Raw genomic sequence first — 55,662 nt, 5'->3', positions numbered from 1 at the left:
GCCGACGGCGGCGGCCATGGCGACCCAGGAACGGATCTCCTGCCCGCCGTTGCCGGCCTCCGCCTCGACCCGGTCGTTGTCGTACCCGACGATCTCGTCGATCCGGCCGGTGGCCAGCAGGTCGAGGAAACGGCGGTCGAAGTCGGGATTGATGTCGGCCTCGGCGGCCCGGATGATCTGGCGGCGGCGTACCTCGTACTCGGTCCACGAGGTACGCCCGTTGAGCCACGCCTCGACCAGGAAGCGGTCGTCGTCGGAGAACGTCTCGAACCACTTCGGCCACGGCAGCCGGTGCGAGAGGCCGCCCGAGGCGATCACCACGACCCGCTTGTCCCGGCCGTCGGCGGCGACGGCCCGGCCGATCTGCTCGCCCAGCCGGTGGCAGCGACGCAGGGTCGGCAGCGGCGGGGCGAACATGTTCAGCACGACCGGCACGATCGGCACGTCCAGCCCGGGCACCAGGTACTGCAGGCTGTGCGTGATGCCGTGGTCGACCTGGAGGCGCAGCGAGAACGCGGCGTCGAACTCGTTGTCCAGCAGCGAGTCGACGAGGTGCCGGGCGAGGTCGGTGTCGACCGGCAGCGGGCCGCCGGGCGTACCGGACTCCCCCGCGCCGACACACTCCGCGACGCCGACGGTGACCGCGGGCATCAGGTCGAGGAAGAAGCCGCGGAAGTGGTTGGAGCCGATCACCACCACGGCGTCCGGCCGGGCGTCGGCGACCAGCGCCGCCGCCTCGGCCAGACCGTCGCGGAACCCGATCGCCGCCGGCTGGTCGGCGACCTCGTCCCAGTTGGTGTTCATCAGCGTGCTGTGCGAGGCACCGACGCCGAGGACGACCTGGCTCACCTGATCCGCCGCTGGTCCCGGACCACCGTGCCGGTGGTGTGCAGGAGCAGCCGGGCCAGGACCCGCCGGACCTGCGGCAGGCTGGCGACGGCCACGACGGCCGCGGTCACGACCACGGGGGTACGCGCCTTCATGCTTCCTCCTTCGAGGGGCGACGCAGACGGGTCTGCACGACGGGCTTGGCCCGCTCGACCATGCGTCGCCAGGTGGTGATCGAGACGTCCGGACGGTAGAGCCGTTCCGGCGGCGCGTCGGTGACGTCGACCATCCAGGCGTCCTGCCCGGTGAACTGACCGTGGAAGAGCCACCGGATCGCGGCCAGATACTTGACCTTGAAGGCGGCGGCGGTCAGTCCCCGCTCGAAGCGCGCCATGATCTGTACGTACCGGACGTGGTCCTCGTCCACCGGCACGTACCACTCGTAGTGGATGAACTGCGGGTACGCGACCCGCAGCAGACCGGGCAGCCGAATCGAGACGAAGCCCGGGATGTTGAGCGAGTCGATGACCGGGTTGACCCGGGTGCCCTTGCCCGGCCGGTCCGGCAGCGGCATGCGCTTCCACCACCGCTTGTTGGTCCACACGCCCAGTCCCGGATACTCCGCCTCCCAGTGCAGTTCCTCCTGCACCCGGACGAGCCAGGGTCCCTCCTGCTGGATGCGGGTCTTGTTCCAGGCCGGCATCACCTTGAACAGCCGCCACAGGGCGGTGTTGTGCAGATACTTGGCATGGCCCTCGTCGAAGCCGTTCTCCGCGGCGAAACGCCAGTTGCCGTTGCGGATGTCGCTGCGCCCGCCCATCACGAAGTCGTTGTCGAGCAGCTCGTCGGGGATGTCCCGCTCGACCGGCGGCACCGGACCGGCTCCGACGTAGATCCAGACCAGGCCGAGCCGCTGCGCCACCGGGTAGGTACGCACCTTGAGCTTGCCGCAGATCGGCGAGTCCGGCCCGTCGGTCAGCACCGCGCAGAGGTTGCCGGTCTTCAGCTCGAACGTCCAACCGTGGTACGGGCAGCTCACCGTGTCGGGAAACTGGCGGCGGCCGAGCGACAGCGGTACGCCACGGTGTGGGCAACGGTCGTGCAGGGCGTAGATCTCGTCGCCCTCGCGTACCACCGCGATGTCCTCGCCGAGCAGCCGGACATTCTGCGGCTTGCGCCCGAACTGCTCCGCCCAGCCCACCGGGTACCAGTAGTTCCGCAGGCCCAGCGCGGCGCTGTCGTAGACCGGCCAGGCCGACCAGTCCTGTCCCTCCAGCACCGGCGCCGGCCCCTCGGGCGTGTCGTTCTGCCACACCGGCGGCTTCCCCGCCTCGCGCTCGATGGTCATTTGTTCGGAACCTCCGGGTGGGTCGTATCGAGGTGTGCGCCCAACCACCGCGCGGCCGCGTCCACGACCTCGTCGAAGTGGTGGCCGCGGTAGATGTCGTGGTGGGTCGCGTCCGGCAGGGTGAGCAGTTCCTTGGGCTCCCGCGCCGCGGCGTACAGCGCCCCGGCGTGCTCCCTGGGTACGAGCGTGTCCTGACCGGCCGCGATGATCATGAGATGGGAGACCCGGTCGGCGTGCCGGATCGGCGCGTACTCGATGATCGCGCCGGCGGTCTCCAGCGGCAGCCGGTATTCGGAACGGCTCGGGAAGTCGCGCTTGAGCCACTCGTTCCACTCCACCGACTCCGGGTCGCGGATCAGGATCCGGTCCGGGTCGACCTCGGCCGAGCGTCCCTCGACCACCGCCCGCACCCGGTCGCGGGCGAGCTCGTCGAGCAGCTCGCACCACTCCCAGTACCGGCGCATGGAACGCATCCACTCGGCGCCGTCGGCGAAGGGAACGCAGGAGACGGTCGCCCGCACGAGCGGTTCGGCCGCCGCGGCGCAGATCGCGTGCGCGCCGCCGAAGCTGATGCCGTACAGCCCGAGCCGGTTCGGGTCGACTCCGTCGCATGTGGAGAGATAGACGATCGCGCTGCGGATGTCCGCCACCTGCTCGTGCGGGAGCATCCGCCAGCGCTCCCCCTCGCTCTCACCGAAGCCCCGGTGGTCGAAGGTGAGCACCCCGATGCCCCGGTCGCAGAGCGCCCGGGCGATGTCGGCCGCCACGTACTCCCGGGTCGCGCCGAAGCCGTGGCAGAAGACGACCGCCGGTACGCCGGCCTCGGGGCGCTGCTCGGGCAGGAAGAGCGAGCCAGTAAGGCGCAGCCGGTCGGCGTGGAAGTGGACGGTCCTCATCGGATCGCCGCCAACCGCCGCAGTACGTCCTCGAGCTGCACGACATCGGCGTACTTGGCGTCCATCTCGTAGAGGCTCACCGCAGCGGAGAGCCGCGAACGGTCGAACACCGCCTGCTCGACCACGAACGGCCGGAAGCCGTGCGAGAAGGCGTCCACCACCGAGGCGCGTACGCACCCGGACGTCGTGGTGCCGGCGACGATCAGGTCGTCCACGCCCAGCGTGTGCAGATAGGTCGCCACCGGGGTGTTGAAGAACGCGCTCGCCCGGGGCTTGGCGACGACGAGTTCGCCCTCCCAGGGCGCCGACTCGGGCACGAAGTCGACAGCGCCGGGGCGACCGTTGACGAACTCGCCGACCAGCTCGTTCTTGACCGTCGGCCCGAGGAGCAGGGCCGCCGGGCCGGCCGGTCGCAGGTGCACGATCGGCACCCCGGCGGTCCGGGCGGCGTGCAGCAGCGCGGCGATCGCCGGCAACGCCTCTTGCGCGGCCGGCCCGCAGGCGGTCGGCCACTCCTCGATCGCGTCGGCCAGGTCGAGGCCGGGCGAGCCGACGAAGGACCGGACCACGTCGATCACGACGACCGCAGGGCGCTCTCCGGGCTCCTGCCGGTGGGCGAAGGAGGCGTACGCGACGCCGGCCTCGCCGGCGAACGGCTCGTGCCACCAGCGGGTCATCCGACACCTCCCAGTTCCGAACGCTCCCGGGTGCAGGCGTCCACCGCCGCCGCGACAAGCAGACGGGTCAGCCGGAGCATGTTGGGCAGCGACACCGAGTTCATCCCCATCGGGAAGTCGACCTCCGAGCCGTCGGTGCTGTGCAGCCGGGGCATCCCGATCCGCGCGGTCGGGATCCCCCGGTTGCGCAGGATGTTGCCGTCGGTGGCACCGCTCGTCGTGCGGGCGGCCTCGTCCAGTACGTGCGGCTGGCCGGTGACCCGCTCCCACGCCCGTACGCAGGAACGGACGATCCAGGTGTCCGGATCGGTGTGGCTGCCGGGGATGGCGAGCACCATCTCCCAGGAGGCGGACACGTCACCGAGCCGGTCCAGGGCGGCCCGCATGCCCTCGGCGAACTGCCGGGCCGCGTCCGCCGGGGTGGTGCGCGGGCTGGTCCGCAGGTCCACTGTGAACTCGCAGACCGCCGGGCTGAACGCGGCGGTGCGCTCCCAGCCACCGCGGATCGACCCGACGTGCCCCTGCGGTGCGACGAGTCCGCCGGTGTTCCGCGCGGTGTACTCGGGGAACCAGGGCTCCAGCTCGCCGATCAGCCGGGCCGCGTCGACGACCGCGTTGCGGTACGGCAGGCGCTGCCGGCTGCCGACATAGTTGTAGGTGCCGGAGACCCGGACGGTGAACCAGCAGAGTCCGACCTCTTCGTGCGCGACCGCCCAGCCGGGCTTGGCGAGAATCGCGTGGTCGGCCCAGATCCCCTGTTCGAGCAGGAACGAGCAGCCGTTGCCCTGGCCGGTGTTGGCCCGGGTCGCGCCCGGCCGGCGGTTGGTGGGCATCCCGCCGGCGCCCAGCCCGACCAGCAGCGACCCGCGCAGCGGCAGCCCGGCCGCCGCCACCGCCGAGGCGGCCTCGACGACGCAGGCGGCGTGCCCCTTCGGATTGCTGGCGCCGAGCCCGATCACCCGATCGCCGTCGAGCACGCCCTCCGGGTGCATGTCCGGGCGCAGGGCGTCGCCGACGTACGGCACGTCCTCCTGCTCGGTGCCGACCGAGAGGGTGTCGATGGGGGCGTACAGCAGCAGGTCCGCCCCGGTGCCGTCGCCGCGCAGCCGGCCGACCGCGTTGCCCTGCCGCTCGTCGATCTCCTGGTACGTCGCCTCCAGTCCGACCGACGCCAGGTGCCCGGTCAGCAACCGGGCGAGGGCCGCCTCGTCCCCGGTCGGGCTCGGGGTCGAGACCATCCGCAGCGTCAGGTCACGAAGCCGGTCCGCGTCTATCGCGGCCCAGGCCCGCTCGACCAGGTCGGTCGTCATCGGCCCCTCCTTTCCCCGTCCGTCGCCACCGTTGCGGTCACAGGCTGCGCGACCGCGCACCCCGCTGACCAGCGCGCTATTCCGGTCAGTGGATGTGCGGCCGGTTGGCCGGCGCCGGGAGCGAACTAGGCTGGCAGCAGCAGGGCAGGAAAAAGCAGGGCAGAAGACACTGAAGTGCACCAGACCGCCGTAAACCGACAATGACGATGACAGGGACCGAAGGCTGATGATCGCGCCGATGTTCTCCCCGAACTACGCCCGCACCCGCGCCGGCCTGATACACCACGTGGAGATGGGCACCGGCGAGCCGCTCGTCCTGCTGCACCAGACGCCGAGCTCGTGGGACGAGTTCCGTGCCCTGATGCCCCTGCTCGCCCAGCAGCGCCGGGTGATCGCCCCGGACATCATCGGCTTCGGCGCCTCCGAGTCGATCACCGACCACTCCATCGAGCGGTACGCCGACGCGGTGCTCGCGCTCCTCGACGAGCTGGAACTGGACCGCGCCGACCTGCTCGGCCACCAGCTCGGCGGCATCGTGGCGGTGGAGATGTCACACCAGCAGCCGGAACGGGCGCGCTCGCTCATCCTCTCCGGCACCCCGTACGTCGACGAGGAGTTCCGGCGCAACCGGCCGCAGATGCACCCGCTCAGCCTGGTCGAACTCCAGGACGACGGCCGGCACCTGATGGAGCTGTGGGTACGCCGCAGCGGCTTCTACCCACCGGCCCGGCCCGACCTGCTCGACCGGTACGTCCGCGACGTGCTGCTGCTGGAGGACCAGGCGGAGGAGGGCCACCGGGCGATCAGCGCCTACCAGATGGAGGGGCGTACCAGCTACCAGGGACCGGTGCTCTGCATCGGCGCATCCGCCGACCCGATCACCTTCCACCAGGTGTCCCGGCTGGTGGAGCGGCTCCCCCAGGCTCGCCTGGAGATCATCCAGGGCGGCATGGTTCCGTTGATGGAGCAGCTGCCCGAGGAGGTCGCCGCGCTGGTCACCAAGTTCCTCGACGAGTTCGACGAGACGGCTGCGACATGACCGCAGCGAGGGACGTCGACAAACTCGACCCACGGTCGGTTGCCGGCAAGATCGAGATCATCCTGGACGCGTTCACCATGGACGACGTCGACATCTCCCTGGCCGAGCTGGTCCGACGCACCGGCCTGCCCCGCACGACTGTGCACCGGATCTGCCAGGTCTCCACCATGTGGGGCGTACTGGAGCGTTCCGGCGCCGACTACCGGCTCGGGCTGCGCCTGTTCGAGCTGGGCCAGCGGGTACCCCGGCAGCGGATCCTGCGGGACGCGGCCCGGCCGTACATGCAGGAGCTGCTCTACCGCACCCGTTCGGTGGTACACCTCGCCATCGTCGACGGCCTCGACGCGCTTGTCATCGAGCGGCTGTCGCCGTACCGGCAGCCGACCCGGCACACCCAGATCGCCGGCCGGATGCCGATGCACTGCACCGCCGTGGGCAAGGTGCTGCTCGCGTACTCACATCCGAGCCTGCTCACCGAGACGCTCCGGGCCGGGCTCCCCCGCCGTACGCCGCGCACGATCACCTCGGCGCTGCACCTGAGCCAGGCGCTGGACCGGGTCCGGGAGACCGGTACGGCCACCGAGGTCGAGGAGATGCACGTCGGCTACTTCGCGGTCGGGGCACCCGTGCTCAACTCGGAGAAGGGTGCCATCGCCGCCGTCTCGGTGACCTCGGCTATGCACGCCAACACCGTGGAGCAGCTCGCCGACCTGGTGAAGGAAGCCACCGCCGGCATCGGCGCCACACTCCGCGCCGCCTACGGCTGAGCCTGTACGGGTCCGCCGGGCCTGCGCTCACGTCGATGACATTCGCGGACCAAGCCGCCTCGTCTACATGCATGCTCATGTTGTCCGACAGCCCCCACGCGCGGGCGTGCTCCGGCACACCTACCCGGCCGACCGTGACGGTGCCACCGCTTTGGGTCGTAGCCCGGCGCGTATGCCGGGTTCGGTGAGCCGGCGGTAGAGCTGGTCCATCTCCCTCGGTGAGAGGGGTACTTCCTCCTCGAGCCACCAGCGAGCGCCCAGCCCGATCAGCGTGCTGGTGGCGAACTCCACTACGGCCTCCAGGGGCACCTGCGTCTCGCCCTGCGGGCAGCGGGTACGTAGGTGGCTGCGCAGCAGCTCCGCGAGCAGCCGGTGCAGGTAGCGGATGAAGGTCTCCGCGCCGCGTCGGCCGGCCATCGCCCGCCATATCTCACGGGACGCGTGGAAGTGCTCGAACACCTTGAGGGTTGGCGAGCGGCCGGGGGCTTGCGCCGCCGGGTCGAACGCCGCGCGCAGTTCGTCCAGCCCGTGGAAGAGCAGGTCCTCCTTGTCCCGGAAGTGCGCGTAGAAGGTCGATCGGCCGACGTCGGCGCGGTCGATGATGTCTTGGACGGTGACCCGCTCATACCCCTTTTCGCGGATGGCCGCCAGCAGCGCGCTGCGAAGCAGTTCCTTGCTGCGCCTGACCCGTCTGTCGACCTTCTGGGCTTCCACTTCGCTCCCTTCTGCCGGACGGTTTCGCGTGTCTGTCCGGTACCGCACACATAGCGCCGTCTGGTTGTTGCCGCCACAGCCGCGTTGCAGCAATCTAGCACGGAGTGGTCGGTAACAGCCGCTCTGTTCTGTAACGAACAGGCTGTTCGACAAGCCCATGAGGAGACAGACGATGGCAGTTCTCAGACTGGACCGCTTCACTACGGACCCGGCCACGGCCGACGAGATGATCACTCGGCGCAACGCCCTCGTCGTCGCGGTCAGGAATGCAACGCCCGGACTCCTCCAGGCCCGGCTGACCCGGGTCGACGACGAAACCTGGATCGACATGTGGTGCTGGGACACACGTGCCCACGCGCAGGCCGCGGTGGCACTCGCACACGCCGGGCAGCTACCCGAGGCCGGCACCGCGTTCGCGCTCACCACCGACCACACCACCGAGTTCACCGACGTCGTCGACGAACGCTAGCCGGTCACATGAACTCCTCCGCATTCAGAACCAGGGACCTGACCATCACGCTGGTTGCCGTGCAATGGGTGGTCACGTTCGCCCACCACCTCTACGGCGGACTCAGGTTTGACAGTCCCGGCCGCACCATCATGGCCTTTGTCTTCGCCGTCATCCTCGGCGCCACCCTGTGGCTTCACCGCCTCGGCGCGACGAGGAGGTGGGCGCAGCGGGCATGTCACACCCTCGTCATCGTCTTCTGGGTGGTACTGCTCGGGCTGTACGAGGGCGGCTACAACCACACCCTGTACCTGTTCCTGCGCCAAGTCGACCCGGCACGGGCTCAATCCTGGTACCCCGCCGGCAGCGACGCCGTCATCTCCAACGACGTCTTCTTCCAGGGCACCGGGGTCCTGACGCTGGTAGCCGGCGCCGCCGTGGCGATCGCGCTGGTGACCGCCAGACGTCGGCGGGCCGGCACGGAGAGGGTCAGCCGATGAGGGTCCTCGTACTCGGCGGCTACGGAGCGACCGGGTCCCGGATCGTCGCCCTGCTCAGGGCCGCGGGCGATGTCACCTTCACCGCCGGCCGCGACGCCGCCCGCGCCGACCGGGTACTCGACCTGCGCCACCTCAACGCCACCGCCGTCGGCGCAGCAGTGTCCGATATAGACGTCGTCATCAACTCCAGCGGCGTGGAAGACCCGGCCGTGGCCAGGGAGTTCCTCGAACACCGGGTCGGTTTCGTCGACATCACCGCCACCACCGGGTACGTCGCCGCTCTGGAACGTCTCCACCCCAGGGCGCCGTTGATACTCAGCGTCGGGTTGGCACCAGGGCTGACAAACCTCCTCGCGGCCGCCGTCCACCGGGACGTGCCCGGGCCGGTCGACGTGGCGCTTGTGCTCGGCACGGGCGAGGAGTACGGCTCCGCCTCGGTCGGCTGGTCGGCCGGCCTCCTCGGAACACACTTCACCGACCCGGCCACCACCGCCACCGTCCTCAACTACACCCGGCCCCAACGGTTCCGTCTACCAGGACTGGGAAACCGGCCGCTGCTCCGCGTCGACTTCTCCGACCAGCACACCCTGACCCGGGACCTGGCCACACCGGTACGCACATACTTCGGCCTCACATCCCGCATCGCCACCGCCACCCTCGGCGTGATGACCCGAATCCCCGGCAGCGCAACACTCGCACGACACCTGCACCTCCCCGGCAACGACCGCTGGCTCGCCCTGGCCCGCGGCGCCGACGGAACGATCCGCTGGGCCACCGGACGCCCGCAGGCTCACGCCACCGCCGCGATCGCGGTGCTCGCCGCACGCATCGCACCGCGGGTGGAGCCCGGCATACACCATCTCCATCAGGTCGCCACGCTCGACGACATACCCACCGACCCGGCACTCAGCATCCATGAGATTGTCCCGCACCGGGTTTGATGGAGACATTGATGTTCCCCGGGTTTCACGGAGTCGACGACGTGCCGGGTCCGGCCCGGGGCAGGGACCTCAGGGTTCCGCACCCCCGGCACACCGTCGCCGGGTCGCGCAACGGCGAGGTCAAGGATCCCAGCACGGTCTAGCTGCGGGGGTACGAGGACGTGGCCCGCGGCGATGTGGAGCAGATCGCCGCCGGCAACGCGCGGTGGAATCCGGAGACCCAGCCGTACGAGGTCAACGGCCGGTCGTACGGGGTCGAGTCGAACGGAACGGTCTTCCCCGACTCCGGTGACGGTGTGGTAAAGCTGGACCGTAACGAGTACGCGGCACTCAAGGAGATCACCAGGGTCGGTGGCGATCCGACACAGTCGCCACAGCTGCAGAACAATCCCCGCTTCCTGAACAACCGGAGGCGGTCGCGAAGGCGAAGGAAATCTACGACGGGACGTCCGAGCCGTGACGTACTACCTCTTGATCTTCGGTGAACTGCACCGGGGCCGGCTCGTCTCGGCGTTGGCGACGCTGTTCGCGCTCCCGGTCGACCAGGTCGACGTCGGCGATTCCGACGACACCGACCGCAACTGGTCGGCGCAGGTGATCTGCACCGTCGTGCCGGTCACCGGCCAGCTGCACTGGCAGTTGGAGATTTGTCCCGCCCAGACGATCGTCCCGCAGCCGCCCGAGTCGGTCGTCGCGGTGGTGCTGGCACAGCGGCTCGGGACGGTGGTGGTCTATCCGGGGCAGGAGCCACTACCGAGCGCGTACTGGCTGGTGGCCCCGGACGGCCGCCCCACCCGGGCGCGGATCGTCGACGACGGTGGGGCGGAGGAGCCGGTCTACCGGATCCAGGCGGTCGAGCATCCGGTGGCGGTGTTCCCGGACCTGCCGGTGGCCGCGCTGCCGGAGGTGATCCGCGAACACCGCATGCCCACCCCGGTCACCGACCGACTGCGTGCGGAGCTGAAGCCGTGGTCGGACTCGGACGTCCCGGCGGTGTCGCAGGCGGTGTGGCGTGCCTGCACCTGGCTCGGCACCTGGGAGGGCATGGCGGCCCGGATGGCCGCCGGGTGGCCGCCGGGTGGCCGCCGGACGGCTGGTATCCGGCGGCGTACTACCGGGAGGACCTGGAACTCCGCGACGAACTCGCGCAGCTCGGCCAGACGTTGCCGGAGCAGGCCCGTACGCCGTTCGCGATCGCCCTCGGCCAGGTCGACCAGCAGTTCGTCGCGCGCACCGAGGACGACGAGGGATACGCACTGGCGGTGGAGTTGGGGCCGGCGCACAACGTGCCGACCCTCCCCGACCGCTGGTGGTGGCAGCGGATCTCCCAACCGCTGCCATGGCGGGACCAGCCGGCCCGACCGGGAGGCTGAGCCTCAGGCCGGACTGTGGGATAGGGATGGCGTAAGCCCGCGCGCCCAAGTCGCCTCGAAGAGACGTCGGTTGGTCACCGCCTCCGGGCTGCCGCCGATCCGCCTGTTGAGTCGGCCCGGGGCGCGGTGCCGGTGTTACCACCGGTCCGTTTCCCGGAGCCGCTCGCCGAACCCGCCGTGCCGATCCGCCCGGACCATTCTCTACCAGGTGAAGGCGTCCAGTTTGCTAAAAGTTTACTGAGAGGACGTCTGATTCACATACTTTGCGTGTTATGACGGTTTAGTCGTCTCGCCAGGTTGCCCCGGGGTTCGCCTTTGAGGCCGGCTCACCCCGCGTCGGGCAGCCTGGAGTCACACGGCCGCGCCCGCCAGCGATACCAGGAGCGGACCGCCAGTCGCCCCGGTACGGCAATCCTTCCCTTCGGTAACGAGCCACTCGCCAGGGGCGAGCCCGTAGGGTCGGTCGCGTGGCCGAGACTCAGACCGAACCCGACCTCTCCTACATCGCCAGCGTGACGCGGGTCCGCGCGGCGGCCGGCGTGATCCTCCGTGATCAGTCCGGCCGGGTGTTGGTGGTCCACCCGACCTACAAGGACGTGTGGGAGGTTCCCGGCGGAATGGTGGAACCGGACGAGTCCCCGGCGGATGCTTGTGCGCGCGAGATCCAGGAGGAACTGGGTGTTCCAGTGACCACGGGAGCGCTGCTGTGCGTCGACTGGGTGCCGGCGAGCCCGCCGTGGGACGGCGGCCTCATGTTCGTGTTCGACGGCGGCATGCTGACAGCGGACCAGATCGCGACGATACGACTGTGCCCGGACGAGCTCGACCGGTTCGAGTTCGTCGAGCCGGAGCGCCTGGGCGAAGTGTTGATCCCTCGGTTGGCTCGGCGAGTTGCTGCGGCGGTCGCCGCGATCGGGCGTGGCGGCGTCTACCTCGAGGATGGGGTCGCAACCTCAAGCAGGTAGTCGGCCGGGGAGAGCCGCGGACGCGGTGCGCGTGGCAGGTCGGGCGTGGTGCAGTTACCGGTGGCCGCGGAGTTGAGGACGGCCTCGGCGGCGGCGATGGTCGCGGCGGCCTGCCACAGGGTCACGATCGGTGCTTCTCGGCCGAGGACGGCGTCGCGGAAGGCTTCGTGCTCGCTGAGCAGGGGTTCGCGTTTCGGGATCGCGAATCGGGTGATGGCTCCTTCGGTGACGCCTCGGAACAGTTCGGCGGCGGCCCACTCGGTGGGCGTGGAGCCGTTGGCGTAGAAGGTGAGATCGCCGTGGACGGTGTCGGCGGCAAGGCAGCCGTGAGCGCCGGTGACGATGGTGATGCGCTCTTTGAGCGGGGATAGCCAGTTGACGACGTGGTTGGTGAGGGTGCCGTCGGTGAGTTCGCCGAGGATGACCACGAGGTCTTCGGCGATCCGGCCGCTGCGGGCCATGGTTCGGGCTGCGACCGAGACCAGCGGCATGTCGGTGACCCAGGTGGTCATGTCCAGGTCGTGGGTGGCGAGGTCGAGCACGACGCCAACATCGCGAACCCGTGGCGGGTAGGGCCCTTGGCGTCGGGTGGCGATCTGGTAGAGGTCACCGAGAGCCCCGTCGGCGAGTCGCACCCGCATGGCTTCCAGTGCGGGGTTGTACCGCTCGGTGTGGCCTACGGCCCCGATCAGTCCGGCGGTGTCGAACGCTTGGGCGAGGGCCCGTGCGGTAGTCAGGTCCGGGGCGAGGGGTTTCTCGATCAGCGCCGGTACGCCCGCCTCGGCGAGTCGGTGGCCGATGGCCGCGTGATGGGCGGTGGGTACGGCGACGACGCAGTAGTCGAGTCGATGCGTGAGCAGTTGCTCCAGCGTGGCGGTGAGGGCGACGCCCCGGGTGGCCTGATATTGGTCTCCGTCAGGGTCAGTGGCGACGACGAGCTGGACGCCGGGGAGCTGGCTGAGGACGCGGGCGTGGTGGCGGCCCATCATGCCCAGGCCGACCAGTCCAGCACGCAATGGCGCGCTCATCGGTTCACCGCCGTCACGATTCGGGTCAGGTCGGACTGTGGGAGTTGCGGATGGACGGGCAGCGAGAGCATTTCAGCGGCAGCCTGTTCCGTATGCGGGAGGTCGGCGGGTTGGTCGTAGGCGAAGCTGCGATGCAGGGGCGTTGGATAGTGGATTCCGGTCTCGATCCGGGCGTCGGCGAGCCGTTGCCGTACGGCGTCCCGGTCGGGATGGCGAATAACGTACTGGTGGTAGACGTGGACGGCGCCCGACAGGACCGGCGGGGTGACAACACCGTGAAGCTGCTCGGTGAGTACGGCGGCGTGCGCTTGCCTTCGGGCAGTCCACGACGCCAGCGACCGGAGTTGAACGCGACCGACTGCGGCGGAGACGTCGGTCATCCGAGCGTTGAAGCCGATCAGCTCGTACTCGTAGCGGGCCGGCATGCCCTGATTGCGCAAGTGTCGTAGTCGTCTGGCCACCTGCTCGTCGGCCGTGACCACCATGCCGCCTTCGATGGCGTGCATGTTCTTTGTGGGATAGAAGCTGAAGGCTGCGGCGTGACCGAACGCGCCGGTCGGGGTGCCGTCCAGTGCGGCGCCGACGGCCTGGGCGGCGTCTTCGATGACCGCGAGGCCGTGGCGGGCGGCGAGGGCGGTCAGGCGCTCCATCGCGGCTGGGTGGCCGAACAGGTGGACAGGGACGATGGCAGCGGTGCTGGACGTGATGGCGGCGGCGGTCGCCTCGGGGTCGAGGGTGAAGGTCTCCGGATCGATGTCGGCGAAGACCGGTGTAGCGCCAGCGTGGGCAACGGCGTGGGCGGTGGCGCCGAAGGTGAACGACGGCAAGATCACCTGGTCTCCTGGTCCGATACCGCAGGCGCGTAGCGCAAGGTGCAGAGCGGCGGTGCCTGAGCTGACTGCCACACAGCGCCGACCGGCGACGAGGTCTGCGAACTCGGCTTCGAACGCGGCAACCTCATTGCCCTGAACGAGTTTTCGGCTACGCAGAACGCGGACGGCTGCGTCGACCTCGGCGTCACCGACGTGCGGGTGGGCGAGTGTGATCGGACGCGTCATGGTCACCTCCTCGGTTGTGGCCAGCGGCTCAGCATCGAGCCGAGCCGCGAGAGGCTGGTCGTCAGATCTCATCGCGGATGATGTCAGCGCCGACGGCGGTGAGACGGCTGGCCAGGTCGGCGTGACCCCGGTCGATCATGGCGCCGTTGCCGATGATCGTTTCGCCATCGGCAACAAGTCCGGCCAGGACGAGCCCGATGCCGGTCCGCAGGTCCTGGGCGATGACCTCGGCGCCGCGTAGCGGCCTGCCTCCATGGACGACGGCCTTCTCGCCGTCGACGGTGAGATCCGCGCCGAGCTTGGTCAGCTCACCAGCGAGGGCGTAGCGGGCGTCGTGGATGCGTTCACGGAAGTAGCTCGTTCCGGGTGCTTGGGTGGCGAGGGCCATCAGCGGGGGCTGCAGGTCGGTGGCGAACCCGGGGTGGGTGTCGGTGATGACGTTGATCGGATGCAGTTGACCGGGTCTGGCGACGTTGGTGACCGCCCCGGTGGCATCGAGTTCGACGCCCATCTGATGGAGCTTGTGTGCGGCGACTCCGAAGTGATCCAGCACAGTGCCACCGACGAGGTTGACGGCGCCGCCGGTTATGGCCGCCGCGATGGCCAGCACGCCGGCATCCATGCGGTCGGGCATGATCGTGTACTCGACCGCGTTCAGCTCGTCTACTCCGGTGACGACGATGCGGCCGGTTCCCGCGCCGCTGATCTGGGCGCCCATGGCCATGAGCATCGCGACTACGTCGAGGACCTCGGGCTCCAGCGCGGCGTTCTCGATGATCGTCCGGCCCGGCGTGAGGGCCGCGGCCATGATGAGGTTCTCGGTGCCGGTGTGCGACGGCGTGTCGAGGTAAAGATCGGCGCCGCGCAGGTTGCCGGCCTTGATGCTGATCGTGGTGCCCTGTTCCTCGATATGCGCGCCGAGGCGGGCCAGCCCCCGGTAGTGGAAGTCGAGCCCCCGGGTGCCGAGGGCGCAGCCGCCGGCACCCTCGAAGATGACCTCGCCGCAGCGGTGCAGCACCGATGCGAGGAACAACACGCTGCCTCGGAACAGGCGGGTGAGATCGGCTGGCAGCCGTGAGTTGGTGATCGCGGTGGCGTCGATGACGAGCAGCCGGTCGGCCGGGTGGTACTCGACGTGAGCGCCGAGGAGTCGGGCGAGGTCGACGGCACGCTGGACGTCGGTGATCGCGGGGACGTTGCGCAGCACCGTTTGACCGCCTCGGGCGAGCAACGCGGCACCGATCATGGGTAGGGCCGCGTTCTTGGCGCCTTGGACGACGGCGGTGCCGTTGAGCGGCCCGGCAGGGCGAACACGATAGCGAACTTCGCTCATCTGACGTTCCCTTCAGCAGAGGTTGATGTGGTTGAGCAAGCGCGGGCGGGGTAGTCGCCAGTGGTGCACGGCGGTCACGTGGCGAGGGACAGGCCGTTCGGCCCTCGGCGGTAGAACCGTCCGCAGGTGGGACAGGTGAGGTTGTCGTCGAGGCGGTGGCCGCACCTGCAGGCCCAGCCGAGTTGCCGGGCTGGGTTGCCCATGACGAGGCCGTGGTCCGGCACGTCGTGCCCCACGACGGTGCCGACGCCGACCATGACGTACTGGCCGATGGTGACGCCCGGGGCGATGACCGCGTTGGCGCCGACGGTGGCGCCGTAGCGGATCGTCACCGGTTCTCGCCGCCAGTCGTTGCGACCTTTCAGGTGACCGGCGGGGTTGATGGCTCGGGGTGCCGGGTCCTCCAGCAGGTAGACGCCAGGGGCGAGCATCACGCCGTCCTCCAGGATCGCCCCGAACACTCCGCACCCATCCTGGATCTTGACCCGGTTGCCGATGACCGCTGCCGAGGCGACGTGAACGCCCTTGCCGAGTACGCAGTCCTCGCCGATCCGGACGTCCGCGTCGACCTGGACGTGGTGCCAGATCCTGCTTCGCGCGCCGACGTGAGCTGCGTCAGCGACCTCAGCCGACTCGGCGATGAAGGGCGCATCCGACGTGCGCCCGGCTGTCGGTGTTGGCGTCTTGGTCATGCCGAACGCTCCGCGGGGCTCAGCAGCCGCTCCAGGTCGTCCAGGGTCCGGACGCTGATCAGCTCGTCGTCGGATAATGGGCGACCGGTTCGTTCCTCCAGCAGCACCGCGAGCGTGAGCCGGCCGAGCGAGTCCAGACCGAGATCGGACAGCCGCGTGGAGGCGACGATGGCGTCGGCGGTCCGGCCGCTGATCTCGGCGAGGATCTGCCGAGCCACGGTCTGCTGGCCCAGAGCGTGCGTGCTCATCGGATCCGCCCGGCGGCGTCGAGCAGCAGCGGCAGGCATTCGGCCATCGGCGCACGTTGCCAGAGCCGACGGACGGCGACCGCCCTGGCTGAGGTGCCGGCGGCGATGTCGTGCAACGCCGCCTCGATGAATCGCTCCAGCATCTCGTGGGTTCCCGGCGGGAGGCTGCCGCCCGGTTGGCACAGCATGTCCACCAGGCCGCGGGTCGCGCCGCCGATGAGGTTGTCGAGTGCCGGTAGGTGCATCTCTCGCCGGGGGCTGTAGGGATGAGTGGCGGTCGAGGTGGGAGCGGTGATCCCGTCGGCGACGATGCCGGCGGCGTGCGGGGCCAGCAGCACCCCGCACCGGTAGGTGCCGGTCGCGAGGTGGACCATCGGGTGGCCGGTGCGGCCGAACAGTGGCAGGTGATCGAGGGTGACCGGTCGGTGCCCGACCCGGACCTCGATCAACCCGGCATCGCGCAGGTGAGTGTTGAGCTCGGCGCTCGCGTCGTGGATCAGGGTGGCGATCTCATCCAGCGAGGCGGGTTGGCCGTAGTCGGGTTCGGTGGAGAGCCGATTCGTCGCACCCAGGTAGATGGTGCCGTCGCCGCGCGGGACCATGTGGCTGCCACAGGCGAAGCCCCGGTTCGGGGTTCGCACGGCAGCTGGCAGCGAGAACGGGACGCGGCCAAGCAGCGACACGCCTCGCCCGGACCGCAGCGGAGGAGCGTCGACCTGCTCGGCAAGCGCAGGGGCGAGCAGACCGGTCGTCCCGGCCCCGGCAGCGAGGACGAGATGAGCGGCCAGGACAGTGCTGCCGTCAGCCCCGGCGACGACCAGATGCTCGCCGTGCTCGTTGACAGTGGTGACGGTGGTGTTGAGCCACCGGCAGCGGGGATTGGCCTTCAGCACCGTGGCCAGCGCCTCGACCAGGAGCGCTGGGTCTACGCTCGCCTCGTCCGGCAGCCATAGTGCTTCGTGTGCTCGCACCTGCGGTGCCAGCCCCGGAACGGCGGTCGGCGACGCGAACTCGGCGCGGCACCCGCGCTCCTCGGCGGCCTTCGCGATGGCCCGGAGGTTCGCGGCGTCATCTGGCCCGTAGCCGTTGCTGATCACCCACACGCCCGGGACAAGCCGTACCGCCTGCTTGCTGGCCGTACCGACGCGGTCCAGCCAGGCCTCGTATCCCGCTCGGGCGGCCAACCGTTCGCCGACTTCGACGCTGACCCGCTCGGGATCGTGGCTTGCCTCGACCTCGCTCAAGACGGTGAGCATCGCGCCGGCGGCCCGGGACGCCTGCCCTGCGTGGTCGCCGGTCCGAGGTCCGACCACGGTGACGTCCAGGTCCCGGCTGAGCAACTCGAACGCGGTGGCGAGCCCGAGCAGGCCGGAGCCGGCCACCGCGACGTCTGTCACGAACTGGTTCATGTCACTCACCTGATCCGTCCAGGGGATCGATGCGGGTGGCGGCGAGGGTGTGCACCTCGAACCGGAGACCACGAAACGCTGCCCGTTCGGCCGCCCGGAGTGGGTACAGCCGCGACAGCAGCACGTCGCGGTGCGTCGCGTAGCGACGCAAGGGGATGTCCAGCTCGCAGACCTGTACAGTGCGGCACTCGTATCCGTTGCGCCGCAGCGTCTGACGGGTGCGGGGGATGTCGGTCAGGGACGAATGCGTCAGCAGCAGCGTCCCGCCCGGGGCAAGCAGCTCGTCGAGGCGGGCAAGCAGAACGTCGTACAACGCCCGTCCGTCGCTTCCGCCGACCAGGGCCGTCTCGATGCCGTCGTCAGCGGCGTAGACGGGATCGTGCGGGAAGTGCGGCGGGTTGCAGACCACCAGGTCCCACGGTTCGGCGACTGCCAAGTTGGCGAGATCCCCGACGATCGTGGTCACCTGGTCCGGCTGGATGCCGTTGCGGGCCGCGTTGTCGCGGGTCACGTCCGCGCACGCCGGGTTGACGTCCAGCGCGGTCATATGTGCCGCGCCCGCCAAGGCCAGCGCCACCGTGTACAGGCCGGAACCGCACCCGATGTCCAACGCGCGGGCGCCCGCCACGGGCAGGTCAGGGTCGGCGTTCAGCGCACTCAGCAGCGTGAGCCCCACGTCGGTCGGAAAGAGGACCGGCCCGTCGTCCGGCGTCTCGATCTGGGCCCGCCGGCCTCGCACCTCGACCTCGGCCGAGAGCATGCCGCCGCGGGCCGGCGCATCCTGGCACAGCATGTTCGCCGCGCCTGCCGGGATTCTCAATCGGCGCGTCTGCGGCGGTCCATTGATGACGTCGATGCTGGTCATGAAGGTTCCTCCTCATCGGGAGAAGTCCTGGTGGCGACCCGGTAAGAGCGGATGTGCCGGGCGGGCCAGCCGAGGAATCGGTCGAAGACACCGGCGATGCCGCCGGTGTCGCTGGGATGGAGCTGGTGCAGATCGTCGATCGCGTCATGCAGGCAGCCGGCCAGGTAGAGAAACAGGCTCAGCGGGCTGTTCTTGTACTCCGCCAGAAGGCCCAGCTTCGCCGCGCCGCATGGCCACGGTTGGCCGCATCGCCGGCACAGCCACAGCGGACGTAACGGCAGATGTTCCTGCCCGGACGGCGCCGCGCGATCCGTTCGGATGCGCCGCTGATCCCGGTCGCCGGTCATCGCCGACCACCGTCCCGGACCTGCCGCTCGAACAGCTGACGCCAGGCATGCGTCAGCAGTGGCGGATCGGCCGGCCGCGTGATCGTCCGCTGCCCTGAACCCTCCGCGACCAGTTTCTGCCGCCAGGACAGGTCAGCCTTTGCAAAACGCGAGACGTAAATCGTCATGCCGGCCTCCCCCAGCAGCAGCCAGATGAGCGGTGGGCTCGCCGAAACAAGGACGAGCCCACCGCCGCACCCCGGCGGCTGGGAGCAGACCGCCGGTCACCCGCCCGCGCAGCCCCGATGGCGGTACGCAGGTGGGGAAGACGCCGAGACGGAAGGGTCCGGGGCGGTCCGACTCGGCCGCCCACGCCGCGCTCCGGTGCGTCGGTCATCGCCCCCTCCATCCACAGCTCCTGGTCAGAAACCCCCGACACCAACATCGACACATGCAGGTGATCTGAGGTGAACTGAACGTAGGGGCGGCCTGGGCAAGGAACCGGGAAAATCCGTACCGGGTCCGGCGGTCATCGAAGGGCAAGGTGGACGGTGTGCGAGGAATGACGGACGACATGACGATCGGCCAGCGCGTTGCCTTCTACCGGCGCCGGCGCGGACTCTCCCAAGAGGTGCTGGCCGGTCTGGTCGGAAAGACACAGGAATGGCTGCGCAAGGTCGAGACGAACCGAGCCGACCTGGACCGCCTCTCGGTCATCCGCGCGATCGCCAAAGCCCTCGACGTGTCCCTCGGGGACCTGATCGGCGCACCGAGCCTGTTCGAGTGGTCCGACGACTCAGGTCGCGAAACCATCCCCGCATTGCGCGCCGCGCTCCACGACTACCGGCATCTCGCGCCCACCCTGGCCAGTCCGGCCACCGTCGAGGCCCCCGCCCTGCGTGAGATCGAGAACGACGTCGCCGAGATCTGGACCGCCTACCAGCACTCGCGGTACGGCACCCTCGCCCGCCGGCTCCCCTACCTCATCCATGACTGCCTCACCGCCACCGAGGCGTACGACGGCGGCGATGGCGAGCGCGCACACGCGATGACCGCCTACGCACACCAGCTCGCCGCGCTCTTCCTCACCAAGCTCGGCGAAGGCGATCTCGCCTGGACCGCAGCCAGCCGAGGACTGACCGCCGCCAACGCCAGCCAGGACCACGTCGTCATCGGCTCACTCAGCCGTTCCGCCGCGCACTCCCTGGTCTCGATCGGCGAATTCGCGCAGGCCCGTGGCCTCGCCGCCACCGCGGCGCAGTTCCTCGAACCACGGCTGACCAGGCCCACCCCGCAGCTCCTGTCGGTCTACGGCAGCCTGCACCTGGTCTGCGCGCTCGCCGCTGCTCGGGACGACGACCGCGCATCCGCGGGCACTCACATTGCCGAAGCCGACGCCGCAGCCACCCGGCTCGGTGCCGACGGCAATCACGTGTGGACCGCATTCGGGCCCACCAACGTGTCGATCCACAAGACAACCGTGGCGATGGAACTTGGCGACGTGCAACGCGCCATCGCCATCGGCGCGCCCCTCGATACCGGTTCGATGCCCATCGAGCGGCAGGTCCGCCACGCCATCGAGACCGCGCGAGCGCTGGCCCGCTGGAACCGCATCGACGACGCCCTCGGCGCACTCTTGGAAGCCGAGGTGATCGGCCCGGACCAGGTGCGCTACCACCGGCTCTCCCGCGACCTCGTCCGGGACATCCTCACCCGGCCCCGACCGCCCCGACTCGCCGTGGAACTCAGCGAACGGATGGGCGTCCGGTCGGGAGGACCTCGCTGGTAGCCGTGGTCAGATCAGTCGGCTCGTGTAGCCGGCCGCCACCAGCCGCTCGAAGGCAGCCCGTACCTCGTCCGGCATTTCCTGCGGGAGCGCGAAACCGCGCTCGGCATACACCTCGATCCGCTGCGTGTCCCCGACCAGCATGTCCACCACGCGCCGTGGGTCACCGATGCTGCGCACGTAGTCGTCCAGCTCCAAGGGGTTCGACGCGCACACCACGTCGACCTCCGGCCACATCAGCTTGCAGGTCGCGTACGCCCGGCGCTGCTGGTATGGCCGCGACATGATCAGCACCGACCGGACCGTGATCTGCAACTCGGCGAGGAGGGCACGCGAGAACTCCAGGTTCTCGGCGGTGTTCGTCGCCCGTGGCTCCACGAGAATCGACTCCGCCGGCACGCCCTGCTCGACCGCGTACTCGCGGTAGTGCACCGCCTCGCCGCGCGGGAACCGTTCCACCGTCGTCGGCGCGTTCGCGCCGGTGAACACGATCCACGGGAACAGGCCTTCGTGGAACAGCCGTGTCGCGATCACCGCGACCCCGAGGTCATGGCTGCCCAGCCCGATTCCCACGTCACACGGGCGCAACTCGTGGTGCATGTCGTGGTAGCGCCACAGCGTCTCCACGTCTGCCCGAATCTCGCCGGGGATCGACTCCGCCGGCGCTGCCGTATGCCGGTGCATCAACGCCTACCAGGCAGGACCGTCACCGGGTCCCCTCGTCGGACCTTCCGAGGGCCGCCAGGCCCGCCCTCGCCACCTCCAGCGGAACGACCGCGGCTACCGGCTCGTCCCGCTCGCTCAGGTAGACGACTTGGCCCTCCCGCACACTCCGCAGCAGTTCCGGCAGCACCGCCGACACCGCGAGGTCGTCAGGGGTGGCATAGGTCCGGTCCGCGCTCGGTTCCCTCATGCCGTCAGCGTAGGGGCAACCAGGCAGTAGGACGAAGCCGACTCCACGCGAACGCCCGGTCCCACCCGCATCTTCGAACCATGATCAGCGCCGATCCAACCGGAACCACGTTCGGTTAGGCCGCCATGGGCATCACGTCTACCGTGGCCGAAACGGTCCAACGGCTCCAGAGCACCCACCGAGCGACCGCCGGCTGTCTGCGTACACGAAAAAGACCCCGACCGGTAGAGAGTCAACAGGTCAGGGCCTTGATCGTTGGTGCGCCGGCAGGGACTCGAACCCCGAACCCGCGGATTAAGAGTCCGCTGGCGGCCCTTCGGCGACGCACGAGTTCGTGTCAGGAGATGAGGTTGGCCAGCGCCGCCCGGGCGGCACGGCGTACCAGCACCGACACCAGCTGCCGGGCATAGTCGCCGTCGACCCCGTCGGCCACCGTCAACTGCGCGGCGGCGGCCGCCCCGGCCGGACCGAGCGCCTCCGGGCCGGCATCCACCGGCAGCCCCAGCAGCGCGTCGACCGCTCCGGGCAGCTCCGCCGGTACCGGTGCCGCCGCACCGGCCACCACCCGCGCCCCGGTGACGACGCCTCCTTCGCTCTCCAGCCGGACGGTGACCGTGACGGCCGGTCGCTCGACCAGGATGAACCGCTCGTGTGCCAGCGCGGTCCCGGCCGGCGGCACCGGCACCTCAACCGCGACCACGAGTTCGTCGGGGTCGAGCACGGTCTCGAACGGCGCGACCGTCAGGTCGGCCGCGTCGATGGTCCGGGGCGAGCCGGCGGCGGAGACCGTCGAGACGGTCGCCCCGGCGGCGATGCAGAAGGTGGCCAGATCCGAGTGCGGGCGCCCGGAGGCCAGGTTGCCGCCGACCGTTCCGGAGGTGCGGATCCGAGGGTTGGCGAGGCGCCGTTCCAGCTCGACGAGCGCGGGGAGCACCTCGGCTACCCCGGCCGACCGTTCGAGCTGGCGGTGGGTGACCAGCGCGCCGATCCGCAGGACGCCGTCGCGTACCCCGAGGGTGTCCAGCCCCGGCACCCCCTTGAGGTCGACGAGGTACCGGGGAGCCGCCTCGCCGAGCTTCATCGCGAGCAGCAGTTCGGTGCCGCCGGCGTACGCCGCCGCGTCCGGCCCGCGCTCCGCCAGCAGTCCGCAGGCCTCGGTGAGCCCGCTGGGGCGCAGGATCGTGAAGTCAGGAAGCATTGATCCACCGCCACACCCGGTCGGCCGACATGGGCAGTTCGGGTACCCGTACCCCGGCGTCTGTCACGGCGGTGACCAGCGCGGCGGTCAACCCGCCGAAGACGCCCTCGCCGCAGCCCTTGGCGCCGAACGGCCCCGGACCGTCGCCGTTCTCGACGATCACGCAGGTCATCCCGTCCGGCACATCGGCGACGGTGGGCACCCGGTAGTCCAGCAGGCTGTCGTTGCGCAGCACACCGTCGGCACCGAAGCGCATCTCCTCGAAGAGGGCGTTACCGAGCGCCTGGAGCGTGCATCCCTCGTCCTGGCGCTCGACCAGGCTGGGATTGATCGCCCGGCCCACGTCGGCCACGGTCACCACCTCGCCCACCTCGATCCGCCCGGTCTCCGGGTCGACAGTCACCTCGGCGCCGGCCACGCAGACCTCCCAGAACAGCGCCGGCCCGGACCCACCACCCAACTCCTCCGCCGACCCCTCCCCCACGAGGCCGCCCGACCCGCCGAGCGACAGCTCCGTCGGATCCCCGGGCGACAGCGCCGTCGAATCCCCGGGTGACAACGCCGTCGGATCCTCGGGCGACAGCGTCGCCAGGTCATCGGCGCGGTCACCGCAGACCACCTGCCCGTTCCGGAGGAACACCTCGGACGCCGGCACGCCCCAGCGTGCGGCGGTGGCCGTGACGATCTCGTCCCGCAGCCGCTCGGCGGCCCGGGCGACGGCGAGCCCGGCGACGGTCGTGGAGCGGCTGGCCCCGGTCGACCGGTCGTACGGGGTCGTCGCGGTGTCCGTACCCGGCACCTCCACCCGGTCCACGGGCAGGCCGAGCACCTCGGCGGCGATCTGCGCGTGCACGGTACGGGCGCCCTGGCCGATCTCCTGCGAGCCGACCAGCACCGCCACCCGACCGCCAGGCCGCAACTCCACCCGGGCGCGGGACAGTGCCGAGACCCCGGCCGGGGAAACCCCCACCGCGAGTCCGCGACCGTGCCAGGCGGGCAGCTCGGTGCCCCAGCCGAGCCGGCTAGCCACCGCGTCGAGGTCGCCCGCCAGGTCGGCGTCGAGCGGGCGGCAGCCCGGGATGACGATCTCGCCCCGGTGCAGCAGGTTCCGTCGACGCAGTTCCAGGCGGTCCAGGCCGAGCACCGCCGCGGCCTCGTCGACCTGGGACTCGCCCACCCACTGCAGGTGCGCGGCACCGAACCCCCGGTACGAGCCGGCGGGCGGCAGGTGGGTGTAGACGCAGGCGGCGTCGACGTGCACCCGCTCCCACCGGTACGGCCCAGTAGCCGCCATCCCGGCGACCATGGTGACCGTGGGACCGTTGTCGGCGTACGCGCCGGTGTCCATCCAGATCTCGGCGTGCCGGGACCGGAACCGCCCGTCCCGGCCGACCACGGTACGCATCCGGCAGCGCATGCCGTGCCGGCGGGTGGTGACCATCGCCTCGTCCACCCGGCTGACCAGCCGCACCGGTCGGCCGGCGACCCGGGCCACGGCGACTGCTACCGGTTCCAGCTTCGCGTAGGACTTGCTGCCGAACCCGCCACCGACGAAGGGGACCCGGATCCGTACCCGCTCCTGCGGCAGTCCGAAGACCTCGGCGAGTTCCTGGCGTACCAGGAAGGGGTGCTGGCAGGAAGACCAGAGGTCGATGCCGTCGGTGTCGGCCGAGGCGACGACGGCGTGCGGCTCCATCGCATACTGGTAGACGGCCGGGAACGCGTACTCCCGGTCGATCACCACCGCGTCCGGCGGATCGTCACCTGGCGTCCGATCCAGGTCGACGCGGTAGTGGAAGAAGTCGTTGCCGTCGGCGAATGCCGCACTGGGCGGGCAGCCGAAGCCGGGCCGGGCGGCGGTCTCGTGCACCCGTACCGCACCGGGCGCCACCGCGTCCCGCACGTCGAGCACGGCCGGCAGTGGCTCGTACCCCACCCGGATCGCCCGGACGCCGGCCGCGGCGGCGGCCTCGCTCTCGGCGGCGACGGCCGCGACGATCTCGCCGGCGAACCGCACCACCTCGCGGGCGAGGATCGGGCGGTCCCGCACGTAGTGTCCCCAGGTGGCGTCGAAGTCGACCAGATCCGCCGCGGTCACCACGGCGACCACTCCGGGGACCGCGTACGCCGCCGTGGTGTCCAGCTCGGTGATCCGGGCGTGCGCGACCGGACTGCGCAGCAGCCGGACCTGGAGCGCGTCCGGTGCGTCGAGGTCGGCGGCGTATTCGGCCGCACCGGTCAGCTTGCCGACGAGGTCGGTCCGGACCGACGACCGGCCAACCACCTCCAGTTCCCGATCGGCCTGCGGCGGCACGCCCGGCGTCGCGGTCATGACTCGACTCCGGCCGCTTCGCAGATGGCGTCCAGGATCGCCCGGTAGCCGGTGCAGCGGCAGAGGTTGCCGGCGAACTCCCGCTCCACGTCCGCCCGGCTGCGCAGGGCGCCCCGGGCCAGCAGCGGCTTGAGGGTCATCAGGAAGCCGGGCGCGCAGTACCCGCACTGGAAGGCGTTGTGCCTGGCGAACGCCTCGGCCACCGTCGCGAAGCCCGGTTCGGCGGTGAAGCCCTCGATCGTCTCCACCGCACCGTCCCGCGCGTCGGCGGCGAGGTAGCAGCAGGAGCTGACCGGCTCACCGCCGACCAGTACCGTGCAGGCGCCGCAGACCTGCACGTCGCAGGAGCGCTTGGCGCCGGTCAGCCGCAGCCGGTCGCGCAGCACGTCGAGCAGCAGCGCGTTGTCGTCGAGCGGCAGCCGGTGTTCGGCGCCGTTGACCGTGAGCCGGACCTCTCCGGATGTTGGTGCCTCCACCCCGTCAAGTGAACGGGGCGCCGGTTGCGGCTGCCCAGCAGGGCCGTCCGGCCAGTGGAACGCGGCGCTGCCCCGCTGCGGCCCGGTTCCGCCAGGCTTGGCCGATGGGTTCACCGGGACGTACCGCAGATCTCGACTGCCGTGCGCAGGTAGACCCGGGCACAGGCGGCGAGGTCGTCCGCCGCGATCGATACGTTCCCGCCCCCGGTGCCCTGCCCCGGGCCGTACGTCACGGCCGGCATCCCCAGCTCGTTCCAGACGTTCAGGTCGCGCCACATGCTCGACGGCGTGTGTCCCGGGTCGGTGCGTCGCGCCGGAGGCACGTCCGCCTCGGTCGCGGTACGCAGGGCGGCCACCAGCGGCTCGGCGCCGATCGCCTCGTACCCGCGCCGGAACAGGTAGCACTCGACGTCGGCGTCCGGCGTCACCCGGCGTACCAGCTCGCGCAGCTCCTCCTGCACGTCGAGCGGGTTGTCGCCGGGCGGGATCCGGACGTCCAGGTAGAGCTGGCAGGAGGCGGGCGACAGGATCGGCTGGCTGGGGTGGCCGGCCCGGATCGCCCCGATGTTGACCTTCGGCACCACCTCGCCGGCCTCCCGGCGCGCCCGGTTCCGCTCCTGGTAGCCGTACGCCCACTCCTCGATCGCGCTGATCACCGGTGCCGCCCGGACGACGGCGTTCGGCTGGGCGTCGGCGGCGTACGGGCGGGTCAGGTAGGGCGTGTAGACGCCCCGGTCCCGGCCACGCACCTCGATCCGGAAGAACGCCTTGCCGGGCTCGACCCAGATCGGCGTGAACGAGGTGGTCTCGGCGACGACAACGTAGTCGGCGATCCCGCCGTGCGTGGCCACGTACCGGCTGCCGTGGTCCTTGCCCTGGTAGCGGGGACCGTCGAACTCGTCGACCGGCTCGTGGCCGATCTCCCCGGTGACCATCGTCAGGACCAGGTCGCCGGGGAGGCGTACGCCGGAGCGGCGCAGGGTCGCGGCCGCCACCAGCCAGCACGCCATCGGACCCTTGTCGTTGACCACACCGATCCCGACGATCTCGCCGCCGTCCTGCCAGGCGGTGTGGAACTCGGGGCGGTCGGGGTCGGCGAAGTAGGTGCGGTCGCCGGGCGCCACCGCCGTGTCCATGTGACTGTTGAACAGCAGCGAGCGCCCGCCACCGGTACCCGGAATCCGGCCGACGATGTTTGCCGCACGCTCCGGGTGGGACCGGACCCGTCGGGGCGAGAGCCCGGCGTCGGCGCACCAGTCGTGCAGGAAGTCGCTGACCGCGTGCTCGTCCCCGCTCGGGCTGTCGATCCGGCCCAGTGCGAGGGCCAGCTCGACCACCTCCGCCGGGTCCACCTCATCCCATAGATTTCTCATATCCCTTACAACCCTTCTGGAGCGTTTCGTGTCGACCATCGCCACCACCTTCGCCAGCTGGGCCCGCGACCTGCGCCCGGGCGACGTACCCGCCGAGGTCCGCGACCGGGTCGCGCTGCGGCTCGCCGACGCGGTGGGGCTGGTGGTGGCCGCCTGGTCCACCCCGCCGGGAATCGCCGTCCGGGAGCTGGCGGCCGAGCTGGGCGGGACCGGGCAGGCCCGGCTGCTGCTCGACCCGGCTCCGCTGCACCCGGCCGCGGCCGCGCTCGCCCACGGGACGCTGGTACACGCGCTGGACTTCGACGACACCTTCCCGACCTCGGTGATCCACCCGATGGGCGTACTGCTGCCGGCGGCGCTGGCCTTCGCGGACGACTCCCGACCCGGCGCCGACCTGATCACCGCGGTCGCCGCCGGTGACGAGCTGCTGGCCCGGCTGGGCGCCGCCGCCGGCCGGGGACTGCACGCCCGGGGGTTCCAGGCGACCGGGGTACTCGGCCCACTCGCCGCCGCACTGGTGGCCGGCGTGCTGCGCGGCCGGGAACCTTCGGTGATCGCGAGCGCGATGGGGCTGGCCGGCAGCATGTCCGGCGGGCTGCTGGAGTTCCTCAGCGACGGCACCTGGTCGAAGCGGCTGCACCCGGGCTGGGCGGCACACGGCGGCATCGTGGCCGACGGTCTCGCCGGCCGGGCCTTCCCCGGTCCCGCCTCGGTGGTGGAGGGCCGGCACGGCGTCTTCGCGTCGTTCCTCGGCGCCGCCCCCGAGGCCGACGCGCTGGGCGGGATCACCGACGGGCTGGGCGAGCGGTGGCTCTCCATGGAGGCCGAGGTCAAGCTGTACCCCTGCGCGCACGTGCTGCACCCGTTCATCGAGATGGCGCTGGCGCTGCGGGAGCGGGTGGACGCCGCCCGGGTGGACCGGATCGTCTGCGGGGTCGCCCCCTGGTATGTGCCGATCGTCTGCGAACCCGTCGCCGAGAAGGTCGCGCCGGCCAGCGAGTACCAGGCCCGGGCCAGCCTGCCGATGGCGGTCGCGCTCGCCCTGGTCGACGGTCGGGTCGGTGTCGCTTCGTTCGAGCCGGAGAGCACCGGTCGGGAGGCGGTACGCGCCCTCGCCCGCCGGGTGGAGTACGTCGCCGACCCCGACCTCGCGGCGGGGTTCGGCGCCCGGATGCACGTGCTGGCCGGTGCCGAGCGGTTCGACGGGGACCCGAACCGGAAGGTGGACGAGACGGCCGGGGTACGCCGGAAGTTCGCCGAGAACACCGCTGGCGCCGATGCGCTCTGGGCGGCGGCCCGCGACCTCGACCGGCGACCCGTTGGCGACCTGTGGAGGGCGGCGGCCGGAGTGCCGCGCTAGGCGGCGGTGCCGGCTCCGGCCGCCGGGCTCCCTTCCCGTCCCCGTCGTCGGGATCACGTGACCGCGCTACCGGTCGAAGAGCCGCTGGATCGCGACCGCGTCACGGGTACGGGTCAACGCCAGTGCCAGCAGCAGGCGGGCCTTCCACGGGTTGAGGTTTCCGGCCGTCACCACGCCGTCGGCGAGCGCGGCCGGACGCGGTGTCACCCGGCCGGACGCCACCCGGGTCGCCTGGCACACCACCGCTCCCCCGGCAGTCGCCCGGTCCAGCGCCGCCGACTCGGCCGGGGTCGGATAGCCGGCACCGGTGCCGGCGCTCACGATTCCGGCCGCTCCCGCCGCGACCGCCGCGTCGACGAGCGCGCCGTCGGCGCCGAGGTAGGACAGCACGATCTCCACCCTCGGCGGCGTGCCGACGGTCGCCGGGTCGAACGCCCCCCGGGCGGCCCAGGGCTCGGCGCGGTGGTGGAAGATCACCGCACCGTCACCCTCGACGAAGCCGAGCGGCCCGAGTTCGCCGCCCTGGAAGGCCGACAGCCGGTTGGCCGACGCCTTGCCGACGTCCCGGGCGGCGTGCACCGTGTCGTCGAGCAGCACCAGCACACCCCGGTCCCGCGCCGCCGGGTCGGCCGCCAACCGGACCGCGTTCACCAGGTTCAGCGGCCCGTCCGCGCTCAGGCTGGTGGCCGGGCGCATCGCGCCGGTGACCACCACCGGGGTACCCGGCGGGCAGACCAGGTCGAGCAGGAAGGCGGTCTCCTCAAGCGTGTTGGTGCCGTGCGTGACCACGACGCCCGCGATCGTCGGATCGCTCGCGAGGTCCCGCGCGGTACGCCCGACCCGAAGCGCGCCGGCCAGGTCGAGCGCGTGGCTCGGCACGTTCGGCAGCTCGACCGGGACGATCTCCGCGAGGGTGGCCAGTTCCGGCAGCTCGGCCAGGAGTTCGCCGAGGGCCCGCATCTCGGCCCGCTCGGCGTACCCGGTGAGGTCCAGCCGGTCGCGCCCGACCGAGACGATCGTGCCACCTGTCGAGACCACCGCGACCCTCGGCTGGGGCGTCCGGCGCCGTCGGCGGCGCTGCTGGCCCGGCGCCCCGGCCACCGACGGCGTCACCAACACGACTCCAGCAGTTCCTCGATCTCCTCGACCGGTACCTCCCGGGGCACGTACGCCATCATCGGCTCGACGCCTGTCGCCTTGGCGATCGCCGGCAGGTCGGCCCGGTCGACGTGCACGTCACGCAGCCGGGTGGGGATCGGCAGCGGGGCGAGCATGTCCCGCAGCGCGGCGGTGACCGCAGCCGCGTCCCGCCCCTGCGCGCCGAGCGCCTCCGCGACGCGGGCCACCCGGGAACCCTCGGCCGGCAGCAGCCGCCCGGCGACCGGGGGCAGGAAGATCCGGTGTGCGACGCCGTGCTGGAGGGCGTACCGGCCGCCGACCGCGTGCCCGATCGCATGGGTGAGCGACACCATCGCGTTGTCGGCCGCGATGCCGGACAGCAGCGCGCCGACCTGGGCGTCGAGCCGGGCGTCGAGGTCGTCCGGCGCCTCGATCGAGCGGGGCAGGCCGGTACGGAGCAGGTGCAGCGCCTGTAGCGCGTACCCGTCGGCGATCGGCTGCCGGTCTCGGGAGTAGGTCGCCTCCACCGCCCGTGCCACCGCGGTGACCCCGCTGGACGCGGTGAGCGCCGCGCCGGTCGGTACCACGAGGAGCGGGTCGAGGACCGCCACGTCGGGTACCAGCAGCGGGTCGCGGAAGAGCACCTTCTCGCCGCGCTGCTCGTCCCGGACCCCGGCCCAGGGCATCACCTCGCTGGACGAGCCGGTGGTGGTCGGCACCGCGATGTGCGGGTACGCGGTACCGGTGAGTGCCCGGGCCGGACGCCCCTCCCGGCCGCGCCCCTTCGGCACCTGGTAGTCGTCGAGCGGTCCGTCCACGGTGAGCAGCAGGATCAGGTACTTCGCGGTGTCGATCGCCGCGCCACCGCCGAGGCTCAGCACCGCCTGCGCGCCGGAGGCCCGGATCGCGTCGGCGGCCCTGTCCAGGTGGTTGAGGCCGCCCTGCGGGCGGATCCCGTCGAAGACCCCGACGATCGCGTCGCCGAGCACCTCGCGCAGCGCCGCGAGCTGGGGACCGGCGGCGACAGTGCGGCCGCAGACCACGAAGACCCGGCCCGCGCGCAGCTCCGCCAGCAACTCCGGCAGGCGCCGGTGCGCACCGGCCCCGGCGATCACCCGGGTGCGGGGATGGACCTGTTCGAACATCTCTCCTCCTCATCCAACCAGCGACGGTCGAACCGGCCCACCGGCACCGACCCGGCGACCGGCACCCGACCGGCCAGCGGTGGCGATCAGTCCGCCTGGGGCGGCAGGCAATCCGCCGAGGGCGGCGGTCAATCGGTCGGCGGCGGCGGTCGACGCAGCGCCGGTATCACCGCGACCGCCCCGACCAGGGCCATCGCCGGGCCGGGTGGGAAGACGGGCAGCAGGGCCACGATGCCCAGCGGCGACGCCAGCAGCGCGACCGCCCGGTACGTGCCGACGTCGGCAACCACCCGGCCCCGCTCGGCGGGTTCGACGGCGTACGCCGCCATCGAGGTGCAGAGCGTCTGCAGCATGCCCGCGCCCACCCCGCTGGCGAACAGCAGCGCGACAGTGACCGGAAGGTGGCCCGGCCAGAGCCCGATCCCGGCCAGCCCGGCGCCGGCCGCCAGTGCACCGGTGACATACAGCGGGCCCAGCCGGCGGGCCGGTGCGACCCCGGCCAGCATCGAACCGGCGATACTCGTCGCCGAGCCGAAGCCGACGAGCAGGCCGACCGCCGAGGCGGAGTAGCCGGCCGCGGCGAGCACCACCGGGACGTACGAGCCGAGCAGTCCTCGCCAGGTGCCGGTCGAGACGGCCGCCAGGACCGCCGGGCGCAGTGCCGGGCGCCGCCACACCTGCCACACCTGGCCACCCGTACGCGCCGGCGGTGGCAGCGGCAGACGGGTCAGGCGCAGCGCGGGCAGCGCGGCGAGTGCTGTGGTGCCGATTCCCAGCGCCAGCGCGGCCGGGAGCGAGCCACCGACCAGGCTGATCATGGCCGGTCCGGTCACCAGCCCGATGCCACCGACGAAGTCGACCACGGCCAGTGCCCGACGCGGCTCGGGAACGCTGCGTACCACGTGGGCCTGCATCCCGAGCCAGAAGACACCGCGGGCGACGCCCTGGGCGAGGCTCGCCAGCACGAACGCCCAGAGCGCCGGCAGTGGCAGCACCAGCGCGCTCGACAGGCACAGCAGCGCCACCGCGGCCAGGATCAGGCCGCGCTCGGTCAGCCGGTGGTCCCAGCGCGCGACGACGATCCGGATGCCGATCTGGCCGAAGCCGGAGATCGCCACGAGTACCCCGACGGCTGCCGCGCCGTGCCCGTGGTGCAGCGCCAGCAGCGGCAACGCCACCGTGTTGATGCCGAGACCGTGGCAGAACAGGAGCGTGCTGAGCGCCGTCGGACGCGCGGCCGGGCCAGCGGTCATCGGTACCGGCGATCCACTGCCCCGTGCCGGTGCCGAACGGGCCGAGCCGCTCGGCGGGCTCGCTGATCCCCTGGCGCTCGCTGACCCCTTGGCGCTCGCTCATGTCCGGGCGCTCGCTCATGGTTGGGCATTGCGTTCGTCCGCCCGGGTGATGGCGAGGTTGAAGATGGCGACCAGCACCAGCGCGACGGTGATGTAGGCGTACAGCTCCGGGGTGCGGAACGAGCCGGAACTGGAGGCGATCCGGTAGCCGAGCCCGTCGGTCGAGCCGAGCAGCTCGCCCGCGAGCACCCCGATGAGGCAGAGCGCCGCCCCCAGCCGGATCCCGGAGAGGATGAGTGGCCGGGCGGCCGGGATGAGTACCCGGGTGACGGTCTGCCGCCGGGTCGCCCCCAGCGCGGCGGCGGCGGTGAGGTAGCGCGGCGGCACGGTGGAGAGGGCGAGCACCGTGTTCGCCGCGATCGGGAAGAAGCCGTAGAAGCCGCCGAAGGCGACCTTCGACATCGGCCCGATCCCGAAGAGCAGGATGCAGATCGGGTAGAAGAGGATGATCGGCACGGTCTGCGCCCAGGCGAGCAGCGGCGTGGCGACCCGCGCCGCCGGTGCCCACCGCCCGACGAGTACGCCGACCAGCAGCCCGGAGGCGGCGGCGAGAGCGAACGCACCGACCAGTTCCAGAGCCGTCACCCGCAGGCTGCCCCAGAAGACGGGATCGCGCAGCAGCTCGGGAAACTCCTGGAGCACCCGCTCGGGGCGGGGCAGCAGGATCGGCGACACCCGTCCGGTGCGCGTCTGGTAGACCCAGATCGCCACCACCACCGCAGCCAGGCCGAGCTGGATGGCGACGACGGTCAGCCGCTCCCGCCTAGCCACGCCGGCCGTCCCCGCCCACGCCGCTCATCTCGGCGAGCGTCGCCGCCCGTACCTCCTCGTGCAGCAGCTCGAAGAGACCGTTGCGCAGGTCGGTGAAGCCGCGCGAGGTGGAGAACTCCGGCTGGCGCGGCCGGGGTTCGGTCACGGTGAGGATCTCCTTGATCCGCCCCGGCCGGGCCGACATCACCACCACCCGGTCGGAGAGGAACACCGCCTCGCTCAGGCTGTGCGTCACGAACACGATGGTCTTGCCGGTCTTCTCCAGGATCCGCGCCAGCTCCTCGCCGAGCACGGTCCGGGTCTGCTCGTCGAGCGCGCCGAACGGCTCGTCCATGAGCAGGATCTCCGGGTCCATCGAGAGCGCGCGGGCGATCGCCACCCGCTGCTGCATGCCGCCGGAGAGTTCGCTCGGGTACGCGTTCGCGAACGCGCCGAGCCCCACCAGGTCGAGGTTGTGCTCGGCCCGTTCCCGGCGCTCCCGCTTGCCGACGCCGCGGAACTCCAGCCCGACCTCGATGTTGGAGATGATCGTGCGCCAGGGGAAGAGCGTGTAGTCCTGGAAGACGAAGCCCACCTTCTGCGGGGTCGGGCCGGTCACCCGCTGGCCGTCGAGCACCACTTCGCCCGAGGTCTGCCGGCGCAACCCGCCGAGGATGTAGAGCAGGGTGGACTTGCCGCAGCCGCTCGGGCCGATCAGGCTGACGAACTCGCCCCGGCGTACGTCCAGGCTCACCCGGTCCAGCGCGATGACCGTGTGCCCGCGCTGGGTCTGGTAGGCCATCGTCACGTCGGTCGCGGTAATTGTCGCCGCGGTGGTCGTTTCAGCCATGGCTTCCTCTCCATCGGCTCAGCCGCTTCTCCTGCCAACGCCACAGCGAGCCCAGCAGGATGGCGAAGAGCGCCAGCCCCAGGACGAGGGCGAAGACCCGGTCGGTGCGGAAGGTGGAGGTGTAGAGGCCGATGTAGTGGCCGATACCCTCCTGTGACGCGAACAGTTCCATGATCAGCACGCCGAGCAGGGCGTGCTTCATGCCGTACCAGAGCGCTGCCATGACCGTCGGCAGCGAGCCCGGCATCACGACGGTGCGCAGGGTCTGGAGCCGCGAGGCTCCCATCGACCGCGCGGCGAGCAGCAGCCGACGGTCGACCATGCGTACCCCGGCGGTGACGGTCACCGCGACCGGGAAGAATCCGGAGACGGCTCCGTAGGAGATCTTCGAGACCACACCGAAGCCGGCCACCAGGATGAAGATCGGGATAAAGATCATCTTTGGCGTGGAGAAGAGGCCGAGGATGACCGGGTGGAAGGTCCGGTAGGCGATCTTGGACAGCCCCATCGCCGCCCCGGCGAGCACGCCGGCCACCGCGGCGATCGCGAACGACACCAGGAACATGCCGATCGCACCGGCGAACGCCGCCCGCACCCCGGCGTTCCCGGCGAGGTCGACCGCCGCGACCGCGATCTCGCTCGGCGCGGCGGCGAAGGTCGAGCTGATCAGGCCGAGGCGCACGGTCAGCTCCCAGGCGACCAGCCAGACCGCCAGCACGGCGAGGATGCCGAGCCTGGTCCCGGAGAGCGATCGCCACCGGGGCGCGGTGCCGGCACCGCGGTCGGAGACCGCGGTGCCGGCTACCGGCCGAGCCTTTTGATCGGTACTCATCCCGCCGCCGCGACCGGCACGAACCGGTCGTCCCAGAACGTGTCGACGGCGGGCTCCTTGTCGGTGATGCCCTGGGCCACCACCGAGGCGGCCAGCCCCTTGAGGTTGACGTCGGGGATCGTCCCGTCGAGCGAGAGGTTCGCCATGTCGTGGTCGTAGGTCTTGCTCGCCACGTTCTGGGAGACCTCGAAGGTCTTGACCATGAACGCGATCGTCTCGTCCCGGTTGGCCTTCATGTGGTTGACCGTCTCGTACCAACCTTCGAGGTAGGCCCGCATCGCCGCCTCACGGTCCGCCACCGCCTTGTCGGAGGCCACGATGATCTCGAAGACGTTGTCCTTGACCACGTCGCCGAAATCGAACAGGACCCGCCCCTTGCCCTGCTCCTCCAGCGCGAAGCCGGCCTCGGCGGACCAGACGAACGCGTCGGTCGCGCCGGACTCCAGCGCCGCGAGCTGCTCGTTCAGGCCGCCGATGTTGGCCCGCTTGATGTCGCTCTCCGCCCAGCCCTGGTGCGACGCGATGTTCTTGGCCAGGTAGTCGGTGAGCGAACCCGCGGCGGAGACGCCCACGGTCTTGCCCTTGAGGCCGTTGATGTCGGTGATCGGGGAGTCCTTCGGCACGACGACGAGCATCATCTTGAAGTCCTTGCCGATCAGCCCGACGATCTTGGACGGTACGCCGCTCAGGATCGCGTCCACCCCGGAGGCACCCGCCGTCAGGCCCAGCTCCGCCTGCCCCGAGGCCATCGCCTGGGAGACCTGGCCGCTGCCCTGCACGTAGATGTTCTCCACCTTGAGACCGCGCTTGCTCCACACGCCGAGCTCGACGCCGTACTCGGCGGGGAGGAACTCGAACGTCTGCCGGATGCCCACGGCCACCTTGACGGTGCCGAGGTCGTCGCCCGAGGCCGAGGCCGCGTCGTCGTCGCCCCCGCATGCGGACAGGCCCAACATCAGGGACACCGCCGCGGCGGCCACGATAATTTTCCGTCTGGTATTCACTGCCGGCCCTCTTTCACCGCTCAACAACACATCTGAATTCACCACAGAAAATGTCGGCAACTCGACGAACGACGTTGTTCTTCTGGCCGTTGCCTTTGGCGTGCGACAGGTGAGGAAGCCAACACGGTAACACCTATCACAGGCAAGAGCGCCATACCACTGAGCGGAATAGACCGCCGGCCGGGACCGGGCGGCCGAACCGAACCACCCATCGGGCTACTTCCGTCGCCATGACGCATTCGGCCCTCCACCAGGCTCAGCACAACATCCACATCGAACAGGCCAAAGATCCACTCTTTGGGTCACGCGCCGTGACAGCACCCTCGCAATACGCAGTGCCGGAAACTGGCAGACAGACAGGAAAGGTCGAGCCGGGACGACGGGGAACGAATAGGCGCCGCCCTTTCCGACACGCGGGCACGAGGGCGACAAAATACCCCCGTACGCGTCAGGACAAAGCGTCAGACGAATTCCGCGCGGACGCTTCCGAGGCCGGGGAATTCTGCCGTCACGACGGCGCCGGAATCGATATTCACCGCTTTGGTGAGCGAACCGGAGAGAACCACCTGGCCCGCCTCGAGTCGTTGGCCGAACTCGCCCAGCCGGTTCGCCAACCACACCAGGGCACCCAGCGGGGCACCCTGGACGTCTCCGCCCACACCGGTCGCCGCCACCTCGCCGTCGACCAGGAACCTGCACGGCACGGCAGCCAGGTCGGCCGCGTCCACCGGCAGGGGATCCGGGCCCAGCACGACCCCGCCGGACGACGCGTTGTCGGCGACCGTGTCCACCAGGCCGATCCGCCAGTCCACGATCCGCGAGTCGATGATCTCCAGGGCCGGGTGCACGGAGCCGACCGCCGCCACGGCGTCCCGGACGGTCAGCCCCGGTCCGGCGAGATCGCCCGCCAGCACGAACGCGAACTCCGGCTCGGCCCGAGGCTGGAGGAACCGGTGCAGTGGGATCGGCTCGTCCGGCGGGAAGAACATGTCCGCGAAGAGGTGACCGTAGTCCGGCTGGTCGATGCCGAGTTGCTTCTGCATCGCCACCGAGGTCAACCCGATCTTGTGCCCACGCAGTACCCGACCGTCCCGCAGCCACTGGTCCACCTGGGCCAACTGGATCGCGTACGCCTCGTCGACAGTCAACGCCACCGGACCGGCCGAGATCGGCTCGATCGCCCGCCGGGTCGCGTACGCGTGCAGCAGCCGCCGTGCGGCCTCCTTGGTCGTCACGCCCGGCAGTGCAACAACAGGTGACCAGGCTCGGCAAGCCGATCCGCCCACTCACCGGACACCCACCCGCCGGCCGGTGCACCACCCACGGTCCAGGCCCCGGAGCCGGGACGCCGCTTCCTTCGTGGTGTCGCCGGGCGGTGCGCGGTCCACGGGGTTACCGTTGCGGCATGTCCCGGGAAACGTGGACCCTGATCGTTGTGCTGGGTGGCATCGTGGCCGTCGCCACGCTGGTCGGAGCCGTCATGCTCGCGATCCGGGTGCTGCGGACCCGCAAGCTCCTCGGCGAGTTGGGTGCCGGCGGCAAGGTGGCGTTCTACGGCGCGCTGATCTACACGGTGCTGCCGGTCGACCTGCTGCCCGATCCGATCTACCTCGACGACATGGGCGTACTGGCCGGCGCGTTGTTCTATCTGACCCGGCTGGTCCAGCAGCGTCGCGCGGCCCGCCCCGGTGCCCACGGGACCGCCATCTCAGCAGGCGGCTCGGCTGGCCGTACCGGCCGGGACAGGGCCACCGCACGCAGCCACCAGCAGGGTTAAACTGCCGACGGTCGGCAAAGTACGGCGACGACGCGGCCCCGCGTCTGTGCACCCGGACCCCCTCCGAGCCGGATCCGGCCGCTGCCGCCGAGGCACGGCGTGTGCCAACGACGCTGGCGGGAGGTGCACGGGTGGCCGCTACCAGCCGTGGCCGGGGCGCTGCCCCGGAGCAGGACTGGTTGCACGACGTCGCCGAGGCCGCCGCCCGGGACGCCGGCAACGTTCCGGTGGAGTTGCTCGGCGACTACCTGCCGTTGCTTGCCGACGCGGCCGTCACCGGGCGCCGACCCAAGCGGGCCGAGTTGGAGGCGGTCGGCCGGCTCGGGCGCCAGGCCGCAGAGCGGGGCGTCTCCGCCGGGCGGGTGGTCCAGCTGTACCTGTCCGCGGCCCGGCGGCTGTGGCAGGACCTGCCGATCGTGGTCCGCTCCCGCGATCGGGAGGCGGTACGCGCCGCCGCCGCCGCGGTGCTGCACGTCATCGACGACGCGGTCGCCACCCTCGCCGAGGGGTACGCCGAGGCTCGGCGCGAACTGGTCCGCCGCGAGGAGACGTTGCGTCGGGAACTGGTCGACGACCTGCTACGCGGCGACTCCGACCTGGCCTCGCTGGTCGAGCGGGCCGAGCCGTTCGGCCTCGACCTGGCCCGGGTGCACCAGGTGGCACTCGCCGCGCCCAGCCGGCGGTTGCCGGACACCGATGCGGCGATCAGCGCCCTGGAGGCGGTCATCTTCGACCGGCTCGGCGATCGCGACGTGCTGGTCGCCACCAAGGACGGTCTGCTTGTGGTCCTCGCGCCCGCCGAGCCGGCCGCGGCCGGTCGCACCGCCCCCGCCGACAAACGGCACGACCTCGGCCAACTGATGTACGGCGAACTCGACCAACTCCGGCAGGGCCGGCCCTGGCGGATCGCGGTCGGCCGGGCGCACCCCGGCCTGTACGGCATCGCCCGCTCCTACGAGGAGGCGCGCGAGGCGCTGACCATGGCCGGGCGACTGCACCTGGAGCGGCCGGTCGTCAGCGCCCACGACCTCCTGGTCTACCGGGTCCTGCTCCGCGACCAACCCGCCATCGTCGACCTGGTCTCGGCGGTGCTCACCCCGCTGACCCGGGCCCGTGGCGGCGCCGAGCCACTGCTGTCCACCCTCGAGACGTACTTCGGCACCGGCGCGGTGGCGACCGAGTCGGCGAAGAAGCTGCACGTCTCGGTGCGCACAGTCACCTACCGGCTGGACCGGATCAAGAAACTGACCGGGTACGACCCGGCCGATCCGGCGCACCGGTTCACCCTGCACGCGGCGGTACTGGGTGCCAAGGCGCTCAACTGGCCCACCGACCCCCTGCCGACGGTCAGCTGACCGAGCAGGCGGGGACGAAGCCCGGAACCGCCCCTCTTGCAATAGTCAGATCAACTTACTATGTTGCCGAAGTGGCTATTCGCGAACCGAGCTACTACACGCTCGCCGCCCTGCTAGACGGCCCGCTCCACGGGTACGCGATCATCAAGCGCGCCGAGGAGCTGTCAGCCGGTCGGGTACGCATGGCGGCCGGCACCCTCTATGCGGCGCTCGACCGGCTCAGCGCCGAAGGACTCCTCCGCGTCGTCGACGAGGAGGTGGTCAACGGGCGGGCCCGGCGCTACTACGAACTGACCGACGAGGGCGTCGCGGCGCTCCGCGCCGAAGCCGAACGGATGCTCCAGGCCGCGCGGGTCGTCACCGACCGGCCGGCACCGCGCTGGCGGGCGGTGCGGCCGGCATGAACCAGGACAGGGCGGCCGGCATGAACCAGGACAGACTGGAGGCGCGGTTCCGGTTGCTGCTGCGGGCCTACCCGGAGCACTACCGGCGGGAGCACGGCGCCGAGATGATCGGCACGCTGCTGGAGGTGGCCGGGGCCGACCAGCGACGGCCCACCCTGCGGGAGGCGTCCGTCCTGGTCCTGCACGGCCTGCGGACCCGCGCCGGAGCGCACCGCGCCCGCTCGACCGGCTCGGCCCTCTTCGGTGCGCTGCGGCTGGCCGTGCTCCTGCTGCTGGCGTACGCCACGGCCGGCAGCCTGACGCAGACCGGCAGGATCCTCTCCGGTATCGCCGCCGAGCGCACCCTGGCGTATCCGTCCGGTCTGGTCCACCCGGTGACGACAGTCATCGCCGCCTCGGCCATCGTCGCGGTGGCCGCCGGGCGACACACCCTGGGCCTGCTGGCGACGCTCGGTGCACTCGCGACAACGCTCACCAGCCTGCGTCTGGACTTCGTCACCGTGGACTCCACCACCGGCGAGCGCCACTACCTGCCGGTCGAGTTCCTCGGTCACGTCGCAATGACCGACTCGACGATCTGGCCGCTTCCGATCGCCGTACTGCTGATCGTGCCGCTGGTCCGTTGGCCGGCGGCGGGAACCCGGCGACCCGCGGCCTGGCTGCTCGCCGTGCCGATCGCGGTCTTCCTGCTACCCACCGACTACGACGTGACGATCGGCCTGCAACCGGCGGGCACCGTGGTCGTGATGGCGGGCTTCCTGTTGTGGGCCGCCGTGGATGCCCGGGCCACCATCGCGGCCGGGATGCTACTGGTCCCCTTGATTGTCAGCGTGCTGTCGATTGCGCCTCGACGGCGCATGGGGGCAGCTCGACCTGATCGGGAACCGGTGGTTCTGGACGCTCGTCGTCGGAGCCGTCGCCCTGCTGGGCACCGGCACCCTCGTCCTGCGCCGTCAGGCCCGGGTCTAGCGTTCCACACGCTGCGGCGCCCCCACGATGCGGTGACGCGGCTGCGGCAGGGGTGGAGGTGGCTTCCGCCGACCTCCACCCGCGCGGGGCGGACCCCGCCTGCCGCAGCCGCGCCCGGCGGCACCGTACGGCCCGGTGACCCGGTCACCGGATCCGATCGTGTGTCACGTGTAGGGCTTGTCGGCGCTTGGCCTGCCGTCCTCGGTGCGTACCGCGCCGGACTCGGGCGAACCCGGCGCCGCCTCCGCGGCAGCGCGGTTGATGGGTACGCTCCGCCCCAGCACCTGCCCGGTGTCGTTGCCCGGATCGTCGACCACCATCTCGTCGCCGGCCGGGGCTTCCCCGGACCGATCGTCGTTGATCCAGTTCTCCTGCTCCCGCCGGTTCGCCTCTGTTGCGTCCGTGGACTGCCGAGTCATCCAATCACCTCCGTTCAGGCCCCGTTACCCAGGTGGCGGGGGCGGTAACCGGATCCGGTCCGATCCACCTCCGGCCCGACCGCCGGACTTCGACGCCGGTAACTGCTAGATCAAGATCGAGCCGGAACGATGCCACGAGGATGAATGCGTTGATACTGTGCGGCGGTGTCTCCCCCGCTAGCTGCCGAACGCGCCAGAGCCGGCGCGGCCACGGATCCCCCGGCACCCCCGGGTGCCCGGCCACGACGTGAGACCCCACTCTCCTGGCTGCTGTTGCTGCCGTCGATAGTGGTTTTCGCGCTCTTCATCTTCTGGCCCCTCGCCCGCACCTTCTATCTCTCCGTCCACGGCAACGACATCTTCGGTGCGCCGAGCGCCTACGTCGGTCTCGACCACTACACCGAGATGTTGTCCGGCGAGTTCGGTGAGGTCCTGGCGACCACCGCGTTGTTCACGCTGATCAGCGTGCTGCCCGCGGTCATCGGCGCGCTTGTCGTGGTGTTGCTGCTGGAGGCGCGGCTGCGCGGCGTACGGGTGCTGCGTACCGCCTTCGCCCTCCCGTTCGCGTTCTCCGTGGCGACCGCGTCGGTGGTCTTCGCCGTCATCTACAACCCGGCGATCGGGATCGCCAACGGGCTGCTCGGGGCGGTCGGGATCGACCGGGTCGACTGGCTCACCGACCCGTCCATCGCGCTGCCCGCCGTCGGTCTGGCCACCGTGTGGATGAACCTCGGCTACAACGTCCTGGTGCTCTCCGCCGGGGTGGCGGCGATCCCACCCGAGGTGGTGGAGGCGGCCCGGCTCGACGGTGCCACCGGCTGGCGGCTGGCGACCGGAATCACCATCCCGCTGCTCTCCCCGCAACTGTTCTTCCTCGTCGTGGTCTCCACGATCCACGCCCTGCAGAGCTTCGGCCAGATCCACATCCTGACCAAGGGCGGCCCGGACGACGCGACCACCACGCTGGTGTACTCGATCTACGAGCGGGCGTTCGCGTTCGGGGCGTCCGACTTCGGCGGGGCGAGCGCCCAGGCGGTGGTACTGCTGGTGATCATGCTGATCTGCACGGCGATCCAGTTCGGCATCCTGGAGCGGCGGGTGCACTACCGATGAGAAGACCGAACGCCGGCCGGATCGTCGTCTACGTCGTCCTCGGGCTGGCCCTGATCCCGGTGCTCTTCCCGATCTACTACGCCTTCGCCGGTGCCGTGATGGGTCCCGGCGACCTGGCCAGCTATCCGCCGTCGCTGGTGCCGAGCGCCCTGCACTGGGCGAACTTCGGCGACGTCTTCCGCTCGGTGCCGCTGGGCCGGTTCTATCTCAACTCCGCGGTACAGGCCGGCGTGATCACCCTCGCCCAGGTGGTGACCAGCATCCTGGCCGCGTACGCCTTCGCGTTCCTGCGGATGCCGGCGAAGGCCGCGACCTTCGGTCTCTTCCTGGCCACCCTGATGGTGCCGTGGGAAGCCATCATCATCCCGAACTACCTGGCGATCTCCGACTGGGGACTGACCCGGGGCGGGTTGACCTATCTCGGGCTGGTGCTGCCCTTCCTCGCCTCGGCGTTCGGCACCTTCCTGCTGCGCCAGGCGTTCCTCCAGTTCCCGGCCGAGCTGCGGGACGCGGCGGTGATCGACGGCTGCGGCCACTGGCGTCTGTTGTGGCGGGTGGTGGTGCCGCTGTCCAAGCCGTCGATCGCCGCTGTCGGGGTCTACGTCTTCCTCTCCGCGTGGAACCAGTACTTCTGGCCGTTGATCCTGATCCGGGACGCCGAGTTCCAGACCCTCCAGATCGGGATCTCGCAGCTCAACGACGCCGAGGCGGCCCAACCCGGCCTGGTCCTGGCCGGCGTCGCGCTCTCCCTGCTCCCGACGCTGGCCGTGGTGGTCTTCGGCCAGCGGTACATCGTGCGCGGACTCACCGCCGGCGCACTGCGGTGAGCCCTCGACACGCAACGCGGTAAACCCTCTACAAAGGACCATCGCATCTCTCAAAAGGAGTGGAAATGGCAAACTCGCGGTTACGCCGGACGGGTGTGGCGTCCGTAGCCCTGCTCATCGCCACCGCGCTGCTCGGCGGGTGCGGCTCGGGCTCCGACGACGGCGACTCGGCCGAGGCGCTGAACGCGCCGGGTGCCGAGGTGCTCGACAAGGCCAGCGGCAAGACGACCGTCGAGTTCTGGCACGCCATGAAGGGCGCCAACGCCGCCGCGGTCGACAAGCTGGTCGCCGACTTCAATGCGCAGAGCGGCGGCAAGGTGGAGGTCAAGCCGGTCTTCCAGGGCAGCTACGACGAGACGATCGCCAAGTACAAGGCGTCGGTGCAGCAGAAGAACACCCCGGCCCTGGTCCAGGTCTACGACATCGGCAGCCGGTTCATGGTGGACTCCCGGCAGGTCGTCCCGATGTACAGGTTCATCGAGAAGGACGGCTTCGACACCGCCGAGATCGAGCCGAACATCGCCAGCTACTACTCGGTCGAGGGCAAGCTCTGGTCGATGCCGTTCAACTCCTCGACCCCGCTGCTCTACCTCAACAAGGAGGCGTTCGAGCGGGCCCGGCTCGACCCGACCAAGCCGCCGAAGACCCTCGCCGAGATCGGCGAACTGGCCAAGCGGCTCACCGTCAAGGACAGCAGCGGGAAGACCACCCAGTACGGCTTCGGCGCCGCGATCTACGGCTGGCTGCTCGAACAGCTCCTCGCCACCGACGGCAAGGAGTACTGCGACAACGGCAACGGGCGGGACAAGCTCGCGACGAAGGTGCAGTTCGACCAGGCCACCGGTGTGCAGGTGGCGCAGTGGTGGGCCGACCTGGTCCGCAACGGGTACGCGACGAACACCGGCCGGAAGACCGACGACGCCCAGGCCGCCTTCAAGGCCGGTACGGTGGCGATGCACCTCGAATCCACGAGCGTGCTGCGTGGGTACGTCGACGCCGCCAAGGGCAGATTCACCGTCCTCACCGCGCCGTACCCGAAGGTCTCCGACGCCTCCGCCGGCGGGCCGATCATCGGCGGTGCCTCGCTCTGGATCAACGGTGTCGGGCACAGCGACGCCGAGAAGCGGGGCGCCTGGGAGTTCGTCAAGTTCGCCTCCGGCGCCGCCCAGCAGGCCCAGTGGCACACCGGTACCGGCTACGTGCCGATCAACCCGAAGGCGCTGGAGGAGCAGATCGACAAGGACTGGGTGGCGCAGTACCCGCAGTTCCGGACCGCTGTCGACCAGTTGCACGCGCTCCCGCCGTCGGTCGCCTCCGCCGGCTGCCTGCTCGGGGTGATGCCGCAGGCGCGCAAGGCCTCCGAGGACGGCCTGGAAGCCGCGATCGTCGGGGCGAAGCCGGCCGAGCAGGCGTTGAAGGAGGCCGCCGCGAGCGTCCAGCCGGAGATCGACAGCTACAACAAGTCGGTCGGCTGAACCGGTAATCCGACCGCACCGCAGTGGACGGCAGGTCGGGCCGGGTAGGCCGGGCGGGGGCGTGGCGGTTCGCCCCCGCCCGGGGTCTCAACCCAGGCCGTACGCCCGGATGACGGTCTGGGTGACCGCCGATCCGGCCCCGTCGGTGGCCTGCACCCGGAGCGAGACGGTCTCGCCGCGCCCCGCCGGGACCTCGATCCGGTACGAGGTGCCGTGGCCGCTCGTCCGAGCCCGCTTCCAGGTCCTGCCCTCGTCGAAGGACACCTCAGCGGTCACGGAGGTGCGGGTCGGCGTGGGCAGGCCGCTCTGCTGCCGCAGTTTCAGCCCCACCTGGTGCCCCCGATCACTGGCCCGACCGCGCAGGTCGACCGGAGCGTCGTAGTCGAGCTGAAGCAGCGCCAGTGTCTGCGCCGTGGTGCCGGACGGACGGGCCGACCGGAACGTCCAGGCGGTCTCGGTCCGGGTACCCCAGATCCACTCCTCGTCGGACCTGGCCGTACTCAGTTCGAGCCGGTACGCCGCGTCGCCAGCGGGTACGGCGACGTTTCCTCGGGCGTGCGGCAGCTCTTCCAGGAGCTTTCCGTCCCTGAACAGCCGGGCGCTCACCTCGGTCGGGTCCGAGACGTTGAAGTGGCCCTCGGCGTCGACGAACTCGGGGATCCGCAGCGCGAGCGTGTCGTTCGTACGGGTGGAGAGCACCTGGGGCTCACCCTGCGGCGCCGCCGGTCGGATCACCGGCCCGAGCCAGGTCTCGTGGGCCCGCCCCGGGCGGTAGCTGCGGGGTGTCTGGGTGAAGCCCTCGACCAGCGCGCCGTCGAAGCGGTAGTACCTGTGGTTCACCATGTGTTGCCACAGCGTGTCGTTCGCCGACACCCAGTCCTCCCGCTCGTGCGGCGTGGGCACGAACCGTTGCCTGTCGTTCCAGGCGTAACCCTGCCAGGGACGCCAGCCGAACCGCTGCTCGTTGGTCCAGCCGAATCCGCCGGTGTCGGTGTACCGGCTCGCGATCCGGACGGAGTTGGCCGGGGTCACCCGGTGCCTGATCCGGTCCGGCACCCGCCCCCGCTCGACGAACAGAACGTCGTAGAGGTACGGGCTGGCCGGGGTCAGGGTGAGATCCATCCGCACCCCGCCCTTCCTGACCCGGGCCAGCAGGCGCTGGCCGTCGTCGTGTGGCATCGCCATCGCCAGGATCGGCAACCGTTCGCCGTCGGGTCCCCAGAAGGTCCCCGCCTCCTCGCTCGCCGGCCGGATGATGAGCAGTCCGGCGGCCTTCGCTGCGGCCGCCGCCGCGACGAGTTCCAGGTCGTCGGCATTCTCGCCCGCCTCGACCACCGCCAACGCGTCCCGGACCCGGGCCCTGGCCAGTTCGGCCGGTGTCCCGGTGCCGGCGTGCACCAGCGGGAACCGCCGCTTGCCCTGATAGGTGGGGGACTCGTTGAGCAGGTTGAGCTCCAGCGGTCCGTGCACCCCGGGGACGTCGCCCTGCACCAGCGGTGCCGTCAGCTGTCCCCGGTAGGAGAACTCGTAGCTGCCGTCGGACACCTGCCGGGTCGGCGTCACGTTGACCTGGTCGAGGGTGTGGAAGTACATGGTGCCGTGACTGATCGAGCGACCGTTGGGGTGCACCCGGTGGTTGTAGAAACTGATCACCGTCTGCTGCTCGGCCGGCTTGGGGGTCTCGACCCGGACCGGGGTGGCCTTGCGGGGGTCGATCACCACCTCAAGGTCTCCGGTGACCTTGAGCATCGGATCGGTGACCACCGTGTACTGCTGGTCGAGCGGGGTGAACTGGCTGGTCAGCGCGTGCAGGAAGTAGGTGCCCTCCTCCAGGAGATAGGTGTGCACCTGATCGGCGTACACCGAGTCGAGTACGTCGGATCGGCTGTTCTCGCCGAACAGGGCCACGACCTCTGCCTCGCCGGGCTTGCCGTCCATGCCCAGCGCGCGGACCTTGACCCGGTGACGCTGGCCTTCGTAGGTCAGCCCGATCGCGGTCCGGATCAGGGTGTCACCGGGCCCGGAGGCGGTGAGCCAACCACTGTGCCGCCCCTTGTCGAGCTTGGCCGGGTCCAGTCGCAACGGCACGTCGACGGTGCCGCCGGCCGGTACCGTCACGCTTGTCGCGCCGGTGGTGAAGGCGTCGGACTCCACCTTCTTGCTGTCGAGGTTGTCCACCGCGACGGCGAGGTTGAGGCTGACCGCGGCCGAGCCGGTGTTGCGGTAGCTGACCGTCTTCGTGATCACCGGTTGGTTTCCGCCGGAGTAGGTGCGCAGCCCGAAGTCGGCGACCCCGGTGCCGTGCACCGGCTGGCCGACGGCCCGGGCCACGTCGACCCGGCCGGTTCCCTGCGCGTAGACGTTCAGGTCCGGGTTCTGCCGGGCGGTGCTGACCAGCGCGTTCTTGAGGTCCGCAGCCCGCCAGTCGGGGTTGGCCTGGGCGATCAGGGCCGCCGCCCCGGCCACGTGCGGGGCGGCCATCGACGTCCCGGACGCCCCGGTGTGGTGCGCGTCGGTCGGCTGCCCCATCGAGGTACCCGCGGCGCGCGCCGCGACGATGCCGACGCCGGGCGCGGTGATCTCGGGCTTGAGGGCCTCGTCACCCCATCGCGGCCCGCGGCTGGAGAAGCTGGCCAGCTTCTCGTCCCGGTCGACGGCCCCGACGGTGAGCGCCGTGGTCGCCGCGCCCGGTGAGCCGACGCTGCTGTCCTCACCGCTGTTGCCTGCCGCGATCACGAAGAGTGCGCCGGTGTCGGCGGTCAGTTGATCGACCGCCTGGCTCATCGGGTCGGTGCCGTCGGTGGGCCCGCCACCGAGGCTCATGTTGACCACCCGGGCACCCGAGGCGGTGGCCCACTCCATGCCCTCGATGATCTCCGACTCCGATCCGGAGCCGTCGTCACCCAGCACCTTGCCGATGAGCAGGTTGGCACCGGGTGCGACGCCGCGACGGCTGCCACCCGAGGCGGCACCGGTGCCGGCGACGGTCGCGGCGACGTGGGTGCCGTGTCCGTGCCGGTCGACGGTGTCCGAGCTGTTGCTGAAGTTGCGCGCCTCTCGCACCCGGCCGGCCAGGTCCGGGTGCTTGGCGTCCACCCCGGTGTCCAGTACGGCCACCGTGACGCCGGTGCCGTCGAGGCCGGCCTGCCAGGCCGCCGGCGCGCCGATCTGGGCGACACTCCGGTCGAGTACCGGCCGGACCCTGCCGTCGAGCCAGATCTGGGCGATCCCGCCGCCGAACGTCGGCTTGCCTGTCGACCGGGCTCCGGGGGCTGCCGCGACGGACTTCCAGAACTCGGCGAGATCGTCCTTGTCGGCGTCGAGCGCGGCACCACCGACACTCGCCAACGGACGGACGGTCTCGGCTCCCACCGTCTGCCGCCGCAGCCCGGCCGCCGGGTCCTGGTAACGGACTATCAACGGGAGCGCGTCCTCGGCGAGATCGCCGAAGCCGTCGTCGATCAACTCCTGCACGTCGAAGAGGTCGGCGTCGAGAACTCCGGCCGAGACGTACGGGATCACGTCGACGGGCAACACCCGCAGTCCACCGTCGACCTCGACGGTGTGGAAGCCGATCCGCTCCCGGCCGGTCGCCGGGGTCACCGTGGCGGCGTACCTGCCCGGGCCGGCGGCAGAGACCTCGACGACGTCACCGGTGATCAGCGTGATCCGGGTGGTGCCGCCGACGGCGGCCGTACGGACCGTCGCCGGGTCGGCGGGGCGGGAGCCGGCCGGCGCCGTACCGGCCATGGCGCCGGGAGTACCCGGCGGCCCGAGGGCGATCAGCAACGCGAGGCCGCCGACGGCGGCAACCCGATGCGGGGACAACTTCATCGGTTGGGCTCCTTCTCACCGACAGGCATCCACCTGCGGGGTCGTACGAAGATCGACAGCATCTTCCGGAGTCTGTGGGCCGGTACGGTGGCTCGTCACTACCTGGGGGATGCCGCAGAGACGACAAGTCACCTCGTGGACATAGCGGGACAGCTCGGAGTCGATCGGATGCTGACTGAGCGTGTCGTTTCCTGCTCCGCACCCCGGCCGACGGCCAACCCTGCGTCAGCCCGGGCCAGTCCGATGCCGGTCCGATCGTCAGCCCGGCGTCAGTGGCCTGGTCGTCGGTCGTGCCGGCCGTCGAGCAGTTCCGCTATCAGCATCGAGGCGGTCGCGGCGAAGGTGTCGTCGTTGACCGAGCCGTCGACCTCGACGCGCGGCACGTCGGCGGGCAGCTGGTCGAACAGCGCCTGACGCAACGCGCGATCGGCGTCCGGCGCGTGGAACGGCCCGCCCGGCACCGACAGGGTGGACAATCCGGCCGTTGGCAGGATCACCCGTACCGGTCCGCGCGCGGCTGCCAGCTTGGCCCCGATCTCCGCGCCGATCTGGCGGCACTCCTGCACCGAGGTGCGCATCAGCGTGGCGTGGGGACCGTGCTGGTACAGCACCCGGTGGCGGTAGCGCTCGGGTACCTGGTCGAGCGCGCCGAAGATCGCCAGGTCGCACCCGCCGATCGAGACGACCTGTGGCAGGCCGCTGCTGCCGGCGGCGCGCAGCCGGTCCGGGCCGGCGGCTGCGGTACCGCCGACGAGCTGGCTGGCGATCTCGGCGGTGGTGATGTCGGCGACGGCGTCGACCCAGCCGCTGCCGGCCAGGGTCTCCAGGGATCGACCCCCGGCACCGTTGGCGTGGAAGACGATCGTCTCGTAGCCGGCCGCCGACAGTCGCCGACGGATGGCCGAGACGCCGTCGGTGGTCACGCCCAGCATGGAGAGCGCGACCACCCTGGCGCCGGCCCGGTGGGTCTGGATCGACACCCCGAGCATCGCCACGGTGACCGCCACCGCGCGTTCGATGACGAAGCGGGTCAGCCGGTTGATCCCGGAGATGTCGACGACGGCAGGCAGCACGACCAGGTCACTCGCGCCGATCACGGCTGACATGTCACTGGCGGCCATCGTGCTGACGACGACCTTCGGCACGCCCAGGGGCAGGGTGCGGAATCCGGGTGCGGCGGTCGTCAGCGCGCCGGAGCCGCCCATCGCGAGGGCGGCGTCGAGTCGCCCGGACCGGTGCAGGTCACGCAGGACGTGGCCGAGGCCGCCAGCCATGACCGTGAGGCTGGCCGACCGATCGGGCATCGCGCGGACCTCGGCCAGGGTCGCCCCAGCGGCGGCGCAGACCTGCTCGCGCGGGATGTCCGGCGGTACGGTCGGTTCGTCCCGTACGCCGACGTCGATCAGCAGTGGGGTGTGCCCGCCCTCCCTGAGCAGGCGCGCGGCCAGCGCGTACTCCTCGCCCTTGGTGTCGAGGGCACCGACCAGTACGACAACGGCCAAGACTGTACTCCCTTGTCATTTCGCCTCTGGAACGATTTGTTCGTAGAATATTCGCATGGCAGATGGGGTGTGGGAACGGGCTCGGGCGGTACGGCAGGTCGACGACGGCCGCCCCCTGTACGAGCGGTTGGCGAACGTACTCAGCGAAGCCATCCGCGCCGGTGACCTCCCGGCGGGTCACCGGATGCCGACGGTGCGGGATCTCGCCGAGCTGCTCCAGGTCAGCGTCACCACGGTGATGAGCACCTACACCCAGCTGCGCACCGAGGGACTGGTCAGCGGCGAGGTGGGCCGGGGCACGTTCGTCACCAAGCTGGCCGGCGCCGCGCCGGCGGCCACCGCCCTGCGCGGCGCCGACCGCGACGGGGCGCGCACCGGGCGACCGCCGCGACACGCCTCGCTGCCCACCCTGGCCTGGCGACGGGGCGCCCTCGCCCTCGCAGAGAGTCGGCTGCGGGCGGCGTTCCCCGGTGCCGTCGACCTGATGCGCGGCGGTCCCGACCCGGCGATGCTGCCGACGTCGACGCTCAGGCGGGCCTGGCACGCCGCCGCCGACACCCTGACCGCCGCCGACCTGCAGTACCCGACCCACCTCGAACCGGATCCGACGCTCGTCGCGCAGTTGTTGCCCCGGCTGCGGCGCGACGGGATCGAGGCGGATCCGGACGACATCCTGGTGACCAGCTCCACCCAGCAGGTCCTGGCGCTGGTCACCGAGCTGCTGCGCAGCGAGGGTGGCCGGGACCAGGTCTACGCCGCGGTCGAGGAGCCCGGATACCAGACCGCGATGGACACGTTCGAACGTGGCGGGGTCGCCCTGGTCGGCATGGCGATGGACGAGGCGGGGGCGCGTCCGGAGGCACTGGAGGAGGCGATCGCCGGCGGAGCCCGGGTGGCGCTGTTCACCCCACGGGCGCAGAGCCCGACCGGCGTGAGCTGGACCGCCGAGCGCCGCGCGGCCCTCGCGGAGGTGCTGGTGGCGCACCCGTCGGTCTGGATCGTCGAGGACGACCACTTCGCGGAGGCCGCGTCGTCCCGCCCGGGCAGCCTGGTGTCCGACCCACGACTCCGGGAGCGGGTCGTCTACGTGCGGAGCTTCTCCAAGAGCCTCGCCCCGGACCTGCGGCTGTCGGCGGTGGTGACCGGCGAGGAACTGCGCACCCGGCTGACGCTCGCCAAGACGTACGCCGACGGTTGGACGCCACGGCTCGCGCAGCGCGCCCTCGCCGCGCTGCTCGCCGATCCGGAGACCGATCGGGTACTCGACGGCGCCAAGCGGGCCTACGAGCACCGGCGGCGTACCCTCGGCAGCCTCATCCACGACCAGACCGGCGGTGCGATCTCCCCGACCGTCGGACCGGACGGGTTGCACCTGTGGCTGCCGATGCCGTCGCGCTGGGGCGCGGGCGAAATGGTGGCGGAAACCGCCGGCTGCGGCTTCCTGCTGGCAGCCAGCGATCCGTTCTACCTGCGCCCCGGCCACGACCGGTTCCTTCGGCTCAACGCCGGTGTCGCCGACCTGCCGGCGACCTCGGCCGTGGCGGACGCGCTGGCGAAGACCGCGCGCACCATGCCGTCCGGCCCCCGGGTCGTGCTGACCCCGTGATCGTCGCGCCTCAGCCGCCGGGGCCATCGGCCCACACGCGGGACTCCGCACCGCCGACCACCCGGCCCCGCTTGAGAGTGGTGCGCCGGCCGGGCGCGTTGCGCAGGATGTCGACGAGCGAACCGGCGGAGAACACCACGAGGTCGGCCACCGCGCCGACCCGGACACCCTCGGCCGGTACGCCGACGTAGCGGGCCGCCCCGACAGTGACCATGTCGAACGCCTGCCGGATCTGCTCGGGTACCCGCAACTGCGCGGCCAGCACCGTCGCCATCGCCACCTCGGCCGGATCGAGCCGCCCGAACGGAAACCACATGTCGTGCACGTTGTCGCCGCCGGCACAGACCTCGACGCCACGCTCGATCAGCGTGCGCAGCCGGGACGTGCCCCTGCCCAGGGGCGGGATCTCGTCGCCGACCAGGAGCTGGTTTCCGAGTGGACAGACACAGATGTGGATACCGGCCGCCAGTACGGCGGTGATGACGTCCTCGGCGGTCTTCTCGTCGTACGCGTCCAGCGCGCAGCAGTGCCCGGCCCGGACCCGGCCCACCAGGCCCAGCTCGACGGTGCGCCGGGCCAGCCGTTCCAGGGCGCGCTGCCCCGGGTCGTAGCTGTAGTCACAGTGCACGTCCAGCGGCACCCCGGCCTCACCGGCGAGCGCGAGCACGACCTCCAGGTGCGCGGCCCGGTCCTCGGGGTGCTCGACGTCGGGCGCCCCGGCCAGCACGTCGGCACCCTCGGCGAGCGCGGTACGCAGCAGGTCCCGGGCGCGGGTGTCCCGCACTATCGGCTGTTGCGGGAACGCCACGAGCTGGATGTCCAGTATCCCGGCGTACCGCTCGCGCAGTTCCGTCATCGCGGTCAGCGCGGTGAGCCCGCCGACCGGGTCGACGTCGACGTGGGCGCGGATGGTGCCCACCCCGTGTCCGACGGCCAGCCTGAACGCCCGGGTGGCGCGCGCGATCAGGTCCTCGCGGGTGTATCCGGCCTTCACCTGCCGGGTCCGGGTCGAGGCGCGCCGGACCAGCGGCCCGGCCACGGGTGGGGGCAGGCTCGGATAGGTGAACGCCTTGTCGATGTGCAGGTGCGGCTCGACGAACGCAGGTGTCACCAGGCCGCCGTCGGCGTCGATGACGGTCCCCACCCCCTCCGGGCGGCCGTCGGCGGCCGGTTCGATGCTCTCGATCCGGCCGCCGGTGACGCGGATGTCGACCCGGTCGTCCCGGTCGAGCAGCCGCGCGTCGCGGATCAGCAGCGGCCTACTCACGTCTCTCCTCCCGGTGTCATCCCGACCAGGCCCCGCCCGAGCGTGCCGGGGTCGCGTGGCTGCCATTCGCCCCGGCCGACGGATCCGAGAAAGGCCGCCAGCGCGTCGTTGAACGCCGCCGGCTCCTCGATGTTGATCGTGTGTCCGGTCCGCGGCAGTACGCACAACGCGGCGGTGGGCATGATCCGTTTGAGCATCAGGTTGACGTCGAGACAGCCGTCGTCCTCGTCGCCGACCACGAGCAGCACCGGCACCGCCACCCGGGACAGTGGCTCCCGGAGATCGTAGAGCGACGGCCGCCGGGCGAGTACCCGGGCGAACGTCAGCGACATGCCGACCGGATCGTGGCCGGCCAGCCGGGTGCCGAACCGGTGCCACGCCTCGGGGTTCTTGCGTTTGAGCTGCAACCTCGTCGGCCCGTCCCGGTAGGCCAGTGCCGCCGCGCCGGCATCGCGCCGGAAGAGGTCGGCCGCGGCGCGCGCCTCGGCGGCGAAACCGTCCCGCTGGTGGGGTGCCGAACCGTAGCCGGCACCGGCCACTGTCACGCTCAGGCAGCGGGTCGGGTGCGACATCGCCAGGTGCAGCGCGCAGAAGCCGCCCATGGAGAGGCCGACCAGGTGCGCGGCCTCGATGTCGAGGTGGTCGAGTACGGCCAGCGCATCGGTCACCGCGATGTCCTGGCCGTACCGGGCCGGGTCGGTGGGCACGTCGGACGGCGGGTAGCCACGCGCGTTGTACCGCACGCAGGTGTACCGGTCGGCGAACCGATCCACCTGGGCGGCCCAGTCGCGCTGGTCACCGGCGACCTCGTGCAGGAACAGCAGCGCCGGTCCGCTGCCCTGCACGGTGACCGCGAGCCGGGTGCCGTCGGCGCAGACGGCGACCGATTCGGTCACGACGTCTCCTGTTCCCGCAGTGCCGACCAGGCCGGCCAGACGTGCCGCATCAACTGGAACGACAGCGCCGTCACCGGCAGCGGCAGGAGTTCGGCGTCGGCCTCGCGCAGCGCCGAGCGGAGATCCTTGAGCAGGATGTCGAGGTCCTCGCCGGCGACGTACCGCTCCCACCACGGCTTCACCCTCGGCCAGTTCTCCACCACCCAACTGCGGCCGACGCTCACCGAGAGCATGGCCATCAGTTGTTCCTCGCCCACCTGGTGGCCGTCGACCAGCCGGATGGCCTCGAAGACCCCCATCATGTTGATGCCGAAGGTGAGCTGCACGGCGAGCTTGGTCGCCTGCGCGGTGCCGACCCGCTCACCGACGTGGAAGATGTTGCTGCCCATCAGGTCGAGGGTCGGGCGCAGTCGCGCGAAGACGTCGGCCGGAGCGGCAACCATCAGGGTCAGGGTGCCCGCCTCGGCCCCCCACGGCGCGCCGGACATGGTGGCGTCGACCGCCGTCACCCCGTGGGCGGCGAGTTCGCCGGCCAGTTCACGCATGGTGGTGGGGTCGAGCGTGCTGCACACCACGGCGGTACGCGGCCCGCCGGCGCTGGCCACACCACCGTCGCCGAGCAGCACGGCGCGGGTCTGCGCGGCGTCGCGTACGACGGAGAAGACCGTCTCGGAGGCCTGTCGGGCGGCCTCGGCCGGCGAGTCGACGACGATGATCCCGGCCGCCGAGGCCAGTGCGCGGCGCTCCGGCGCCGGGTCGTACCCGTACACCGGGTGGCCGCCCCGGACCAGGTTCGTCGCCATGCCGAGGCCCATCGCCCCGAGGCCGATGAAACCGATTGACGCCGTCATCGGGCGGTCACCTCCGTGCGCTGCAACGGGTGCGGTCGGGGCGCTTCCCCGGGGCCGCACCATCTGGTGAGTGTGATCATCTGGTGGTCGGGCTGTCCGTGGCTACGCATCATCGGGTCAGCTGCAGGATCTCGCTGCCGGCGATGTGCGGCTCGGCCTCGGCACGGGCCCGGAGGACCGCCTGCCACTGCGGATCCGCGCGGAACGCCGACCAGCGCTCGCTGCGGTCCTGTTCGTCGGCGAACTCCAGCACGTACACCAGTTGCTCGCCCTTGGTCAGCTCCCGGCGCCACGGGCCGTACGCGGTGATGCCGTGCTTGGCGAAGAGCTTCAGGGAAACCGAGGTGAACTCCTCGAACAGCTCCTCGCCGTGCCCCGGCGTGATTGTGTAGAAACGCAGTTCGGCGATCATGCGGCGGCTCCTGAGGTGGCGTTGTCGGTTTCGGTCCAGCTGGCGAGGATGTCGTCGACGTCGGCGACTACGGCGAACCGCTTGCCGGCGGTCGCCAGCGCGGCGGTGTGCAGGTCCATGTCCCAGGAGGCGCACGCGTCGGCGGCGATCGTGGTGAAGAAGTCCCGGGCGAACGCCTCCCGCACGGTGGTGTCCACACAGACGTTCGTGGAGACGCCGCAGCAGATCACGCTCTGCCGGCCGAGACTGCGCAGCACCAGTTCCAGACTGGTGCCGGTGAAGCCGCCGTACCGGTACTTCTGCACGACGTGATCACCGGGCTCGGGGGCGAGCGCCGCCACCGCCTGCTGGCCCCAGGTGCCGGCGAGGCAGATGTCGGGAGCCGAGTACGCCGCCCGGGACCGCGCGTCCCGCCAGGCCGGCGAGTCGCTGGCACCGCCGGGCAGCGTGGTGTGCAGGACATGGATCACGGGTACGCCGGCACGTCGCGCCGCCCTGGCGAGGCGGGCCGCGGCGGGTAGCACCCGCTGGGCGGGACGGACGTCCCGGCCACCGGCCACCGCGGCCTTGCCGGCCGGATCGACGAAGTCGTTGCTGAAGTCGATGAGCAGCAGCGCGGTCGTCGCCGGGTGGACCCGGGCGGCGAGTACGGAGCCGGGGGCGGTCACGGCAGCACCTCCCGGGCGTACCCGACCGCACCGCTCGTGGAGCCTCCACCGGTTCCGGTCGAGCGGTCGGCGAGGAGCCAGTGCCGGCCAAGCCGGTCGACCACTGTGGACGGATCGGCGCCGGGCGCCATCACCGGAAACAGTCCCCGGCGGCCCTCCAACGGCGCGGCCGGGGCGGTCATGCCGGCACGGGCGAGGACTGCCGCCTGGCGCCCGTTCTCGGCGGCCCGCTGGTGCTGGAACTCGCCCAGCGGGGTGCCGACGCACTCGGCCAGGCCGCCGGCCTGGGTGGCGGCGATCGCGAGCGCACGGGCGACGGCCGAGGCGGCCAGACCATCGAGCCGGGCGACTCCCGCCGCCACCCCGATCGACACCGCCGGGCAGTACGCGTCCCAGCCTCCGGCGAGTTTTCCGTGCAGGCCGCCCCGGATGCGGAGCGCGACCTCCAGGCCGACGGCGGTGGCGTCCACGAGCGTGCTGCGGTCCGCACCGTGCGACAGCAGCGCGCAGACGACCCAGAAGCCGACCGGATCACCGTGTCGGTCCACTGTCGACGGTTCCGCGCAGTACGCCTCGGCGACCGTGGCCACCTCCGGCGGCACCGGTGCTTCGGCGACGAACGAGACGAGCGCGGCGGTGGTCATCGCCCCACCTCGATCCGGTCGCCCGCGAGCAGCTCCGGCAGGCTTCCCGGGCTTTCCGGCGCCCGGAGGCGGCGTACCCCGTCCCAGATCGCCCGTGCCCGGCCGGGAACGAGCGCCTCCGCCTTGTCCACGAGTTCCTCGTCGGTCAACGGCCGGTCCAGGCTGCCCCGGGCGTGTGTCACGACGACCTCGACGGTCCGGCCGTCGTCCGTCTCAATCTCCAGCGCCGCGGCGTTCCGGGCGATCGTCTCCGACGGCCGCAGGGTGACCCGGCCACGCAGCGCGGTCAGGGTGGGGTCCACGGCCGCCGCGTCGCTGAACTGCGCCAGCCCGCCCGCGCCGGTCGCCAGGCCGGCGGCAACGCCGTGTACCGCCGAGAACCGGG

Annotated in this window: 57 protein-coding genes and 1 tRNA gene (2 of these 58 only partly in view); 18 read left to right on the top strand and 40 right to left on the bottom strand. The window is 71.2% G+C overall.

Annotation, left to right across the window (positions count from 1 at the left end):
* The 6 genes in view from CLT71_RS34505 to CLT71_RS34485 are tightly spaced (each overlapping or abutting the next) and all read right to left on the bottom strand, a layout consistent with a single transcriptional unit that may run on beyond the window.
* Nucleotides 1-849, bottom strand: partial view of a DODA-type extradiol aromatic ring-opening family dioxygenase gene (locus tag CLT71_RS34505; protein ID WP_101370788.1) — the 5' portion only. 93 nt of this gene lie to the left of the window's left edge; 849 of the gene's 942 nt are visible here — the first part of the coding sequence; its start codon is at nt 847-849; its stop codon lies beyond the left edge, outside the window.
* Entirely contained in the window at nt 846-983 is a 138-nt protein-coding gene (locus CLT71_RS37265) for a hypothetical protein (protein WP_158242376.1), read from the bottom strand. The genes CLT71_RS34505 and CLT71_RS37265 overlap by 4 nt, the downstream gene beginning before the upstream one ends.
* On the bottom strand, nt 980-2,176 hold the full coding sequence (locus CLT71_RS34500; protein WP_101370787.1) for a Rieske 2Fe-2S domain-containing protein: 1,197 nt from the start codon (nt 2,174-2,176) through the stop codon (nt 980-982). The genes CLT71_RS37265 and CLT71_RS34500 overlap by 4 nt, the downstream gene beginning before the upstream one ends.
* The gene (locus CLT71_RS34495) at nt 2,173-3,072 is read right to left on the bottom strand and encodes an alpha/beta fold hydrolase (protein ID WP_101370786.1); all 900 of its coding nucleotides are present in this window, start codon (nt 3,070-3,072) and stop codon (nt 2,173-2,175) included. Before CLT71_RS34495 ends, CLT71_RS34500 begins: the two co-directional genes overlap by 4 nt.
* Nucleotides 3,069-3,749 (bottom strand): isochorismatase family protein, encoded by a 681-nt coding sequence (locus tag CLT71_RS34490; RefSeq protein ID WP_101370785.1) that lies wholly within the window; start codon nt 3,747-3,749, stop codon nt 3,069-3,071. The genes CLT71_RS34495 and CLT71_RS34490 overlap by 4 nt, the downstream gene beginning before the upstream one ends.
* A complete protein-coding gene (locus tag CLT71_RS34485) occupies nt 3,746-5,059 on the bottom strand; it encodes a zinc-binding metallopeptidase family protein (RefSeq protein WP_101370784.1) in 1,314 nt (437 codons plus the stop codon). The genes CLT71_RS34490 and CLT71_RS34485 overlap by 4 nt, the downstream gene beginning before the upstream one ends.
* 226 nt (nt 5,060-5,285) lie before the next feature.
* On the opposite strand from CLT71_RS34485, the gene CLT71_RS34480 reads away from it, so the two are divergent.
* Both CLT71_RS34480 and CLT71_RS34475 read left to right on the top strand, forming a co-directional pair.
* Nucleotides 5,286-6,098, top strand: coding sequence for an alpha/beta fold hydrolase (locus CLT71_RS34480; protein WP_101370783.1), 813 nt, complete (start codon nt 5,286-5,288; stop codon nt 6,096-6,098).
* On the top strand, nt 6,095-6,865 hold the full coding sequence (locus tag CLT71_RS34475) for an IclR family transcriptional regulator (protein ID WP_101370782.1): 771 nt from the start codon (nt 6,095-6,097) through the stop codon (nt 6,863-6,865). Before CLT71_RS34480 ends, CLT71_RS34475 begins: the two co-directional genes overlap by 4 nt.
* Before the next feature lie 120 nt (nt 6,866-6,985).
* Here the strand turns inward: CLT71_RS34475 and CLT71_RS34470 are convergent, their stop codons facing one another.
* Nucleotides 6,986-7,579: a TetR/AcrR family transcriptional regulator gene (locus tag CLT71_RS34470; RefSeq protein WP_486483608.1), complete on the bottom strand. Its 594-nt coding sequence runs from the start codon at nt 7,577-7,579 to the stop codon at nt 6,986-6,988.
* A 172-nt stretch (nt 7,580-7,751) separates the two neighbouring features.
* Here CLT71_RS34470 and CLT71_RS34465 point away from each other — a divergent pair, with 172 nt between their 5' ends.
* The 6 genes from CLT71_RS34465 (at nt 7,752) to CLT71_RS34430 (ending at nt 11,806) form a co-directional block, all read left to right on the top strand.
* A complete protein-coding gene (locus tag CLT71_RS34465; protein WP_101370780.1) occupies nt 7,752-8,048 on the top strand; it encodes a hypothetical protein in 297 nt (98 codons plus the stop codon).
* A gap of 59 nt (nt 8,049-8,107) precedes the next feature.
* Complete coding sequence (locus CLT71_RS34460) at nt 8,108-8,527, top strand: hypothetical protein (RefSeq protein WP_143743738.1); 420 nt, start codon at nt 8,108-8,110, stop codon at nt 8,525-8,527.
* Complete coding sequence (locus tag CLT71_RS34455) at nt 8,524-9,468, top strand: saccharopine dehydrogenase family protein (RefSeq protein ID WP_101370778.1); 945 nt, start codon at nt 8,524-8,526, stop codon at nt 9,466-9,468. The genes CLT71_RS34460 and CLT71_RS34455 overlap by 4 nt, the downstream gene beginning before the upstream one ends.
* Nucleotides 9,469-9,479: 11 nt before the next feature.
* Nucleotides 9,480-9,611: a hypothetical protein gene (locus CLT71_RS38440; protein WP_486483607.1), complete on the top strand. Its 132-nt coding sequence runs from the start codon at nt 9,480-9,482 to the stop codon at nt 9,609-9,611.
* Nucleotides 9,612-10,535: 924 nt separating this feature from the next.
* Complete coding sequence (locus CLT71_RS34435) at nt 10,536-10,841, top strand: hypothetical protein (protein ID WP_101370774.1); 306 nt, start codon at nt 10,536-10,538, stop codon at nt 10,839-10,841.
* A gap of 467 nt (nt 10,842-11,308) precedes the next feature.
* The gene (locus CLT71_RS34430; RefSeq protein WP_199187813.1) at nt 11,309-11,806 is read left to right on the top strand and encodes an NUDIX hydrolase; all 498 of its coding nucleotides are present in this window, start codon (nt 11,309-11,311) and stop codon (nt 11,804-11,806) included.
* On the opposite strand, the gene CLT71_RS34425 is transcribed toward CLT71_RS34430, so the two are convergent.
* The 9 genes from CLT71_RS34425 to amcA form a co-directional block, all read right to left on the bottom strand.
* Complete coding sequence (locus CLT71_RS34425) at nt 11,770-12,834, bottom strand: Gfo/Idh/MocA family protein (RefSeq protein ID WP_101370773.1); 1,065 nt, start codon at nt 12,832-12,834, stop codon at nt 11,770-11,772. The two genes, CLT71_RS34430 and CLT71_RS34425, sit on opposite strands and share 37 nt — an antisense overlap.
* The gene (locus CLT71_RS34420; protein ID WP_101372031.1) at nt 12,831-13,892 is read right to left on the bottom strand and encodes a DegT/DnrJ/EryC1/StrS aminotransferase family protein; all 1,062 of its coding nucleotides are present in this window, start codon (nt 13,890-13,892) and stop codon (nt 12,831-12,833) included. The genes CLT71_RS34425 and CLT71_RS34420 overlap by 4 nt, the downstream gene beginning before the upstream one ends.
* 61 nt (nt 13,893-13,953) lie before the next feature.
* Nucleotides 13,954-15,225, bottom strand: coding sequence for a UDP-N-acetylglucosamine 1-carboxyvinyltransferase (gene murA, locus CLT71_RS34415; protein WP_101370772.1), 1,272 nt, complete (start codon nt 15,223-15,225; stop codon nt 13,954-13,956).
* Nucleotides 15,226-15,299: 74 nt separating this feature from the next.
* On the bottom strand, nt 15,300-15,917 hold the full coding sequence (locus CLT71_RS34410) for a DapH/DapD/GlmU-related protein (protein ID WP_101370771.1): 618 nt from the start codon (nt 15,915-15,917) through the stop codon (nt 15,300-15,302).
* Nucleotides 15,914-16,165 carry an acyl carrier protein gene (locus CLT71_RS34405; protein ID WP_158242375.1) on the bottom strand — a complete coding sequence of 84 codons (252 nt, stop codon included), beginning with the start codon at nt 16,163-16,165 and terminating at the stop codon, nt 15,914-15,916. The genes CLT71_RS34410 and CLT71_RS34405 overlap by 4 nt, the downstream gene beginning before the upstream one ends.
* Nucleotides 16,162-17,574, bottom strand: coding sequence for an FAD-dependent oxidoreductase (locus tag CLT71_RS34400; RefSeq protein WP_101370769.1), 1,413 nt, complete (start codon nt 17,572-17,574; stop codon nt 16,162-16,164). The genes CLT71_RS34405 and CLT71_RS34400 overlap by 4 nt, the downstream gene beginning before the upstream one ends.
* 1 nt (nt 17,575) lies before the next feature.
* Nucleotides 17,576-18,439: a methyltransferase domain-containing protein gene (locus tag CLT71_RS34395; RefSeq protein WP_101370768.1), complete on the bottom strand. Its 864-nt coding sequence runs from the start codon at nt 18,437-18,439 to the stop codon at nt 17,576-17,578.
* Nucleotides 18,436-18,786, bottom strand: coding sequence for a hypothetical protein (locus tag CLT71_RS34390; protein WP_101370767.1), 351 nt, complete (start codon nt 18,784-18,786; stop codon nt 18,436-18,438). Before CLT71_RS34390 ends, CLT71_RS34395 begins: the two co-directional genes overlap by 4 nt.
* Complete coding sequence (gene amcA, locus CLT71_RS37660; protein WP_199187812.1) at nt 18,783-18,953, bottom strand: multiple cyclophane-containing RiPP AmcA; 171 nt, start codon at nt 18,951-18,953, stop codon at nt 18,783-18,785. The genes CLT71_RS34390 and amcA overlap by 4 nt, the downstream gene beginning before the upstream one ends.
* A gap of 374 nt (nt 18,954-19,327) precedes the next feature.
* On the opposite strand from amcA, the gene CLT71_RS34385 reads away from it, so the two are divergent.
* Nucleotides 19,328-20,554, top strand: coding sequence for a helix-turn-helix domain-containing protein (locus CLT71_RS34385; RefSeq protein ID WP_199187995.1), 1,227 nt, complete (start codon nt 19,328-19,330; stop codon nt 20,552-20,554).
* Between the two features lie 6 nt (nt 20,555-20,560).
* On the opposite strand, the gene CLT71_RS34380 is transcribed toward CLT71_RS34385, so the two are convergent.
* The 7 genes from CLT71_RS34380 to CLT71_RS36780 all read right to left on the bottom strand — a co-directional run bounded on the left by CLT71_RS34380 (nt 20,561) and on the right by CLT71_RS36780 (nt 26,843).
* Nucleotides 20,561-21,235: a YdcF family protein gene (locus tag CLT71_RS34380; protein ID WP_101370766.1), complete on the bottom strand. Its 675-nt coding sequence runs from the start codon at nt 21,233-21,235 to the stop codon at nt 20,561-20,563.
* A 22-nt stretch (nt 21,236-21,257) separates the two neighbouring features.
* Nucleotides 21,258-21,464, bottom strand: a complete 207-nt coding sequence (locus tag CLT71_RS34375; protein ID WP_101370765.1) for a hypothetical protein — start codon at nt 21,462-21,464, stop codon at nt 21,258-21,260.
* A 256-nt stretch (nt 21,465-21,720) separates the two neighbouring features.
* A tRNA-Lys gene (locus tag CLT71_RS34370) sits at nt 21,721-21,790 on the bottom strand.
* A gap of 11 nt (nt 21,791-21,801) precedes the next feature.
* Nucleotides 21,802-22,662, bottom strand: a complete 861-nt coding sequence (locus CLT71_RS34365) for an FAD binding domain-containing protein (RefSeq protein WP_101370764.1) — start codon at nt 22,660-22,662, stop codon at nt 21,802-21,804.
* The gene (locus CLT71_RS34360; RefSeq protein ID WP_101370763.1) at nt 22,652-24,994 is read right to left on the bottom strand and encodes a xanthine dehydrogenase family protein molybdopterin-binding subunit; all 2,343 of its coding nucleotides are present in this window, start codon (nt 24,992-24,994) and stop codon (nt 22,652-22,654) included. Before CLT71_RS34360 ends, CLT71_RS34365 begins: the two co-directional genes overlap by 11 nt.
* Nucleotides 24,991-25,470, bottom strand: coding sequence for a 2Fe-2S iron-sulfur cluster-binding protein (locus CLT71_RS37260; RefSeq protein ID WP_101370762.1), 480 nt, complete (start codon nt 25,468-25,470; stop codon nt 24,991-24,993). The genes CLT71_RS34360 and CLT71_RS37260 overlap by 4 nt, the downstream gene beginning before the upstream one ends.
* Nucleotides 25,471-25,580: 110 nt before the next feature.
* Nucleotides 25,581-26,843 carry a M20/M25/M40 family metallo-hydrolase gene (locus CLT71_RS36780; protein ID WP_158242374.1) on the bottom strand — a complete coding sequence of 421 codons (1,263 nt, stop codon included), beginning with the start codon at nt 26,841-26,843 and terminating at the stop codon, nt 25,581-25,583.
* 28 nt (nt 26,844-26,871) lie between these two features.
* On the opposite strand from CLT71_RS36780, the gene CLT71_RS36775 reads away from it, so the two are divergent.
* Entirely contained in the window at nt 26,872-28,203 is a 1,332-nt protein-coding gene (locus CLT71_RS36775; protein WP_158242373.1) for an MmgE/PrpD family protein, read from the top strand.
* 66 nt (nt 28,204-28,269) lie between these two features.
* On the opposite strand, the gene CLT71_RS34345 is transcribed toward CLT71_RS36775, so the two are convergent.
* The 8 genes from CLT71_RS34345 to CLT71_RS34310 form a co-directional block, all read right to left on the bottom strand.
* Nucleotides 28,270-29,322, bottom strand: a complete 1,053-nt coding sequence (locus CLT71_RS34345) for an asparaginase (protein ID WP_101370760.1) — start codon at nt 29,320-29,322, stop codon at nt 28,270-28,272.
* Entirely contained in the window at nt 29,313-30,467 is a 1,155-nt protein-coding gene (locus CLT71_RS34340) for an iron-containing alcohol dehydrogenase (protein WP_101370759.1), read from the bottom strand. Before CLT71_RS34340 ends, CLT71_RS34345 begins: the two co-directional genes overlap by 10 nt.
* Nucleotides 30,468-30,595: 128 nt before the next feature.
* A complete protein-coding gene (locus tag CLT71_RS34335; protein WP_101370758.1) occupies nt 30,596-31,720 on the bottom strand; it encodes an MFS transporter in 1,125 nt (374 codons plus the stop codon).
* Between the two features lie 117 nt (nt 31,721-31,837).
* Entirely contained in the window at nt 31,838-32,593 is a 756-nt protein-coding gene (locus tag CLT71_RS34330; protein WP_101370757.1) for an ABC transporter permease, read from the bottom strand.
* The gene (locus CLT71_RS34325; protein ID WP_101370756.1) at nt 32,586-33,422 is read right to left on the bottom strand and encodes an ABC transporter ATP-binding protein; all 837 of its coding nucleotides are present in this window, start codon (nt 33,420-33,422) and stop codon (nt 32,586-32,588) included. The genes CLT71_RS34330 and CLT71_RS34325 overlap by 8 nt, the downstream gene beginning before the upstream one ends.
* Nucleotides 33,415-34,254 carry an ABC transporter permease gene (locus CLT71_RS34320; protein WP_101370755.1) on the bottom strand — a complete coding sequence of 280 codons (840 nt, stop codon included), beginning with the start codon at nt 34,252-34,254 and terminating at the stop codon, nt 33,415-33,417. The genes CLT71_RS34325 and CLT71_RS34320 overlap by 8 nt, the downstream gene beginning before the upstream one ends.
* The gene (locus CLT71_RS34315) at nt 34,251-35,210 is read right to left on the bottom strand and encodes an ABC transporter substrate-binding protein (RefSeq protein ID WP_101370754.1); all 960 of its coding nucleotides are present in this window, start codon (nt 35,208-35,210) and stop codon (nt 34,251-34,253) included. Before CLT71_RS34315 ends, CLT71_RS34320 begins: the two co-directional genes overlap by 4 nt.
* 509 nt (nt 35,211-35,719) lie before the next feature.
* On the bottom strand, nt 35,720-36,493 hold the full coding sequence (locus CLT71_RS34310; protein WP_101370753.1) for a fumarylacetoacetate hydrolase family protein: 774 nt from the start codon (nt 36,491-36,493) through the stop codon (nt 35,720-35,722).
* Between the two features lie 170 nt (nt 36,494-36,663).
* Here CLT71_RS34310 and CLT71_RS34305 point away from each other — a divergent pair, with 170 nt between their 5' ends.
* The 7 genes from CLT71_RS34305 (at nt 36,664) to CLT71_RS34275 (ending at nt 43,597) form a co-directional block, all read left to right on the top strand.
* Nucleotides 36,664-37,035 carry a YkvA family protein gene (locus CLT71_RS34305; protein ID WP_143743734.1) on the top strand — a complete coding sequence of 124 codons (372 nt, stop codon included), beginning with the start codon at nt 36,664-36,666 and terminating at the stop codon, nt 37,033-37,035.
* 131 nt (nt 37,036-37,166) lie between these two features.
* A complete protein-coding gene (locus CLT71_RS34300; RefSeq protein WP_101370752.1) occupies nt 37,167-38,390 on the top strand; it encodes a helix-turn-helix domain-containing protein in 1,224 nt (407 codons plus the stop codon).
* A gap of 71 nt (nt 38,391-38,461) precedes the next feature.
* Nucleotides 38,462-38,794 carry a PadR family transcriptional regulator gene (locus tag CLT71_RS34295; protein ID WP_486483606.1) on the top strand — a complete coding sequence of 111 codons (333 nt, stop codon included), beginning with the start codon at nt 38,462-38,464 and terminating at the stop codon, nt 38,792-38,794.
* 20 nt (nt 38,795-38,814) lie between these two features.
* A complete protein-coding gene (locus CLT71_RS34290) occupies nt 38,815-40,230 on the top strand; it encodes a hypothetical protein (protein ID WP_143743733.1) in 1,416 nt (471 codons plus the stop codon).
* A 117-nt stretch (nt 40,231-40,347) separates the two neighbouring features.
* Complete coding sequence (locus CLT71_RS34285) at nt 40,348-41,295, top strand: carbohydrate ABC transporter permease (protein WP_101370750.1); 948 nt, start codon at nt 40,348-40,350, stop codon at nt 41,293-41,295.
* Nucleotides 41,292-42,122 (top strand): carbohydrate ABC transporter permease, encoded by an 831-nt coding sequence (locus CLT71_RS34280; RefSeq protein ID WP_101370749.1) that lies wholly within the window; start codon nt 41,292-41,294, stop codon nt 42,120-42,122. Before CLT71_RS34285 ends, CLT71_RS34280 begins: the two co-directional genes overlap by 4 nt.
* Before the next feature lie 65 nt (nt 42,123-42,187).
* Complete coding sequence (locus CLT71_RS34275; RefSeq protein ID WP_101370748.1) at nt 42,188-43,597, top strand: ABC transporter substrate-binding protein; 1,410 nt, start codon at nt 42,188-42,190, stop codon at nt 43,595-43,597.
* Nucleotides 43,598-43,684: 87 nt separating this feature from the next.
* Here the strand turns inward: CLT71_RS34275 and CLT71_RS34270 are convergent, their stop codons facing one another.
* On the bottom strand, nt 43,685-47,431 hold the full coding sequence (locus tag CLT71_RS34270; RefSeq protein WP_101370747.1) for a S8 family serine peptidase: 3,747 nt from the start codon (nt 47,429-47,431) through the stop codon (nt 43,685-43,687).
* Between the two features lie 269 nt (nt 47,432-47,700).
* Entirely contained in the window at nt 47,701-48,933 is a 1,233-nt protein-coding gene (locus CLT71_RS34265) for a Tm-1-like ATP-binding domain-containing protein (protein WP_101370746.1), read from the bottom strand.
* 55 nt (nt 48,934-48,988) lie between these two features.
* On the opposite strand from CLT71_RS34265, the gene CLT71_RS34260 reads away from it, so the two are divergent.
* Nucleotides 48,989-50,539 carry an aminotransferase-like domain-containing protein gene (locus CLT71_RS34260; RefSeq protein ID WP_101370745.1) on the top strand — a complete coding sequence of 517 codons (1,551 nt, stop codon included), beginning with the start codon at nt 48,989-48,991 and terminating at the stop codon, nt 50,537-50,539.
* Nucleotides 50,540-50,549: 10 nt separating this feature from the next.
* On the opposite strand, the gene CLT71_RS34255 is transcribed toward CLT71_RS34260, so the two are convergent.
* The 7 genes from CLT71_RS34255 to CLT71_RS34225 form a co-directional block, all read right to left on the bottom strand.
* Complete coding sequence (locus tag CLT71_RS34255) at nt 50,550-51,806, bottom strand: amidohydrolase family protein (protein WP_158242371.1); 1,257 nt, start codon at nt 51,804-51,806, stop codon at nt 50,550-50,552.
* Entirely contained in the window at nt 51,803-52,702 is a 900-nt protein-coding gene (locus CLT71_RS34250) for an alpha/beta fold hydrolase (RefSeq protein ID WP_101370743.1), read from the bottom strand. Before CLT71_RS34250 ends, CLT71_RS34255 begins: the two co-directional genes overlap by 4 nt.
* The gene (locus CLT71_RS34245; protein WP_158242370.1) at nt 52,699-53,553 is read right to left on the bottom strand and encodes an NAD(P)-dependent oxidoreductase; all 855 of its coding nucleotides are present in this window, start codon (nt 53,551-53,553) and stop codon (nt 52,699-52,701) included. The genes CLT71_RS34250 and CLT71_RS34245 overlap by 4 nt, the downstream gene beginning before the upstream one ends.
* Nucleotides 53,554-53,662: 109 nt before the next feature.
* A complete protein-coding gene (locus CLT71_RS34240) occupies nt 53,663-53,965 on the bottom strand; it encodes an NIPSNAP family protein (protein WP_101370741.1) in 303 nt (100 codons plus the stop codon).
* On the bottom strand, nt 53,962-54,633 hold the full coding sequence (locus tag CLT71_RS34235) for a cysteine hydrolase family protein (RefSeq protein ID WP_158242369.1): 672 nt from the start codon (nt 54,631-54,633) through the stop codon (nt 53,962-53,964). Before CLT71_RS34235 ends, CLT71_RS34240 begins: the two co-directional genes overlap by 4 nt.
* Complete coding sequence (locus tag CLT71_RS34230) at nt 54,630-55,277, bottom strand: MmgE/PrpD family protein (protein ID WP_101370740.1); 648 nt, start codon at nt 55,275-55,277, stop codon at nt 54,630-54,632. The genes CLT71_RS34235 and CLT71_RS34230 overlap by 4 nt, the downstream gene beginning before the upstream one ends.
* Nucleotides 55,274-55,662 carry the 3' end of an MmgE/PrpD family protein gene (locus CLT71_RS34225; protein WP_158242368.1) on the bottom strand. It continues 979 nt past the right edge of the window, so the window shows 389 of its 1,368 coding nt (coding positions 980-1,368); its start codon lies off the right edge, out of view; the stop codon is at nt 55,274-55,276. Before CLT71_RS34225 ends, CLT71_RS34230 begins: the two co-directional genes overlap by 4 nt.

This window comes from Plantactinospora sp. CNZ320, assembly GCF_002846275.1.
The sequence above is the reverse complement of the archived record's forward strand: the minus strand, read 5'-3'. Positions and strand labels throughout refer to the sequence as shown.

Excerpts from the sequence above, each read along its gene's own strand:
- CLT71_RS34400 (WP_101370769.1), bottom strand. The coding sequence starts at position 17,574 with ATGAACCAGTTCGTGACAGACGTCGCGGTGGCCGGCTCCGGCCTGCTC.
- murA (WP_101370772.1), bottom strand. The coding sequence starts at position 15,225 with ATGAGCGAAGTTCGCTATCGTGTTCGCCCTGCCGGGCCGCTCAACGGC.
- CLT71_RS34340 (WP_101370759.1), bottom strand. The coding sequence starts at position 30,467 with ATGTTCGAACAGGTCCATCCCCGCACCCGGGTGATCGCCGGGGCCGGT.
- CLT71_RS34365 (WP_101370764.1), bottom strand. The coding sequence starts at position 22,662 with ATGCTTCCTGACTTCACGATCCTGCGCCCCAGCGGGCTCACCGAGGCC.
- CLT71_RS34475 (WP_101370782.1), top strand. The coding sequence starts at position 6,095 with ATGACCGCAGCGAGGGACGTCGACAAACTCGACCCACGGTCGGTTGCC.
- CLT71_RS37265 (WP_158242376.1), bottom strand. The coding sequence starts at position 983 with ATGAAGGCGCGTACCCCCGTGGTCGTGACCGCGGCCGTCGTGGCCGTC.
- CLT71_RS34375 (WP_101370765.1), bottom strand. The coding sequence starts at position 21,464 with ATGAGGGAACCGAGCGCGGACCGGACCTATGCCACCCCTGACGACCTC.
- CLT71_RS34260 (WP_101370745.1), top strand. The coding sequence starts at position 48,989 with ATGGCAGATGGGGTGTGGGAACGGGCTCGGGCGGTACGGCAGGTCGAC.
- CLT71_RS34270 (WP_101370747.1), bottom strand. The coding sequence starts at position 47,431 with ATGAAGTTGTCCCCGCATCGGGTTGCCGCCGTCGGCGGCCTCGCGTTG.
- CLT71_RS34320 (WP_101370755.1), bottom strand. The coding sequence starts at position 34,254 with ATGAGTACCGATCAAAAGGCTCGGCCGGTAGCCGGCACCGCGGTCTCC.
- CLT71_RS34425 (WP_101370773.1), bottom strand. The coding sequence starts at position 12,834 with ATGAGCGCGCCATTGCGTGCTGGACTGGTCGGCCTGGGCATGATGGGC.
- amcA (WP_199187812.1), bottom strand. The coding sequence starts at position 18,953 with ATGACGATTTACGTCTCGCGTTTTGCAAAGGCTGACCTGTCCTGGCGG.
- CLT71_RS34315 (WP_101370754.1), bottom strand. The coding sequence starts at position 35,210 with ATGTTGGGCCTGTCCGCATGCGGGGGCGACGACGACGCGGCCTCGGCC.
- CLT71_RS34380 (WP_101370766.1), bottom strand. The coding sequence starts at position 21,235 with ATGCACCGGCATACGGCAGCGCCGGCGGAGTCGATCCCCGGCGAGATT.
- CLT71_RS34245 (WP_158242370.1), bottom strand. The coding sequence starts at position 53,553 with ATGACGGCGTCAATCGGTTTCATCGGCCTCGGGGCGATGGGCCTCGGC.
- CLT71_RS34395 (WP_101370768.1), bottom strand. The coding sequence starts at position 18,439 with ATGACCAGCATCGACGTCATCAATGGACCGCCGCAGACGCGCCGATTG.
- CLT71_RS34495 (WP_101370786.1), bottom strand. The coding sequence starts at position 3,072 with ATGAGGACCGTCCACTTCCACGCCGACCGGCTGCGCCTTACTGGCTCG.
- CLT71_RS34390 (WP_101370767.1), bottom strand. The coding sequence starts at position 18,786 with ATGACCGGCGACCGGGATCAGCGGCGCATCCGAACGGATCGCGCGGCG.
- CLT71_RS34305 (WP_143743734.1), top strand. The coding sequence starts at position 36,664 with ATGTCCCGGGAAACGTGGACCCTGATCGTTGTGCTGGGTGGCATCGTG.
- CLT71_RS34360 (WP_101370763.1), bottom strand. The coding sequence starts at position 24,994 with ATGACCGCGACGCCGGGCGTGCCGCCGCAGGCCGATCGGGAACTGGAG.
- CLT71_RS34455 (WP_101370778.1), top strand. The coding sequence starts at position 8,524 with ATGAGGGTCCTCGTACTCGGCGGCTACGGAGCGACCGGGTCCCGGATC.
- CLT71_RS34490 (WP_101370785.1), bottom strand. The coding sequence starts at position 3,749 with ATGACCCGCTGGTGGCACGAGCCGTTCGCCGGCGAGGCCGGCGTCGCG.
- CLT71_RS34485 (WP_101370784.1), bottom strand. The coding sequence starts at position 5,059 with ATGACGACCGACCTGGTCGAGCGGGCCTGGGCCGCGATAGACGCGGAC.
- CLT71_RS34480 (WP_101370783.1), top strand. The coding sequence starts at position 5,286 with ATGATCGCGCCGATGTTCTCCCCGAACTACGCCCGCACCCGCGCCGGC.
- CLT71_RS34465 (WP_101370780.1), top strand. The coding sequence starts at position 7,752 with ATGGCAGTTCTCAGACTGGACCGCTTCACTACGGACCCGGCCACGGCC.
- CLT71_RS34325 (WP_101370756.1), bottom strand. The coding sequence starts at position 33,422 with ATGGCTGAAACGACCACCGCGGCGACAATTACCGCGACCGACGTGACG.
- CLT71_RS34405 (WP_158242375.1), bottom strand. The coding sequence starts at position 16,165 with ATGAGCACGCACGCTCTGGGCCAGCAGACCGTGGCTCGGCAGATCCTC.
- CLT71_RS34290 (WP_143743733.1), top strand. The coding sequence starts at position 38,815 with ATGAACCAGGACAGACTGGAGGCGCGGTTCCGGTTGCTGCTGCGGGCC.
- CLT71_RS34335 (WP_101370758.1), bottom strand. The coding sequence starts at position 31,720 with ATGACCGCTGGCCCGGCCGCGCGTCCGACGGCGCTCAGCACGCTCCTG.
- CLT71_RS34410 (WP_101370771.1), bottom strand. The coding sequence starts at position 15,917 with ATGACCAAGACGCCAACACCGACAGCCGGGCGCACGTCGGATGCGCCC.
- CLT71_RS34500 (WP_101370787.1), bottom strand. The coding sequence starts at position 2,176 with ATGACCATCGAGCGCGAGGCGGGGAAGCCGCCGGTGTGGCAGAACGAC.
- CLT71_RS38440 (WP_486483607.1), top strand. The coding sequence starts at position 9,480 with ATGTTCCCCGGGTTTCACGGAGTCGACGACGTGCCGGGTCCGGCCCGG.
- CLT71_RS34280 (WP_101370749.1), top strand. The coding sequence starts at position 41,292 with ATGAGAAGACCGAACGCCGGCCGGATCGTCGTCTACGTCGTCCTCGGG.
- CLT71_RS34385 (WP_199187995.1), top strand. The coding sequence starts at position 19,328 with ATGACGGACGACATGACGATCGGCCAGCGCGTTGCCTTCTACCGGCGC.
- CLT71_RS34240 (WP_101370741.1), bottom strand. The coding sequence starts at position 53,965 with ATGATCGCCGAACTGCGTTTCTACACAATCACGCCGGGGCACGGCGAG.
- CLT71_RS34230 (WP_101370740.1), bottom strand. The coding sequence starts at position 55,277 with ATGACCACCGCCGCGCTCGTCTCGTTCGTCGCCGAAGCACCGGTGCCG.
- CLT71_RS36780 (WP_158242374.1), bottom strand. The coding sequence starts at position 26,843 with ATGAGAAATCTATGGGATGAGGTGGACCCGGCGGAGGTGGTCGAGCTG.
- CLT71_RS34275 (WP_101370748.1), top strand. The coding sequence starts at position 42,188 with ATGGCAAACTCGCGGTTACGCCGGACGGGTGTGGCGTCCGTAGCCCTG.
- CLT71_RS34420 (WP_101372031.1), bottom strand. The coding sequence starts at position 13,892 with ATGACGCGTCCGATCACACTCGCCCACCCGCACGTCGGTGACGCCGAG.